General features: G+C 72.6%; 50 protein-coding genes and 3 pseudogenes (1 of these 53 running past the window's edge). 29 read left to right on the top strand and 24 right to left on the bottom strand.

The genetic code is table 11. From position 1 onward, the window contains the following. Together Aau02nite_RS27815 and Aau02nite_RS27820 are read left to right on the top strand one after the other, a co-directional pair. Nucleotides 1-1,949, top strand: the 3' portion of a protein-coding gene (locus Aau02nite_RS27815; protein ID WP_212991538.1) for a putative bifunctional diguanylate cyclase/phosphodiesterase. 85 nt of this gene lie to the left of the window's left edge; only the last 1,949 of its 2,034 coding nucleotides appear in the window; its start codon lies off the left edge, out of view; its stop codon occupies nucleotides 1,947-1,949. Then, nucleotides 1,946-2,848, top strand: a complete 903-nt coding sequence (locus Aau02nite_RS27820; RefSeq protein WP_212991539.1) for an ABC transporter substrate-binding protein — start codon at nucleotides 1,946-1,948, stop codon at nucleotides 2,846-2,848. Before Aau02nite_RS27815 ends, Aau02nite_RS27820 begins: the two co-directional genes overlap by 4 nt. Nucleotides 2,849-2,863: 15 nt before the next feature. On the opposite strand, the gene Aau02nite_RS27825 is transcribed toward Aau02nite_RS27820, so the two are convergent. Then, on the bottom strand, nucleotides 2,864-3,112 hold the full coding sequence (locus Aau02nite_RS27825) for a hypothetical protein (protein ID WP_212991540.1): 249 nt from the start codon (nucleotides 3,110-3,112) through the stop codon (nucleotides 2,864-2,866). A 162-nt stretch (nucleotides 3,113-3,274) separates the two neighbouring features. Continuing rightward, nucleotides 3,275-4,150 carry a Sco1979 family transcriptional regulator gene (locus Aau02nite_RS27830; protein WP_212991541.1) on the bottom strand — a complete coding sequence of 292 codons (876 nt, stop codon included), beginning with the start codon at nucleotides 4,148-4,150 and terminating at the stop codon, nucleotides 3,275-3,277. A gap of 156 nt (nucleotides 4,151-4,306) precedes the next feature. Between Aau02nite_RS27830 and Aau02nite_RS27835 the strand changes: the two genes are divergently transcribed. Continuing rightward, a complete protein-coding gene (locus Aau02nite_RS27835) occupies nucleotides 4,307-5,740 on the top strand; it encodes a dihydrolipoyl dehydrogenase family protein (RefSeq protein ID WP_212991542.1) in 1,434 nt (477 codons plus the stop codon). Here Aau02nite_RS27835 and Aau02nite_RS27840 read toward each other — a convergent pair. Beyond that, nucleotides 5,730-6,326: a dihydrofolate reductase family protein gene (locus Aau02nite_RS27840; RefSeq protein WP_246595485.1), complete on the bottom strand. Its 597-nt coding sequence runs from the start codon at nucleotides 6,324-6,326 to the stop codon at nucleotides 5,730-5,732. The two genes, Aau02nite_RS27835 and Aau02nite_RS27840, sit on opposite strands and share 11 nt — an antisense overlap. A 104-nt stretch (nucleotides 6,327-6,430) precedes the next feature. On the opposite strand from Aau02nite_RS27840, the gene Aau02nite_RS27845 reads away from it, so the two are divergent. From Aau02nite_RS27845 to Aau02nite_RS27855, 3 genes are all read left to right on the top strand, one after another. Continuing rightward, complete coding sequence (locus Aau02nite_RS27845) at nucleotides 6,431-6,763, top strand: STAS domain-containing protein (RefSeq protein WP_212991543.1); 333 nt, start codon at nucleotides 6,431-6,433, stop codon at nucleotides 6,761-6,763. Between the two features lie 52 nt (nucleotides 6,764-6,815). Further along, a complete protein-coding gene (locus Aau02nite_RS27850) occupies nucleotides 6,816-7,439 on the top strand; it encodes a maleylpyruvate isomerase family mycothiol-dependent enzyme (protein WP_212991544.1) in 624 nt (207 codons plus the stop codon). A 116-nt stretch (nucleotides 7,440-7,555) separates the two neighbouring features. Next, nucleotides 7,556-9,082, top strand: a complete 1,527-nt coding sequence (locus Aau02nite_RS27855) for a glycosyltransferase family 39 protein (protein ID WP_212991545.1) — start codon at nucleotides 7,556-7,558, stop codon at nucleotides 9,080-9,082. 9 nt (nucleotides 9,083-9,091) lie between these two features. On the opposite strand, the gene Aau02nite_RS27860 is transcribed toward Aau02nite_RS27855, so the two are convergent. Then, nucleotides 9,092-10,075 (bottom strand): lamin tail domain-containing protein, encoded by a 984-nt coding sequence (locus Aau02nite_RS27860; RefSeq protein ID WP_212991546.1) that lies wholly within the window; start codon nucleotides 10,073-10,075, stop codon nucleotides 9,092-9,094. Nucleotides 10,076-10,210: 135 nt separating this feature from the next. Here Aau02nite_RS27860 and Aau02nite_RS27865 point away from each other — a divergent pair, with 135 nt between their 5' ends. Next, nucleotides 10,211-10,705: a molybdenum cofactor biosysynthesis protein gene (locus tag Aau02nite_RS27865; RefSeq protein ID WP_212991547.1), complete on the top strand. Its 495-nt coding sequence runs from the start codon at nucleotides 10,211-10,213 to the stop codon at nucleotides 10,703-10,705. 9 nt (nucleotides 10,706-10,714) lie between these two features. Here the strand turns inward: Aau02nite_RS27865 and Aau02nite_RS27870 are convergent, their stop codons facing one another. Next, complete coding sequence (locus tag Aau02nite_RS27870; RefSeq protein ID WP_212991548.1) at nucleotides 10,715-11,716, bottom strand: 3-oxoacyl-ACP synthase III family protein; 1,002 nt, start codon at nucleotides 11,714-11,716, stop codon at nucleotides 10,715-10,717. Nucleotides 11,717-11,845: 129 nt separating this feature from the next. On the opposite strand from Aau02nite_RS27870, the gene Aau02nite_RS27875 reads away from it, so the two are divergent. Further along, nucleotides 11,846-12,115 (top strand): hypothetical protein, encoded by a 270-nt coding sequence (locus tag Aau02nite_RS27875; protein WP_246595486.1) that lies wholly within the window; start codon nucleotides 11,846-11,848, stop codon nucleotides 12,113-12,115. A 114-nt stretch (nucleotides 12,116-12,229) separates the two neighbouring features. On the opposite strand, the gene Aau02nite_RS27880 is transcribed toward Aau02nite_RS27875, so the two are convergent. After that, nucleotides 12,230-15,103, bottom strand: a complete 2,874-nt coding sequence (locus Aau02nite_RS27880) for a M36 family metallopeptidase (protein ID WP_212991550.1) — start codon at nucleotides 15,101-15,103, stop codon at nucleotides 12,230-12,232. Between the two features lie 154 nt (nucleotides 15,104-15,257). On the opposite strand from Aau02nite_RS27880, the gene Aau02nite_RS27885 reads away from it, so the two are divergent. From Aau02nite_RS27885 to Aau02nite_RS27895, 3 genes are read left to right on the top strand one after another with little or no spacing between them, the layout of a single operon-like run. Then, nucleotides 15,258-16,706, top strand: a complete 1,449-nt coding sequence (locus Aau02nite_RS27885; RefSeq protein ID WP_212991551.1) for an FAD-linked oxidase C-terminal domain-containing protein — start codon at nucleotides 15,258-15,260, stop codon at nucleotides 16,704-16,706. Next, nucleotides 16,706-17,845, top strand: coding sequence for an FAD-binding oxidoreductase (locus tag Aau02nite_RS27890; RefSeq protein WP_212991552.1), 1,140 nt, complete (start codon nucleotides 16,706-16,708; stop codon nucleotides 17,843-17,845). The genes Aau02nite_RS27885 and Aau02nite_RS27890 overlap by 1 nt, the downstream gene beginning before the upstream one ends. Further along, the gene (locus tag Aau02nite_RS27895; protein ID WP_212991553.1) at nucleotides 17,845-19,221 is read left to right on the top strand and encodes a (Fe-S)-binding protein; all 1,377 of its coding nucleotides are present in this window, start codon (nucleotides 17,845-17,847) and stop codon (nucleotides 19,219-19,221) included. Before Aau02nite_RS27890 ends, Aau02nite_RS27895 begins: the two co-directional genes overlap by 1 nt. On the opposite strand, the gene Aau02nite_RS27900 is transcribed toward Aau02nite_RS27895, so the two are convergent. After that, nucleotides 19,197-19,760: a TetR/AcrR family transcriptional regulator gene (locus Aau02nite_RS27900; RefSeq protein ID WP_212991554.1), complete on the bottom strand. Its 564-nt coding sequence runs from the start codon at nucleotides 19,758-19,760 to the stop codon at nucleotides 19,197-19,199. The two genes, Aau02nite_RS27895 and Aau02nite_RS27900, sit on opposite strands and share 25 nt — an antisense overlap. 66 nt (nucleotides 19,761-19,826) lie before the next feature. On the opposite strand from Aau02nite_RS27900, the gene Aau02nite_RS27905 reads away from it, so the two are divergent. Further along, entirely contained in the window at nucleotides 19,827-20,351 is a 525-nt protein-coding gene (locus Aau02nite_RS27905) for a hypothetical protein (RefSeq protein ID WP_212991555.1), read from the top strand. A 3-nt stretch (nucleotides 20,352-20,354) separates the two neighbouring features. Here Aau02nite_RS27905 and Aau02nite_RS27910 read toward each other — a convergent pair whose 3' ends face one another. Continuing rightward, nucleotides 20,355-22,571 carry a rhamnogalacturonan lyase family protein gene (locus Aau02nite_RS27910; RefSeq protein WP_212991556.1) on the bottom strand — a complete coding sequence of 739 codons (2,217 nt, stop codon included), beginning with the start codon at nucleotides 22,569-22,571 and terminating at the stop codon, nucleotides 20,355-20,357. 216 nt (nucleotides 22,572-22,787) lie between these two features. Between Aau02nite_RS27910 and Aau02nite_RS27915 the strand changes: the two genes are divergently transcribed. Continuing rightward, on the top strand, nucleotides 22,788-23,870 hold the full coding sequence (locus Aau02nite_RS27915) for a cellulose binding domain-containing protein (RefSeq protein ID WP_212991557.1): 1,083 nt from the start codon (nucleotides 22,788-22,790) through the stop codon (nucleotides 23,868-23,870). Nucleotides 23,871-23,926: 56 nt separating this feature from the next. On the opposite strand, the gene Aau02nite_RS27920 is transcribed toward Aau02nite_RS27915, so the two are convergent. After that, nucleotides 23,927-24,256: a putative quinol monooxygenase gene (locus Aau02nite_RS27920; protein ID WP_212991558.1), complete on the bottom strand. Its 330-nt coding sequence runs from the start codon at nucleotides 24,254-24,256 to the stop codon at nucleotides 23,927-23,929. A gap of 234 nt (nucleotides 24,257-24,490) precedes the next feature. Here Aau02nite_RS27920 and Aau02nite_RS27925 point away from each other — a divergent pair, with 234 nt between their 5' ends. Together Aau02nite_RS27925 and smpB are read left to right on the top strand one after the other, a co-directional pair. Further along, nucleotides 24,491-24,922 (top strand): hypothetical protein, encoded by a 432-nt coding sequence (locus tag Aau02nite_RS27925; protein ID WP_212991559.1) that lies wholly within the window; start codon nucleotides 24,491-24,493, stop codon nucleotides 24,920-24,922. A 41-nt stretch (nucleotides 24,923-24,963) separates the two neighbouring features. Beyond that, nucleotides 24,964-25,494: an SsrA-binding protein SmpB gene (smpB, locus tag Aau02nite_RS27930; protein ID WP_212991560.1), complete on the top strand. Its 531-nt coding sequence runs from the start codon at nucleotides 24,964-24,966 to the stop codon at nucleotides 25,492-25,494. Between the two features lie 9 nt (nucleotides 25,495-25,503). On the opposite strand, the gene Aau02nite_RS27935 is transcribed toward smpB, so the two are convergent. The 4 genes from Aau02nite_RS27935 to Aau02nite_RS46730 all read right to left on the bottom strand — a co-directional run bounded on the left by Aau02nite_RS27935 (nucleotide 25,504) and on the right by Aau02nite_RS46730 (nucleotide 26,913). Further along, nucleotides 25,504-25,815 carry a hypothetical protein gene (locus Aau02nite_RS27935; RefSeq protein ID WP_212991561.1) on the bottom strand — a complete coding sequence of 104 codons (312 nt, stop codon included), beginning with the start codon at nucleotides 25,813-25,815 and terminating at the stop codon, nucleotides 25,504-25,506. 57 nt (nucleotides 25,816-25,872) lie between these two features. Then, entirely contained in the window at nucleotides 25,873-26,007 is a 135-nt protein-coding gene (locus Aau02nite_RS47490) for a hypothetical protein (protein WP_281421043.1), read from the bottom strand. 9 nt (nucleotides 26,008-26,016) lie between these two features. Continuing rightward, nucleotides 26,017-26,595, bottom strand: a complete 579-nt coding sequence (locus Aau02nite_RS27940) for a hypothetical protein (RefSeq protein ID WP_246595487.1) — start codon at nucleotides 26,593-26,595, stop codon at nucleotides 26,017-26,019. A 78-nt stretch (nucleotides 26,596-26,673) separates the two neighbouring features. Continuing rightward, nucleotides 26,674-26,913, bottom strand: coding sequence for an acyl-CoA-like ligand-binding transcription factor (locus tag Aau02nite_RS46730; RefSeq protein ID WP_246595488.1), 240 nt, complete (start codon nucleotides 26,911-26,913; stop codon nucleotides 26,674-26,676). Between the two features lie 76 nt (nucleotides 26,914-26,989). On the opposite strand from Aau02nite_RS46730, the gene Aau02nite_RS27950 reads away from it, so the two are divergent. The 6 genes from Aau02nite_RS27950 (at nucleotide 26,990) to Aau02nite_RS27975 (ending at nucleotide 31,983) form a co-directional block, all read left to right on the top strand. After that, nucleotides 26,990-28,432, top strand: coding sequence for a hypothetical protein (locus Aau02nite_RS27950; RefSeq protein WP_246595489.1), 1,443 nt, complete (start codon nucleotides 26,990-26,992; stop codon nucleotides 28,430-28,432). Between the two features lie 23 nt (nucleotides 28,433-28,455). Beyond that, nucleotides 28,456-29,310, top strand: coding sequence for an SCO6745 family protein (locus tag Aau02nite_RS27955; protein ID WP_212991564.1), 855 nt, complete (start codon nucleotides 28,456-28,458; stop codon nucleotides 29,308-29,310). A 99-nt stretch (nucleotides 29,311-29,409) separates the two neighbouring features. Continuing rightward, nucleotides 29,410-30,141: an energy-coupling factor ABC transporter permease gene (locus tag Aau02nite_RS27960; protein ID WP_212991565.1), complete on the top strand. Its 732-nt coding sequence runs from the start codon at nucleotides 29,410-29,412 to the stop codon at nucleotides 30,139-30,141. Then, nucleotides 30,138-30,485: a PDGLE domain-containing protein gene (locus Aau02nite_RS27965; protein WP_212991566.1), complete on the top strand. Its 348-nt coding sequence runs from the start codon at nucleotides 30,138-30,140 to the stop codon at nucleotides 30,483-30,485. Before Aau02nite_RS27960 ends, Aau02nite_RS27965 begins: the two co-directional genes overlap by 4 nt. Next, entirely contained in the window at nucleotides 30,485-31,246 is a 762-nt protein-coding gene (gene cbiQ, locus Aau02nite_RS27970; RefSeq protein WP_212991567.1) for a cobalt ECF transporter T component CbiQ, read from the top strand. The genes Aau02nite_RS27965 and cbiQ overlap by 1 nt, the downstream gene beginning before the upstream one ends. Continuing rightward, nucleotides 31,243-31,983 carry an energy-coupling factor ABC transporter ATP-binding protein gene (locus tag Aau02nite_RS27975; RefSeq protein ID WP_212991568.1) on the top strand — a complete coding sequence of 247 codons (741 nt, stop codon included), beginning with the start codon at nucleotides 31,243-31,245 and terminating at the stop codon, nucleotides 31,981-31,983. Before cbiQ ends, Aau02nite_RS27975 begins: the two co-directional genes overlap by 4 nt. 12 nt (nucleotides 31,984-31,995) lie before the next feature. Here Aau02nite_RS27975 and Aau02nite_RS27980 read toward each other — a convergent pair. Further along, nucleotides 31,996-32,210, bottom strand: a pseudogene (locus Aau02nite_RS27980) (steroid 3-ketoacyl-CoA thiolase); the annotation flags it as partial. A 23-nt stretch (nucleotides 32,211-32,233) separates the two neighbouring features. Beyond that, nucleotides 32,234-34,135: a Na+/H+ antiporter NhaA gene (gene nhaA / locus Aau02nite_RS27985; protein ID WP_212991595.1), complete on the bottom strand. Its 1,902-nt coding sequence runs from the start codon at nucleotides 34,133-34,135 to the stop codon at nucleotides 32,234-32,236. 98 nt (nucleotides 34,136-34,233) lie between these two features. On the opposite strand from nhaA, the gene Aau02nite_RS27990 reads away from it, so the two are divergent. Beyond that, nucleotides 34,234-34,650: a nuclear transport factor 2 family protein gene (locus Aau02nite_RS27990; RefSeq protein WP_212991569.1), complete on the top strand. Its 417-nt coding sequence runs from the start codon at nucleotides 34,234-34,236 to the stop codon at nucleotides 34,648-34,650. Nucleotides 34,651-34,708: 58 nt separating this feature from the next. On the opposite strand, the gene fxsT is transcribed toward Aau02nite_RS27990, so the two are convergent. Then, nucleotides 34,709-36,631, bottom strand: coding sequence for an FxSxx-COOH system tetratricopeptide repeat protein (gene fxsT, locus Aau02nite_RS27995; protein ID WP_212991570.1), 1,923 nt, complete (start codon nucleotides 36,629-36,631; stop codon nucleotides 34,709-34,711). 235 nt (nucleotides 36,632-36,866) lie between these two features. On the opposite strand from fxsT, the gene Aau02nite_RS28000 reads away from it, so the two are divergent. The 3 genes and pseudogenes from Aau02nite_RS28000 to Aau02nite_RS47895 all read left to right on the top strand — a co-directional run. Further along, on the top strand, nucleotides 36,867-37,079 hold the full coding sequence (locus Aau02nite_RS28000) for a helix-turn-helix domain-containing protein (RefSeq protein ID WP_212991571.1): 213 nt from the start codon (nucleotides 36,867-36,869) through the stop codon (nucleotides 37,077-37,079). Then, nucleotides 37,076-37,573: a Clp protease N-terminal domain-containing protein gene (locus tag Aau02nite_RS28005; protein WP_246595491.1), complete on the top strand. Its 498-nt coding sequence runs from the start codon at nucleotides 37,076-37,078 to the stop codon at nucleotides 37,571-37,573. Before Aau02nite_RS28000 ends, Aau02nite_RS28005 begins: the two co-directional genes overlap by 4 nt. Before the next feature lie 53 nt (nucleotides 37,574-37,626). After that, nucleotides 37,627-37,797: pseudogene (locus tag Aau02nite_RS47895) on the top strand (serine hydrolase); the annotation flags it as partial. Between the two features lie 213 nt (nucleotides 37,798-38,010). Here Aau02nite_RS47895 and Aau02nite_RS28015 read toward each other — a convergent pair. From Aau02nite_RS28015 to Aau02nite_RS28025, 3 genes are read right to left on the bottom strand one after another with little or no spacing between them, the layout of a single operon-like run. After that, nucleotides 38,011-38,856: a sugar ABC transporter permease gene (locus Aau02nite_RS28015; protein WP_212991574.1), complete on the bottom strand. Its 846-nt coding sequence runs from the start codon at nucleotides 38,854-38,856 to the stop codon at nucleotides 38,011-38,013. Beyond that, nucleotides 38,853-40,442: an ABC transporter permease subunit gene (locus Aau02nite_RS28020; RefSeq protein ID WP_212991575.1), complete on the bottom strand. Its 1,590-nt coding sequence runs from the start codon at nucleotides 40,440-40,442 to the stop codon at nucleotides 38,853-38,855. Before Aau02nite_RS28020 ends, Aau02nite_RS28015 begins: the two co-directional genes overlap by 4 nt. Further along, on the bottom strand, nucleotides 40,442-41,695 hold the full coding sequence (locus Aau02nite_RS28025) for a sugar ABC transporter substrate-binding protein (protein ID WP_212991576.1): 1,254 nt from the start codon (nucleotides 41,693-41,695) through the stop codon (nucleotides 40,442-40,444). The genes Aau02nite_RS28020 and Aau02nite_RS28025 overlap by 1 nt, the downstream gene beginning before the upstream one ends. A gap of 215 nt (nucleotides 41,696-41,910) precedes the next feature. Between Aau02nite_RS28025 and Aau02nite_RS28030 the strand changes: the two genes are divergently transcribed. Next, nucleotides 41,911-42,969: a LacI family DNA-binding transcriptional regulator gene (locus tag Aau02nite_RS28030; RefSeq protein WP_212991577.1), complete on the top strand. Its 1,059-nt coding sequence runs from the start codon at nucleotides 41,911-41,913 to the stop codon at nucleotides 42,967-42,969. A 275-nt stretch (nucleotides 42,970-43,244) separates the two neighbouring features. Continuing rightward, complete coding sequence (locus Aau02nite_RS28035; RefSeq protein WP_212991578.1) at nucleotides 43,245-45,032, top strand: carbohydrate-binding module family 20 domain-containing protein; 1,788 nt, start codon at nucleotides 43,245-43,247, stop codon at nucleotides 45,030-45,032. Between the two features lie 49 nt (nucleotides 45,033-45,081). Here Aau02nite_RS28035 and Aau02nite_RS28040 read toward each other — a convergent pair whose 3' ends face one another. The 4 genes from Aau02nite_RS28040 to Aau02nite_RS28055 form a co-directional block, all read right to left on the bottom strand. Further along, the gene (locus Aau02nite_RS28040) at nucleotides 45,082-46,005 is read right to left on the bottom strand and encodes a 2-hydroxyacid dehydrogenase (RefSeq protein WP_246595492.1); all 924 of its coding nucleotides are present in this window, start codon (nucleotides 46,003-46,005) and stop codon (nucleotides 45,082-45,084) included. 125 nt (nucleotides 46,006-46,130) lie between these two features. After that, the gene (locus tag Aau02nite_RS28045; protein WP_212991579.1) at nucleotides 46,131-47,735 is read right to left on the bottom strand and encodes an alpha/beta fold hydrolase; all 1,605 of its coding nucleotides are present in this window, start codon (nucleotides 47,733-47,735) and stop codon (nucleotides 46,131-46,133) included. A 27-nt stretch (nucleotides 47,736-47,762) separates the two neighbouring features. After that, a complete protein-coding gene (locus tag Aau02nite_RS28050) occupies nucleotides 47,763-49,193 on the bottom strand; it encodes an extracellular solute-binding protein (protein WP_212991580.1) in 1,431 nt (476 codons plus the stop codon). Next, nucleotides 49,190-49,708, bottom strand: coding sequence for an RNA polymerase sigma factor (locus Aau02nite_RS28055; RefSeq protein WP_212991581.1), 519 nt, complete (start codon nucleotides 49,706-49,708; stop codon nucleotides 49,190-49,192). The genes Aau02nite_RS28050 and Aau02nite_RS28055 overlap by 4 nt, the downstream gene beginning before the upstream one ends. Nucleotides 49,709-49,887: 179 nt before the next feature. Here Aau02nite_RS28055 and Aau02nite_RS28060 point away from each other — a divergent pair, with 179 nt between their 5' ends. Both Aau02nite_RS28060 and Aau02nite_RS28065 read left to right on the top strand, forming a co-directional pair. Continuing rightward, nucleotides 49,888-50,259, top strand: coding sequence for a hypothetical protein (locus Aau02nite_RS28060; protein WP_212991582.1), 372 nt, complete (start codon nucleotides 49,888-49,890; stop codon nucleotides 50,257-50,259). A 148-nt stretch (nucleotides 50,260-50,407) separates the two neighbouring features. Then, the gene (locus Aau02nite_RS28065) at nucleotides 50,408-50,983 is read left to right on the top strand and encodes a carbohydrate ABC transporter permease (protein ID WP_246595497.1); all 576 of its coding nucleotides are present in this window, start codon (nucleotides 50,408-50,410) and stop codon (nucleotides 50,981-50,983) included. A gap of 129 nt (nucleotides 50,984-51,112) precedes the next feature. Here the strand turns inward: Aau02nite_RS28065 and Aau02nite_RS28070 are convergent. Continuing rightward, nucleotides 51,113-51,335 (bottom strand): annotated as a pseudogene (locus Aau02nite_RS28070) (hypothetical protein); the annotation flags it as partial.

Raw genomic sequence — 51,335 nt, forward strand, 5'->3', positions numbered from 1 at the left:
GACTGCTCGGCGGCCTGCTGGTCCAGGGCTACCGCGAGGACGCGGCCCGGCAGAGCGAGGATCAGGGCCGCGCCCAGGCCCAGATCATCGAGGAGATGGCCGTCGCACCCGCGCTGGACGGCGCCGATCTGGCCGCCGGGCTGACCACGACCCAGCGGCAGCGTCTGCAGGAGGCCACCGACCTCGCGATCTTCCACGGCTCGGTGCTCAGCATGCGGTTGCGCAGCTTCGCCGGGCAGGTCGCCTTCTCCGACGACGGCTCCACCGCCGGGGGCATCCCGGTGTCCGCGGCGGCGTTCCGTGCGGCGGCCGCCGGCCGGACCGACGTCGCCGTGGTCGCCGACTCCCGGCGCAGCTCCGGCCTGGTGATCCGGGTGCTGCAGCCGGTCATCGTCGGTGCCTCCGGACAGGCGGTGGGGGTGCTGGAGCTCTACCTTCCGTACGACGCCATCGCCGCCCACCTGCGCCGGCAGATGTACGTCACCTACTGGCGGCTCGGCTCGGCCCTGGCCGCGCTGTACCTGGTGCTCGCCCTGATCGCATGGTCCACCTCGCGGTCGCTGCGCCGCTACGCCTCCCGGCAGGAGCACGAGGCGCTGCACGACGCGCTGACCGGCCTGCCCAACCGGGCCGCGTTCCGCTCGCGCGCCCGGGACAGCGTCACGGCGGACGGCCCGGGCGGCGCCGTCGTGCTGGTCGACCTCAACCGCTTCAAGGAAGTCAACGACACGCTCGGTCACCACGCGGGCGACGAGTTGCTCAAAGTGGTCGCGTCCCGCCTGTCCGGCGCGGTCGGCGGCACCGGCACCGTCGCGCGCCTCGGCGGCGACGAGTTCGGCCTGATCCTGCCCGCCCTGCCCCGCGATGCCGTGCTGGAGCTGCTCGAGACGGCCCGCGGCGAGCTCGTCCGGGAGACCCTGCTGGACGGGGTCGCGCTGCGCATCGAGGCCAGCTTCGGCGTCGCGTTGTACCCGGAGCACGGCACCGACGTCGAGGAGCTGCTGCAGCACGCCGACGCCGCGATGTACCAGGGCAAGCGCGGTACGGCCGACATCGTCCTGTACGACCGCGACCAGGTGGCGCACCCCGCCCACTGGCTGATGGTGCAGACGGAACTGCGCCACGCCCTGGAGCGCGACGAGCTCGTTCTGCACTACCAGCCCAAGGTGCGCCTCGCCGACGACGGAATCAGCGGACTGGAGGCCCTGGTCCGCTGGCAGCACCCGTCGCGCGGGCTGCTGTCGCCGGCCGAGTTCCTGCCCGCTGCCGAGCAGTCCGGGCTCATCGAGCCGCTGACCGCCTGGGTGCTGCGCCGGGCCCTGGACGACCAGGCCGGCTGGACAGCGCTGGGCCAGCAGTGGCCGGTGGCCGTCAACGTGTCGGCGCGCAACCTGGAGGCGCCCGGTTTCCCGCGGGTCGTGGCCGCGCTGGTGGCCGAGCACGGCACGCCCTCCGGGCGGCTGCTGCTGGAGGTCACCGAGACCGCGCTGGCCGGGGACGCCGCGACGGCCGCCGACGCGGTGGTGGAGCTGACCGCGCTCGGCATCGGCGTCTCGGTCGACGACTTCGGGATCGGCTTCACCAGCCTGTCCCAGCTGCGGTCCGTCCCGGTCGCCGAGGTCAAGATCGACCGCAGCTTCGTCACCGACCTGGACACCGACGCGCCGAACCAGGCGATCGTGCGTTCCGTGATCGCCCTGGCGCACGGGCTCGGCCTGCGGGTCACCGCCGAGGGCGTGGAGACGCCGGCGGTGAGCGCCTGGCTCGCGGAGGCCGGCTGCGACGACGCGCAGGGCTACCTCTTCGCCCGGCCGACCGCCTGGCCGCACCTGCTCGATCTCTACCTGAACCCCCGCGGCAGCGGCCGGCACGCCCGCGCCGAGCTCGACGCAGTCCCCGTCGCCCTGCCCGCCGAACCTGATTCCCTGAGTACCGGAGGTATCCGATGAAGCACTCCCTGAGCCGTCGCGTCCGACTGGCCGTCACCGGCATCGCCCTGGCCCTGACCGCCGGCGGCTGCGGCTCGGCCTCCGCCGGCACCGAGGACGCGGCGGCCGGTGAAGTGGTGGTGGACGAGCAGATCCGGGCCATGCTGCCGGACGCCGTCCGCGACCGGGGCAGCATCCAGCTCGCCACGGACCCCAGCTACGCGCCGATGGAGTCCTACGCGCCCGACGGCCGCACCATCATCGGCTTCGACGCGGATCTGGCCGCGGCGCTCGGTTCGGTCACCGGGATCCGGGTGGAGATGGTGGCGGCCGACTTCAGCTCGGCCATCGACGAGACCGTCAAGGGCAACTACGACGGGGTTCTGTCCTCGATGACCGACACCGCGGAACGGGAGAAGAAGGTGGACTTCGTCGACTACTTCTCGGCCGGCACCGCGATCGTCGTGCAGCGGGGCAACCCGCGCGGCATCTCCGACCTCAAAGACCTGTGCGGCGCGGTCGTGGCGGTGGAGAAGTCCACTGTGCAGGCCGACCTGTTGCGTCGCTCCCAGCCGAGCTGCGGCGCGAACAAGATCGTGATCAAGACCTTCAAGAACAATGCGGACGCCCTGCTGCAGGTCCGCACCGGGCGGGCGGTCGCCATCCTGAACGACTATCCGCCGGCCGCGCACCTCGCCACCGACGCCCGGACCCGCTCGTACTACCAGCTCGCCTCGACCGTGCAGTACGAGCCGGGCCTGATGGGTCTGGCCGTGGCCAAGGACAACACCGAACTCCGGGACGCGCTGCGCGCCGCGCTGGACTCGCTCATCCGCTCCGGGCGCTACACCGAACTGCTGCAGCGCTGGGGCCTGATGAACGGCGCGCTGGCGTCGTCGTCCATCAACGCGGGCAGCTGACCCGGGCCGGCGGGCTCAGGAGCGGGTGTTGCGGGGCAGCGCGGAGAGCCGGCGGCCGCGTACCAGAGCCTGCCGGCGGCCGATCTCCCGGCCGTCCGGCGTGAACTCGACGCCTTCGACCTCGTACCAGTTCTCCCCGTCGCGCTGGATCGGCCGGTTCCAGTCGACCCGTTCCACCCGCAGATCGAGGGAGCCGGTGCCGTAGCAGTAGTCGGTCTCCGCGAAGTGGCTCACCGGCCGGTTCGGGCCGCGATTGGCGTCCATGACTTCACTCCTCGTCCGGGCTTTGTGCACGTGCCCAAGCATCGTCATATGCGCGCGCGGAAGCAAGGCCGGATGCACGTGCATATGCACACGGGACCAGAAGTGGAAGATCCGCCGGTTCGGTCCACCGTTCGGACGATGCCCGGTGTGTCGCCGTGACTGTCAGCGCGCGATCTGATGCAGCGCGTCATCGAGCAAAGCCACCGTGCGCTCCGGCGGCTCGGCCTCGAGGCAGGCCCGCTCCATCGCGACCAGGTAACGCTCCACGTCGCCCGGCTTGTCGAGATAGATCGCTCCGGTCAGCTGCTCGACGTAGACCACGTCCGGCAGCTCCGGCTCCGAGAACCGCATGATGGCGAACGGGAAATCGGCCGGCCCCGCGGCTCCCTGATGGAACGGCACGATCTGCAGCCGGACGTTGGGCCGCTGGGCCGCCTCCAGCAGGGCCCCCACCTGCGCCCGCATCACGTTGCGGCCACCGATCTCCCGGCGCAGCACCGCCTCGTCGAGCACCGCCCAGAAGTGCGGCGGATCCGGCCGGGTCAGCACGCGCTGTCGGTTGCGCCGCAGCTCGATGCGCCGCTCGATCTCCGCCGCCGGCGCGGCCGGGTGCTCACGGCGCAGCACCGCCCGGGCGTAGTCCGGCGTCTGCAGCAGACCGGGCACGAAGTGCGCCTCGTACGCCCGGATCAGCGAAGCCGCTTCCTCCAGGCCCAGGTAGGACAGGTACCACTGCGGTACGACCTCGCCGAACTGCCGCCACCAGGCCGGGGTGTTGGCCCGCCGGGCGAGCTCCAGCAGCGCCGTGGCCTGCGGCTCCCCGACGCCATAGAGGGTGAGCAGGTCAGCAACGTCCCGTTCCTTGAAGGGCACGCGGCCGAGCTCCATCCGGCTGATCTTCGACTCCGAGCCGCGGATCTCCCAGCCCGCGGCCTCGCGGGAGATGCCCCGCGCCTGCCGCAGGCGCCGCAGCTGCACACCGAGCTGGATGCGCAGCGCTGTGGGGCCGCTGCGATAGTCCTGATCCGCCGAAGTCATTGTCTCCCCCCTGCCCACTTCTGTGCCCCGGTGCACGTGCATACAACCGTGCAGTGTCCAAGGAAGATGCGCAACCTTCTGCACGATCATCGAACCCGCGGGGTACGGATGCGCCCCGGTCCCCCGGAGCCCTCTCGCGAGTGGTACGCAAGGCACATGACACAGAGCAGCGAGACCGGCTACGACGTGATCGTGCTGGGCGCCGGGCCGGTCGGCGAGAACATCGCCGACCGCGCCGTCCGGGGCGGGCTGACCGCCGTCCTCGTCGAGCACGAACTCGTCGGCGGCGAATGCTCCTACTGGGCCTGTATGCCGTCCAAGGCGTTGCTGCGCCCGGCCGAGGCCCGCCGGGCCGCCCGGCAGGTCGGCGGCGCCGGCGAGGCCGTGACCGGCCCCCTGGACGTGCCGGCGGTCCTGGCCCGGCGCGACTCCTTCACCAGCAACTGGAACGACGCCGGCCAGGTGGAGTGGGCCGAGGGCGCAGGCATCTCGCTGATCCGCGGCCACGGCGCCCTGACCGGCGTCCGGGAGGTCACCGTCACCGCCGCGGACGGCAGCACCACCGTGCTCACCGCCCGCCACGCCGTCGCGATCGCCACCGGCTCCGGCGCGGCCGTGCCGGACATCGACGGGCTGCGCGCGGCGCGGCCCTGGACCAGCCGCGAAGCCACCGGCGCCCGCAAGGTGCCGGGCAGCCTGGCGATCATCGGCGGCGGGGTCGTCGCCACGGAGATGGCCACGGCGTACGCCGGCTTCGGCACGAAGGTGACCGTGCTGGCCCGCAGCGGCCTGCTGAGCGGCATGGAACCGTTCGCCGGCGAGCTCGTCGCCGCCGCGCTGCGCGAGCTGGGCGCCACGGTCCTGCTCGGCACCGCCACCACCCGGGTCACCCGGACCGCGGACGGCGTCGAGATCCGCACCGGCGACGGCGCCACCATCACGGCCGAGGAGGTGCTGGTGGCGACCGGGCGCACGCCGCGTACCAGCGGCATCGGCCTGGAGACCGCCGGGCTCACCCCGGGCGACTGGATCACCACCGACGACACCATGCGGGTGCCGGGCTCGGACTGGCTCTACGCCGCCGGCGACGTGACGCACCGCGTGCTCCTGACCCACCAGGGCAAGTACCAGGCCCGGGCGGCCGGGGACGTGATCGCGGCCCGGGCGGCGGGCGCTCCGGTCTCGGACGCGCCCTGGGGCACCCACGTCGCGACCGCCGACCACCGGGCGGTCCCCCAGGTCGTCTTCACCGACCCGCAGGTGGCCTCGGTCGGGCTCACGGCGGCGGCCGCGCGCGAGGCCGGGTACCGGATCCGCGTCGTCGACTACGACCTCGGCCGGGTCGCCGGGGCGAGCCTGCACGCGGACGGGTACACCGGCACCGCGCGGATGGTGGTCGACGAGCAGCGCGAGGTGGTGCTCGGCGTGACCTTCGCCGGACCGGACGTCGCCGAGCTGCTGCAGTCGGCGACGATCGCGGTCGTCGGTGAGGTGCCGCTGGCCCGGCTGTGGCACGCCGTGCCGGCGTACCCCACGGTCAGCGAGATCTGGCTGCGGCTTCTGGAGACCTACGGCCGGCCTACCCGGTGACCGCCGGGCGGTAGCGGGCGATGATCACGCCGGTCGTGGTGGTCGCCGTGTCGACCAGGGACATCGCCCGGTACGCCGGGGCGCCGTCGCCGAACAACTTCGTCCCGGCGCCCAGCACGAGCGGGTTGATCGACAGCACGTACTCGTCGATCAGTCCCGCGGCGGCCAGCGACCGGACCAGCATCCCGCTGCCCAGCACCACCAGCGCACCGGCGACGTCGGCCTTCAGCTTCGCGACCGCGTCGCTGACCGGGCCGGTCACCAGCACCGAATTCTGCCAGGGCAGCGGCTCGGTCAGGGTGCCCGAGACCACGTACTTGGTCTTGCGGTTGAGCACCTCGGTGTACGGGTTGCCGTCGGTCTGCCCGGCCCAGGCGCCGTGGAAGCTGACGTAGGTCCGCCGGCCGAACAGCATCGCCCCGTCCTCACCCATCCCCTTGCCCATGGTGGCGGCGGCCACCTCATCGGCGTAGGGGCCGGCCCAGCCGCCGTACGGGAAATCGCCCCGGTCGTCCTCCTCGGCACTGCCTGGTGCCTGCATGACACCGTCCAAGGTCATCTGCTCCACGACCACGATCTCACCCATGGCTGTCCCCCTTCCGCCGGACCGCACCGTGCGGCCCTGCACCCGCTACACGAATGGGCGGTCCTCGAATCGACAATCCCGGGCCGGCGACTATCCTCTGGTGAATGCCGAACGACGCCGTGGTCACGTATCAGCAGGTCGACGCCGATGGTCTGGTGGTCGCCGCCCTCGCCGGCGAGATGGACCTGGACCGCGCGGACGCGGTCCGCGACAGCTTGGCGGCCGCCGCCGCGAGCGGGGAGTGCCGGTATCTGAACGTGGACGTCAGCGAGGTCACCTTCATCGACTCGTACGCGCTGGGAGCGCTGGTGAGCGCGCGCAACACCGCAGCGAGCAACGGGGTGTCGCTGACCCTGACCAACCCGTCGCAGCCGGTCCGCAAGGCGATCCAGGTGACCGGCCTGAGCCACGTCTTCGGCCTGCCCGCCACGACCTGACCGCCCGCCGGCCGATCGTGGGACAGCCGGTCGCCGTGACAGATTGAGGGGCATGGACTACCGCCGTACGTACCGGGCCGCTGCCGTCTCGTTCGCCGACCTCGTGTCCCGGCTGCCGGCGGACCGCTGGGACGGCCCCGGCCTGGCTGACTGGAGCCTGCGGGAGCTGGTCGGCCACACCGTCGGCTCCGCCCTGCGCCAGGTGGCCCCGGTCCTGGCCTCCCCCGCTGCCTCAGTGACCCTCGGCGCCCCCGAGGACTACTGGGCGTTCGCCCGCTCCGCACCGCCCGAGCTGTACGCCGCGGCGACGGCCGCCTCGTCGACGGACGCCCGGGAGACCGGCGCTTGGCTCGGCGACGATCCGGCCGCCCGGGTCAGCGAGCTCGCCGGCCAGGCCACCGCCGCGCTCGCCGCCGCCCGTGACGACGACGTGGTGACCACCGCGGCCGGCGGCATGCGGGTCCGCGACTGGCTGCCCACGCGGACCTTCGAGCTGGTCGTGCACGGCACGGACATCGCCACCGCCGCCGGGGTGACCTTCGCGGTGCCGCCGGACGCCGTGGCCGAGGCCGTCGCGCTGGCCGCCCGGATAGCCGCGGCCGTCGGCGACGGTGAGCTGGTGCTGCGCGCCCTCACCGGCCGCGCGGCCCTGCCGGAGAAGTTCTCGGTGGTCTGAGTCCGATGACCGGCCGCCCGGAAAGTGACCAGGTGCACACTTCGCAGCCTGTCGTACCGCCCCCTACAGTGGCAGTTCGATCCGGCTCGATTCCGTCTCCGCGGACGAGGAGTGACGTGACCCTGGTGGCACCGGCGACCACGGACGCCGTTCCCGGGGCGCTGCCCCGGGAGGACGGCGACGACGGCGCGCGGGTGCGGGGCCGCCGGATTCCGCGTCCACTGCTCGTCTGGGGTCCCGCCGTGCTGCCGGCGCTGCTCATGCTCGTCGTCGGCCGGATCGGGCTGCGCCAGCCCGCCGTCGGCTGGGACGAGAACGCGACCTGGCTGGTCAGCCGGCGCACGGTCGCGCAGATCGTCGACCAGGCCCGGCACTTCGACGGCGTGATCTCCCCCTACTACCTGTTCATGCACTTCTGGACGGGCGTCTTCGGCGACTCGGAGTTCTGGCTGCGGGCGCCGTCGCTGCTCGCGGTGGCGCTCGGCGTGGGCATCGCGGCCGAGCTGGGGCGCCGGCTGTTCGGCCCGGCGACGGGGCTGCTGGCCGGCCTGCTGCTGGTCACCGTGCCGCAGCTCTCCCGCTACGCCCAGGACGCCCGGGCGTACGGCTTCGCCTTCCTCTTCGCCACCCTGGCGACCCTGCTGCTGCACCGCGCCCTGCGGCAGCCCTCCTGGGCGCGCTGGACCGGGTACGGCGTCACCGTCACGCTGCTCGGCCTGTCGCACATCCTGGCGCTGCTGGTGCTCATCGGGCACGCCTACGCGGTGCTCACCCGGGCCCGCCGCGACCCGGCAGCCGTCCGGCCGGCGCGCTGGCTCGTGGTGACCGCCGTGGCGGTGCTGCCCGTGCTGCCGTTCGTGTATCTCGGCCTCACCCAGCGTGGCTCCCAGCTCGACTGGCTGCCGCCGATGACGGTGCGTCAGGTGCTCGATGCTCCGGGCGACATCTTCGGTGCGGCGGCAGTCGGGCTGCTGCTGATCGGGCTGGCCCTGGTGGCCCGGCCCCGCGACGCCCGGCTGCTGCCCGAGTTCGCCGTGCTCGCGGTCGCCCCACCGGCGGTGCTGATGGCCGTCTCGTTCGTCACCTCGTCGCTGTGGGTACCGCGCTACGTGCTCGTCGTCGTGCCGGCGGTGTGCCTGTGCGCGGCGGTGTCGTTGCGGGTCGTGCCGCTGCGCGCGGTCGCCGCGCTGGTGCTGCTGGCCGCGGTCGGTGCACCCGCCCACCAGCGGCTGCGTGCCCAGACCAGCCACATGGGCCCGGACTTTCGCACCGTGGCGCACCAGCTCGAGCGGCACCAGCAGCCGGGCGACGTGATCGTGTACGGCACCTCCGGCACCTGGTCACTGCGCGCCGGCATCGACTACCAGCTGCGGGGCCGGGAGAAGCCGCGCGACGTGCTGCTGCGCACCCCGGCGGCCGAGGTGGGTCAGCTGGACGCGGTGCAGTGCGCCGACAAGGTGGCCTGCCTGGGCTCGGCGCAGCGGGTGTGGCTGTTCCGCTGGCAGGCGGCGGGCAAGCAGCTGACCGCCGAGGCGCCGCTGGCCGGCACCGGTGCCCTCGGACCCGTGCTGACCGGTCAGTACCGGGTGGCCGGCGTCTGGCACGCCACCAAGGCGAACCTGATCCTGTTCGAGCGCCGCTGACCCGGCCGGTCAGCGGCGGGCCGGGGTCACCGGGCAGGACAGCACGCAGGGGTACTGCATCCACGCGCGCAGGTCGCCACGCGGGTCGAAGAGGTAGGCGCCGTCGCCGCGGGCCTGCGCGTCGAAGGTCGGGTTGTCGAAGACCGGTGCGCTCTGGCCCCAGTACTTGTGCGTTGCTGTGGGGGTACCGGATCCGACGTGGACGTGGACCGCGCCCCGCGCGGGCAGGACCGTGCCCGCCGGGAAGGTGTAGCGGCGCAGGGCCGAGTCGCGCACCCACCAGCCCGCGAGCGACAGCGGCCCGGCCGAGCCGTTCGTCACCCGGACCCACTCGCCGTTGAGGTTGCGGTCGTCCGCGCCGTCGGCGTCGTAGTTGACCACCACGGTCAGCGGGGTGCTCTGCGCCGGCCCGGTCCCGCACGCGTCGGTGTCGAAGAGGTTGACGCGGTCGCGGGCCGCCTGGGCCTGCGCCAGCCGGTAGCGCGAGTTCCAGGCCCACTCCGCACCGAACGGCTGCCACAGCGCCAGCCCGCGGCGCATCAGGTCGAGGCCGACGTCGTGCCAGCTGCCGTTGATCCGCACCGCCACGCTGCGCAACGGGCGCGACCGGCTGCTGCTGGACGCCTGCTGGGCGGTCAGGCGGACCACTCCCCCGCCGGCCCTGACGAGCTGCTCCAGGCGGGCGGTCGCGGCGAGGCTGTGGCACTCACCGCGGCGGCGCTGCACCACGGAGGAGTAGACGGTCTGTTCCATCGCCTGCGCGTTGATGAGCCGGATCGAGCGCGGGGTGCTCGTGCCGTCACCGGCGAGGTCCACCGACAGGGTGTCGCCGTCGTTGACGCGTACCACCTTGCCGGTCCAGACCAGGCACGTCGGGCTCGGCGCACTCGGCAGGCACGGCGTCGTCGCGGCGGCAGCCGGCGTCGCCGGAGCGACGGCGAGGGCGCCGGCGATCGCGGCAGCGCCGAGAACGGAGACCAGGCGGGCGAGCATGCCTGACCCATCGACCACCCGCGCCCGCGGGTGAGGGAATCGCGCCGGTCAGGGCGCACCGAGCTCGTGCTGTACCTGCTGATCTTCGGCGTCCGCCGCGAACCCCCGGTGCTGAGCCGGTCCTAAACTGCGGGGGTGCCGACCCCGCCGGAGATCGTCCAGCTGCTCGCCTCACCCGTGCACCGCTTCGAGGGACGCCCGGCGGACGGCCCGGCGCCCGCGCCGCCCGGCGAGCTGGTCGACGAGGTCCGCATCCGCGCCGGCCTGGGCATCGTCGGCGACCGCTACTTCGGCAAGCCGGCGCACCGCGACGCGAGCATCACCGTCATCGCGGCCGAGTCACTGCCGGCGGGCGTCGATCTGGTCCAGGTCCGCCGCAACATCCTCGTCCGCGGCATCGCGGTCGACGACCTGGTCGGCGCGGTGCTGGTGCTGGACTCCGGCGACGGCCCGGTGGCCCTGCGGGTACGCCGCCGGGCCAACCCGTGCGCGTGGCTGGACACCACGATCGGCCCCGGGGCGTGGCGGGCGCTGCGCAACAAGGGCGGCGTCCGCTGCACCCCGCTCACCGACGGCACCCTGCGCCGGGGACCCGTGACCGCCACCGTGGAGGGCAGGCTGTTCGCCTGACGGGGCTTGTCAGTTGCCGTACCAGCGCAGCAGCGCCGCACCCACCGACATGCCGCCGCCGAAGCCGGCCAGCAGGACCAGCTCGCCGTCGTGCAGGTCACCCGCGCGGGCGGCCGCGTCGAGCGCGATCGCCGCGGACGCGCTGCCGGTGTTGCCGTAGCGGTCCAGGACGAGATGGGTACGGGCCTCGCTCAGCCCGGCCGCCTCCACGAGCTCGCCGATCATCATGCCGTTGGCCTGGTGCGGCACGAAGTGATCGACGTCGCCGGGCGTGACACCGGCCCGCTTGAGCAGGTCGGCCAGCACCGGCGGCACCCCGGCCAGGACGAAGTCGCGGACCCCGCGGCCGTTCATCCGGAAGAAGTGGTCGCCGTCCGCCACGGTCGCGGCCGAGGCCGGCAGCCGGCTGCCGCCGGCCTTGACGTGGATGAGCTCGTGCGCGTCACCCCGGGTGATCAGCTCGACGTCGACCATCCCGTACGGCGCCGGCACGGCACCGACCACGGCGGCCCCGGCACCGTCGCCGAACAGGATGGCGGTGCGCCGGTCGGCGAAGTCCAGGATCCGCGAGTAGATGTCGGCCGCCACGACCAGGACGACCGCCTCGGGCCGGGTGGCGACGAGGCTGTCCGCCAGGGCCAGGCCGAAGACGAACCCGGCGCAGACGACGTTGATGTCGAAGGCCGCCGCCCGGTGCGCGCCGATGGCGTGCTGCACGAGCGAGGCGGTGGGCGGCTGCGGCGAGTCACCGGTCGACGTGGAGACGATCAGGTAGTCGATCCGGTCGGCGGCGATCCCGGCCCGGGACAGCGCCGCGAGCGCGGCCTTGGTCGCCAGGTCGGAGGTCGCCTCGTCGGGTGCCGCGAAACGGCGGGCCTCGATCAGGGTGCGACCGGTGATCCACTCCGGTGTGGTGTCGGCCACCCGCTCCATCAGAGCCTCGTTGGTGACCTCTTGCTCGGGCAGGTACGAACCCGTGCCCAGGATGCCGATGCGCGCTACCGGTTGCATGTCCCCGCTTATCGGCGCCGCGGTGACCCGGTTGAGGATCGGCCGGACGCTCTTCCCGGGGCCGGGCTCTTCCCGGGGCCGGGCGCTTTCCCACGGGGACGTGCGGGAAGACGATCACCAGTGATAATCATGACTGTGACGAATTGGGAATACGCACGCCTGGAGTACCGGGCGGCCGGCACCTTCGGCTCCGACAAGTTCATGGACTGGACGGCCACGTTCTACCACCCGGGTGGGACCTTGCGCTGGGGTACCGACGAGCGCTTCGACGACCTGCGGCACCTCAACCGGGCCGGGGCGGCGGGCTGGCAGGCGTACGACCGGGCCGCGATCCACGTCATCAACGAGCCGCACCGGCTGCACGGGGTCACGTACTCGATGCGCCGCGCGGTCCCGTAGCGCTCATCGGGTCGTTACGCGCGGCGGCCGGTTCCCGGTCGCCGCGCTGTCGCCACGGCTGCCATGCGGACGGGAGGTACGCGGCCGCCACCGCGTACCTCCCGTGCCGGTCGGTCAGCTGCTGAAGACCTCGAACTCCGCGGCCACCACGTTCGCGGCGGCGGGTGCGGCGGTCGTGCAGTCGGTGGCACTGCGCGGGTCGTTCTCCTGCTCACCGGCGTACAGCGGGTTGCCCGTGCACTGGTTGGTCAGGATCCGCAGCTTCACGTGGGTCGCCGGCGTCGCCCGGACCGGGAACGACTTGATCAGCAGGTTCGGCACCTTCGGCCGGAACGAGCCGGTGTCGAAGGCGTTCGCCGGGCTGGCGTACGCCACCTTGTAGCCGGCGTCGGTGGCGCAGTCCGCACCCGTGGTCGCGTTGCAGGTGAGGATCTCGAACTGGCGCACCGTGCTGTACATCGACGCGGTCGTGGCGCCGGGGCCCGGGAAGGCGCTGAGCTGCACCCGGGAGACCAGCTTGGCCGTGTCGGTGGGCAGGTCGACGGTGACCTGGCGGCCCGCCGCCCCGCCGGTGGCGGACCACGCGGCGCCCTCGGCGTCATCGGTGAGCCGGCCCAGGTTGGTGCCGTCGCCGGTGATCGTGGCGCCGGACGCCGCCGAGGCCAGGTTGACCGGCATGACCACGCCGACCGTCGCGGTGACACCCGGGTAGATGGTCTGGGTGAACCGCTTGTGGCCGAAGCCGGCGCCGATGGCCAGGAACTTGTAGGTGCCCGGGGCCAGGGTGACCGTGGCCGGCAGGTCGGTGGTCGGGTCGGTGTCGGCGACCGGGACCGTGCCGAACTCGTGGTCGCCGACGTAGAGCCGGACCGGCTTGCCCGCCGCCTCGCCCAGCGCCTTGAACGTCACTTCGACGTTCTCGGCCGACGGCGACGCGAAGCTCGGCACCGGGTCGGCGTCCGACGGGCCGCTCGACGCGCCGGCGCCGAAGCCCCGGGCGGCGAACGCGTTCCACAGCAGGTCGGCGTTGGCCCCGTCGAAGCGCAGCGCGTCGGCGGTGATCATGTTGTCGCGCATGTCCAGCATGCTGATCGAGCCGGTCGCCGCGAGTAGGTACGAGTCGAACACCAGCTGCGCCCAGCGCCGGTTGCCCGGGCACTCGGTCGCCGGCGTCGCACCGGACGCGCAGCTCTCCTGCAGGGCCCGGGTGCCGGAACCGTACCGGGCGATGAAGGCACGCCGCACGTCGAAGTTCGTGGCGCTCCAGATCTCACCGTCGGCGTGCACGGCCGCGCCGCGGTCGTAGCCGTAGTTGGAGTAGTTGAGCGGGCTGTTGCTCATGTCGTAGTTGCGGATGCCCGTGCTCAGGTCCCCGGTCACGTACGCGCCGGTGATGTACGGCGTGTTGCCCCGCGGGGTGTAGCCGCTCTCGAACAGGTACTCCATCGCCAGCAGGTCGGACCAGCTCTCGCCCATCGCCCCGCCCTGGCTGGAGCTGATGCCGCTGTCCGGCCCGGCGATCATCCGGTTGCTGATCGCGTGGGTGTACTCGTGCCCGATCACCGTCATGTCGAAGTCACCGTCGACACAGGGCGGGTACGCGCTGCCCGCGAACGGCTGCCACATGTACATGTTCGTGGTCGGCTGCATGCCGTCCGGCGGGGTCGCCTGGTTGGCGTTGTTGCGGGTGGTCGCCGTGGCCGCACCCTGCTGGGCGTTGCCCCGCTCGGCGTCGCCGCCCTTGCCGTACGGCAGCACGTTGGTCTTCTGCAGGTTCCAGGTGGCCTCGGTGAAGCCGAGCCGGTACGACCAGTCGTGCATCCGGTTGTGCATGGCGAACAGGTTCGCGGTGGCCGCGTCGGCGTCGGCCTGCTCCGGCGAGGTCAGCGCGTTCGGGTCGCACTTGCTGGTGTTCCACTGGTTGGTGAAGGGGTAGACGTACTCGCGGTCGGGCCGGGTCGCGGCGGGCACCGCCGGGGCCCCGTTGCCCCACAGCCGCACCGAGTCGGCGGAGTTGCCGCTGGTGGTGAACGTGGGCGTGCCGGTGGCCGGGTCGATGTCCCAGGGCTTGCCGGTGGCCGGGTCGAGCACCTGGCGGGCGCAGCCGGGCGCGGTCGTCGCGCACCACGTCTGCCGGGTGTCGGTGCCGGCCGCGGTCGGCGTGCCCGGGAAGACCTTCCAGTGCGGGTCGTCCTCGGCGAAGTTGACCAGGTTCTCCCGGATCAGCACCTTGCCGTCGCGGGCGTCGACGTAGGTGGTGTAGCCGAGCGGGTGGTCGGCGTCCTTGCTCAGCACGACAACCTCGTACGCCGCCCGCGGGGCGGCGCCGGGCATCGGCACCGCGACCTGCCGGACCCGGGAGTCGGCGAGCTCGTCGCGGGCGATGCCGGCGTCGGCCAGGGCGGCGGCGAGCGCGGCGTCGGGCGTGAGCGTCGCGGCGGCCGGCTCGGCGGTCTGCGGGCTCAGCGACGACGTGACCCGCAGGACGTCGCCGCCCTTGACCGCCACGGCGACCAGGCCGTCGTGGGCGGCGGCGAGCTTGCCGTAGCGCTGGCGCATCAGCACGACCGTGCCCTCGCCGACCTTGGTCTGCGCGATGGTGTCGAGGTTGTCGACGGCGGCGCTGCGCAGCGAGAACAGCCCCACGCTGTTCTTCAGGAAGGCCCGCGCGACCGCCTCGGCGTCGCCCTTGAGCCCGCCGGCGAGCTTGCCCTTGGCCGGGGTGACCGAGGCCGGGGTGCCGAGCTTGTTCCAGCGAGTCACCAGGTTGTCGTCGCGGACCAGGGAGCGCTGGCCCGCGGTGGGCCTGGCGGTGCCGCCGCGGTTGTCGACGAAGTCGTAGTCGTGGTCGGGGTGCTCGCCGGTCAGCGGCGTGGCCGCGGCCGGCAGCGGGTCGGCGGGTGCCGCGGTGGCGCCGATGGGCGCGGCGGCGATGATTGTGGTCGCGGCGAGGATTCCGGCGACGGCTGACCGTCTGCGTAAACGCACGCATTGCCTCCTGGGATCGGCCTGGAGGATCTCTCCAGACGATCGAGACACTACGCGTGCATAGACGTGCATTGATGAACGAATTGTTTCAACCATGACGGCGGCGCTCGACTGCCGCGCCGGGGGAAGGTTACGTTGTCCCGGGGGGTCGCCGATGACCACGCTTGACGTACTCGCCGCCCGGCTGCGCGCCGAGCTGGGCGCCGACCGGATCGTGAACGACCGGCAGGAACTGCGGACCTACGAGTGCGACGGGCTGGCCCATTACAAGGTCATCCCCGGGCTGGTGGTGCTGCCCCGCGACGCCGCCGAGTGCGCCCGGACGGTCCGCGCCTGCGTCGAGGCCGGAGTGCCGTTCGTGGCCCGCGGCTCCGGCACCGGGCTCTCCGGCGGCGCTCTCCCGCACGCCGAGGGCGTGCTGATCGTGACGTCGAAGATGCGCGCCATCGTCGAGGTGGCACCGGACGACGAACGCGCGGTGGTCGAGCCCGGCGTGATCAATCTGCACGTCACCAGGGCGGCCACCCCGCACGGCTACTACTACGCCCCGGACCCGTCCAGCCAGCAGATCTGCTCGATCGGCGGGAACGTGGCGGAGAACTCCGGCGGCGCCCACTGCCTCAAGTACGGCTTCACCACCAACCACGTCACCGGCGCCCAGGTGGTCACCCCCGACGGCGAGCTGGTCGAGCTGGGCGGGCGCGCGCCGGACACCCCCGGCTACGACCTGCTCGGCGCGTTCGTCGGCTCGGAGGGGACGCTGGGCATCGCCACCCGGGTCACCGTCCGGCTGACCCGGCTGCCCGAGTCCGTGCGTACCCTGCTCGCCGCTTTTCCCTCCACCGACCAGGCCGGCGCTGCGACCTCGGCGATCATCGCGGCCGGGGTGGTCCCGGCGGCGATCGAGATGATGGACGCGCTGGCCATCGAGGCCGCCGAGGCGGCTGTCGCCTGCGGGTATCCAGCCGGCGCGGGGGCCGTGCTCATCGTCGAGCTGGACGGCCCGGCGGCCGAGGTCGGCGCCCAGTTCGACCAGGTCACCGCGCTGTGCGAGGCGAACGGCGCCTTCGAGCTGCGGATCGCGGCCGACCCGGCCGAGCGCGCGCTGTTCTGGAAGGGCCGCAAGTCGGCGTTCGCCGCGGTGGGCCGGATCAGCCCGGACTACATCGTCCAGGACGGGGTGATCCCGCGGACGGCGCTGCCCGAGGTGCTGCACCGCATCGGCGAGGTGTCCCGCGCGCACGGCGTACGGGTCGCCAACGTCTTCCACGCCGGCGACGGCAACCTGCACCCGCTGGTGCTCTTCGACGACGCGGTGCCGGGCGAGGCCGAGCGGGCCGAGGAGGTCTCCGGCGCGATCATCGACCTGTGCATCGAGTACGGCGGCTCGATCACCGGCGAGCACGGGGTCGGCATGGACAAGGCCAGGTACATGCCCCGGATGTTCACCGACGACGACCTGGAGACCATGCACCTGCTGCGGTGCGCGTTCGACCCGGCCGGCCTGGCCAATCCCGGCAAGATCTTCCCCACGCCCCGGCTCTGCGGCGAGGTGCCCCGGCGGCACCGGGCCGGCGAGCCCACCCCGGCGGACCTGTTCTGATGGCGCTCTGGACCGACGCGACGGACGCGGACACGGTCGCGGGCGTGCCGGCGCGGTTCGTCGCGGCCCCGGCCAGCACCGAGGAGGCCGCCGCCGTCCTGCGGGACGCGGTGCGCGACGACCTGGCCGTGGTCGTGCGCGGCGGCGGCACGAAGCTGGACTGGGGCATGCCGCCGCGCCGGCTCGACCTGATCGTCGACACCCGGCGGCTGACCGGGGTGGTCGAGCACGCGGCCGGCGACCTGATCGTGGTGCTGCGGGCCGGCACGCCGCTCGACGGGCTGGACCTGGCCGGCCAGCAGCTCGCCCTGGATTCCCCGGTGCCCGGCGCCACCGTCGGCGGCGCCGTCGCGACCGCCACCAGCGGACCCCGGCGCCAGCTCTACGGCACGGCCCGCGATCTGCTGATCGGCATGACGGTGGTCCGGCCCGACGGCCGGGTCGCGCACGCGGGCGGCAAGGTCGTCAAGAACGTCGCGGGGTACGACCTGGGCAAGCTGTTCACCGGCTCGTACGGCACCCTGGGCCTGATCACCGAGTGCGCGTTCCGGCTCCACCCGCGACCCGGTGTCTCCGCGCTGGTGCTGCGGACGGCCCCGGCCACGGAGATCGGCGCGCTGCTCGCCGCGGTCCGGGCCGAGCAGGTGGTGCCCTCGGCGGTGGAGATCGACGCCCCGGCCGAGGGCCCGGTGACCCTGGCCGTGCTGGTGGAGGGCACGGCCACGGGGGTACGCGACCGCGCCGCCCGCCTGGAGAAGGTCCTCGGCGGTCAGGCCACCGACGAGTTCCCGTCCTGGTGGGGGCGCTACCCGTGGGACCGGGTCGGGATGAAGCTGACCGTACCGCTGTCGCACGTGCCCGACCTGCTCACCGCCGGCGTGGCGATCCGCGGCTCGGCGGGCACCGGCGTGCTCTACGCCGACGCCCCGGTCGAGTCGGCGCCGACGGTGGTCGAGCGGCTGCGCGCGACCGCCGTCCGCGCCGGCGGGCACGCCGTGGTGCTCACCGCACCGCAGCCGGTCCGCGAGATCGTGGACATGTGGGGACCGGTGGCCGGCCTGACGCTGATGCGCCGGGTCAAGGACCGGTTCGACCCGGGACACCGGTTCGCCCCGGGACGCTTCGTGGGAGGCATCTGATGGTCGACGCGACCTGGGGCACCGGCCCGGCACCACGCGACGTGCTCGGCCCGGTCGCCGGGGAACCGGCTTTCGACGGGCACCGCCCGCCCCGGCGGGAGCTGGTCGACGACTGCGTGCACTGCGGCTTCTGCCTGACCACCTGCCCCACGTACGTGTTGTGGGGCGAGGAGATGGACTCTCCGCGCGGGCGGATCTACCTGATGAAGCAGGGGCTGGACGGCGAGCCGATGAGCGACGCCATGGTGCAGCACGTGGACGCCTGCCTGGGCTGCATGGCCTGCGTGACCGCGTGCCCGTCGGGAGTGCGCTACGACCGACTGATCGAGGACACCCGGGCCCAGGTCGAACGGCGTCATCCCCGGCCGCCCCGGCAGCGGTTGCTGCGGGAGGCGATCTTCGCGCTGTTCCCGTACCCGCGGCGGTTGCGGCTGTTGCGGGTGCCGTTGCGGGCGTACCAGGCCACCGGGCTGCAGCGGCTGGTGACCCGCAGCGGCCTGCTGCCCCGGCTGGCGCCCACGCTGGCCACTCTGGAGTCGCTGGCGCCGCCGCTGACCCGGGTGCCCCGGCCGCCGCGGCGGGTGCCCGCCCGCGGTCCGCGGCGCGCGGTCGTGGGTGTGCTGACCGGCTGCGTGCAGGGCGCCTTCTTCCCGGACGTGAACGCGGCGACGATCCGGGTGCTCGCCGCCGAGGGCTGCGACGTGGTGGTGCCACCGGCGCAGGGCTGCTGCGGAGCGCTGAGCGCGCACAACGGGCGCGACGGGCAGGCGCGGGGCTTCGCCCGCCGGCTCATCGACCGCTTCGAGCGCGCCGGCGTCGAACGGGTGGTGGTGAACGCGGCCGGCTGCGGCTCGTCGATGAAGGAGTACGCCGACCTGCTGCGCGACGACCCCCGGTACGCCGGACGGGCGGCGACGTTCGCGGCGAAGGTCCGTGATCTGTCGGAGCTGCTCGTCGAGCTGGGCCCGGTGGCCCCGCGCCACCCGTTGCCGGTGACCGTCGCGTACCACGACGCCTGTCACCTCGCCCACGCCCAGGGCATCCGCGCCCAGCCCCGAGCCCTGCTCGACGGCATCCCCGAGCTGGACGTGCGGGAGATCGCGGACCCGGAGATCTGCTGCGGCTCGGCCGGCGTGTGGAACGTGCTCAACCCGGGCCCGGCGGCCGAGCTGGGCGACCGCAAGGCCGCAGACGTGCTGGCCACCGGGGCGCAGCTGCTGGTCACGGCGAATCCGGGCTGCCTGATGCAGGTCGCGGCGTCGGTACGGCGGCTCGGCGGTGAGATCGCGCTGGCGCACACCGCCCGGGTCCTGGACGCGTCGATCCGTGGCCTGCCGGTGACGGCGCTGCTTCAGCCGGCCAGCTCGTCGAGGTAGGCGTCCAGCTCGGCCGCCGCCGCCTCCGGGCTCAGGTGGCCGGCCAGGACGTGGACCGACAGGCCGTCGACCACCGCGTGCAACCGGCGCGCGACCGCCTCGGGCCCGCCGGGGACCAGCTGCCGGGCCAGGTGCAGGCACAGGTCGTACATCCCGGAGAAGTGCAGGCGCTGCACCCGGGCCAGGGCCGGGTCCCCCAGGCCCAGCGCCAGGAACGCGAACATGATCGACGACTCGATGTGCCGTTCGGCGTCCAGCGGCATGGTCTGCGCCAGCACGGCGCCGACCTGCTCGCGGAGGGACCCCGGCGGGTCGAGCCGGCGGATCCGCTCGGTCGCCCGGGCGATGACCAGCTCGCTGGCGAAGGCGAGCAGCTCGTCGCGGGTGGCGAAATAGTGCCGCAGGGCGCCCGAGGACCACCCCGACTCCGCCGCCACGGTGCGGATGGAGATCTCGGCGACGCCGTCGCGGGCGATGACCCGCCACACCGCCTCGGCGAGCTCACGACGACGTTCGGTGTGATCCACGACCTTGGGCACTGGCCGATTATCGCACGATCGTGTTATCAAGGAAGCAACACAGTCGTGCGAAAAACGGGGGTCGTCATGATCGCGGTCATCATCGCCTGCGAGATCGGGTTCTGGGTGCTGCTCGGCGCCGGCCTCGTGGCCCGGTACCTGCTGCGCGCCCGGGCGCTGAGCACTGCCCTGCTGGTGTCCGTGCCGCTGGTCGACGTGGTGCTGCTGGCGGTCACGGCGATCGACCTGCGCCGCGGCGGCGAGGCCGGCATCGCGCACGGCCTCGCCGCCGTTTACATCGGCGTCTCGCTGGCCTTCGGCCACCAGCTCGTGGACTGGGCCGACCAGCGGTTCGCCCACCGGTTCGCGGGTGGGCCCGCACCGGTACGCCCACCGCGTACCGGGCGGGCCCACGCCGCCCGCGAGCGCCGGCAGTGGCTGCGGCACTTGTTGGCCTTCGCCGTCGCCGCCACCGTGCTCGCCGTCCTCACCCTCATCGTCGGTGACCTCGGCCGGACCGTTCCCCTGTGGGCCGTCATGGCGCCCTGGTCCATCGCTCTGGTCATCGACTTCATCGTGGCCTTCAGCTACACCCTGTCGCCCCGTTCCTGAGCGTCATGGCTGGCTGATGCCGGGCCGCGGCGGTGTCGCCATGTTCGCCCCGATGAAGAAGCTGGGGTGCGGGGGCTGGTTGTAGGCGGTGTTCTGCCAGGCGAGCGCGAGCCGGTACTGCGCGTCCTGGAGCAGGGTGGTGATCCGCCGGTCCGTGACAGTCGGCGTCGCGTAGATCCGCAGCGCGGTGTTGTCCGCGGTCGGCCAGATCACCTCCTCCCGCCAGTCGCCGAACAGGTCGCCGGAGAGCGACGGGGTCGACTTGGTGCCGTTGTTGGAGTGCACGCCGGCCGCGGTCAGCAGCCGGGTGTCGCCCGAGGTGCCGTACTTGTCGATGTGCGTGCCGTCCAGCAGTTCCCGGACCGGGTCGCCGTCCCACCAGGCCAGGAAGTTCGCCGAGCCGGGCTTGCGGCTGGTGACCACGGCGCCGGTCGGGCCGCGGACCCCGTCGGCGGCCGACGACCAGGACTCGGCGCCCGCACTGCCGGACCAGATGTCGGCCGAGACGCCCCGGCCGTTGTCGCCGCCGGTCGGGGTCGACCAGAGCACCTGACCGGTACGGGCGTCGGCGAACCACGACGACGGCTTGCTGGCGTCCTCAGACACCTTGAACACCTCGAGGCCGGCCCGTGCCGGGTTGAGGTCGCCCACGTGTAGCGCGTCGCCGTGACCGTGGCCGGTGTTCCACAGCCTGGCCCCGTTGTCGTCGACGGCCAGCGAGCCGTAGACGATCTCATCGCGGCCGTCGGCGTCCACGTCGGCCACGGACAGCTGGTGGTTGCCCTGGCCCGCGGTCCCGGCGTTGGTCGAGCTGTTGCTGTCGAAGGTCCAGCGCCGGGTCAGTGCGCCGTTGCGGAAGTCCCAGGCCACGATCACCGAGCGGGTGTAGTAGCCGCGAGCCATGATCAGGCTGGGACGCTGTCCGTCGAGGTACGCGGTGCCGGCCAGGAAACGGTCGACGCGGTTGCCGTACGAGTCACCCCAGGAGGAGACCGTGCCGCGGGGAGGCTCGTAGTTGACCGTGGACAGCGCGGCGCCGGTGCGGCCGTCGAACATGGTCAGGAACTCCGGGCCGGCCAGCACGTAACCGCTGGAGTTGCGGTGGTCCGCCGTCGCGCTGCCGATCACCTGCCCGGTGCCGGACACGGTGGCGTCGGCGGTCTTCATGGCCACCTCGGCGTCGCCGTCCCCGTCGTAGTCGTAGACCTGGAACTGGGTGTAGTGCGCGCCGGCCCGGATGTTGCGGCCGAGGTTGATCCGCCACAGCCGCTGGCCGTTGAGCCGGTAGCCGTCGACGTAGACCGGGTCGGTGACACCGGACTGCGAGTTGTCCTTGGCGTTGAGCGGTTCCCACTTGAGCACGATCTCGAGCTGGCCGTCACCGTCGAGGTCACCGACGCTGGCGTCGTTGGCCGCGTACGCGGAGCCGTTCGGGTTCTGGATCGGCACGTCGAGATAGCCGTTGGCGAAGTTCAGCGCGGCACCCGAGGCCGCCTGCTCCGCTCCCCCGACCACGGCCCGCACCGTGTACGCCGCCCCGGCCGCCGCCCCCGCGTCGAGATAGTTCGTCGAGGCGGTGATCGGGGTGGCGTTGACCTTGGTGGTGCCGCGGTAGACGTTGAAGCCCACGTCGGCCGGGTCGGCGGCCAGCCAGCGCCAGCTGACCAGGTTGCCGTTGCCGGAGCGGACGCTGATCAGCCCGCGGTCGAGGCGCTCCATCTGCCGCCCGCCCGCGTTGGCCGGCGGCGGTGAGGTGGCCGGGGGCGGCGTGCTCGCCGGGGGCGTGCCGGGCGGAGTGGTCGCCGGCGGGGTCGTGGTGGTGCCGCCGGTGCAGGCGACGCCGTTGAGGGTGAACGCCGTGGGATCGGTGTTGGCGCCGGTCCAGGCGCCGTTGAAGCCGAAGGAGGCGCTCGCGCCGGTGGCGATGGCCCCGTTGTAGCCGGCGTTGCGGACGCTCACGGCGGCGCCGGACTGGGTGACGGTGCCGCCCCAGAGCTGGCTGACGGTCTGGCCGGACGGGAAACTCCAGCCCAGGGTCCAGCCGTTCACGGGGTCGCCGAGGTTGGTCACCTCGACGGCCGCGCCGAAACCGCCCTGCCAGCTGTTGGTGACCGCGTAGGAGACCCGGCAACCGGCGGCCGCCGACGCGTTGACCGCCGTCAGCAACGCGGCACCGAGCGCCACGACACCCAGGCCGGCGATCTTCGTGACCGCGCGCATGCTTGTCTCCTCGCAGTGAAACCTATCAATTGGGAGCGCTCCCAAGAGTGCCTCCCGGACACGCTCGCGTCAAGCCCCGGAAATCAACCGGAAATTAACCTTCGTGAATGGCACCCTGTTGTTGGGAGCGCTCCCATGTCATGATGCCGGGAAATCCCTTTCGCGGTTCAGCGCGTGCTCGCGCGGAGCCGGGCGGCGCACCCCGAGGTGAATGCGATGTCGAAGAAGAAACTCGCGGTCGCGCTGGCCGCGGCCGCTTTCGTGCCCATCGGCCTGCTCGCCGCGCCGGCCTCCGCCGCCGCCGGCTGCCAGGTCGGTTACACCGTGACCAGTCAATGGCAGGGCGGCTTCGGCGCTTCCGTCTCGGTCACCAATCTCGGCGACGCCGTGAACGGCTGGACCCTGGGCTGGAGCTTCCCGTCCGGCCAGACCGTGACCCAGCTGTGGAACGGCTCCGTCACCCAGTCCGGCGCCGCCGTGAGCGTCCGCAACGCGGGCTACAACGGCGCTCTGGCCACGGGCGCATCGACGTCGTTCGGCTTCAACGGCGCCTGGACCGGCAGCAACGCGGTGCCGACCGCGTTCACGCTCAACGGGGTCGCCTGCACCGGCGGGGTCACCACACCGCCCTCGACTCCCCCGCCTTCGACTCCCCCGCCTTCGACTCCCCCGCCGGCGGGTACTCCGGTCAAGGTCATGGCGCTGGGTGACTCCATCACCGGCTCGCCCGGCTGCTGGCGGGCCCTGCTGTGGCAGCGGCTGCAGCAGGCCGGGCGGGCGTCCTCGGTGGACTTCGTCGGCACGCTGCCGGGACAGGGCTGCGGCTTCACCTACGACGGTGAGAACGAGGGCCACGGCGGCTTCCTGGCCACCAACGTCGCCGACCAGAACCAGCTGCCGGGCTGGCTGGCGGCGACCGACCCGGACGTCGTGATGATGCACTTCGGCACCAACGACGTCTGGAACAACCGCTCCCCCGCCACGATCCTGGCGGCGTTCACCAAGCTGGTCGGCCAGATGCGCGCGTCCAACCCGGCGATGAAGATCCTGGTGGCCCAGATCCTGCCGATGACGCCCGGCAACTGCGCCGAGTGCACCCAGCGGGTGATCGACCTCAACGCGGCGATCCCGGCCTGGGCGGCGGCGACCAGCACGGCGGCCTCGCCGGTCACCGTGGTGGACCAGTGGACCGGCTTCAACACCGCGACCGACACCCCGGACGGCGTCCACCCCAACGACAGCGGCAACCGCAAGATCGCCGACCGCTGGTACCCGGCCCTGACGGCGGCCATCTCCTGACCCCGTCCCTTCAGCGGCGGCCCCGGACCGGGCGGAGGTCCGGGGCCGCCTCCCGCTCACCGGCCGGGTACGGCCATCTCGCCGAGCTCGGACCAGTCGTCCTGGTCGACCGTCTGACTGACGATCTTCGGAGTCGCGGCGAGATGCGGCGGCAGATCCCGCTGGGCCTGCTGGAAGTGCGCCGAGCCGACGTGCGCCGCCCCCGCCTCGCCGTCGCGGAACGCCTCCACCAGCACGTACTCGTGCGGGTTGTCGAGGCTGCGGGACCAGTCGAACCACAGGCAGCCGGGCTCGGCCCGGGTCGCGGCGGTGAACGCGGCCGCGATCTCCGGCCAGCGGTCGGCGTCCTCTTCCCTGATCAGGAACTTCGCGGTAATGAAGATCATCGGTGCCTGCCTCTCGTGCGTGCTCGCCGTGCCACCACCTGCTCATCCCATCCAACACCGCGACCCGCGCGGGGCGACGCGACAGGCGCGTGCAGATGGTGACAACGGCTCGCGCTGGGCCACTTCTCGCGCTTGACAGTGCGCCGCCGGCACCCGGAAGCTACGACCAGTCACGGACGGTGCACCACGGGCGCACCGCATTCCTGACGTCGCTCGAACCACGGGACGCTGAGCATGGACATCGGGCAGGTCGCGCAGATCACGCTGGTCCTGCTGTCCCCGACCCTGGCCTTCGCGGCGTTCATCTACGTGCCCCGGGCGGTGCGCGCGGTGTGGCGCCGAGCCCACCCGGAGCCCGACCCCGGACCGCTGTCGCCGCCGATCGAAGAGGTCGTTGCGAACCTGCACCGCCTGCTGCACCAGCACGACGCCCTGCTGCACACCCCGGACGTGGCGCTGCGGGCCCGGCGCCTGAAAGCCCTCGAGGCGGCCATCACCGACAACGCCCTGGACGCGGCCCGGGCACTCGACGTGCCGGCGCCCGCCGCACCCGGGCCCACCGGCCTGCGACCGGCCACTCTCAGCCGGCTGCTGCGTGACCTGGCCGCCGCCGGGCTGGTGCTGCCCCGCGGCGTCGGCCTGGTGGACGGCGACCGGCTCACCTGAGGTGCCGACCGGGGCGGTGCCGGCCCGGCGCGTTTGCGAGGATGGGAGCCGGAGCGGGGTACGGCGACAGCGAGGGGGCAACCACGGCCAGGGAGACCGGGCGCAAGGTCATCGCGACGAACAAGAAGGCGCGACACGACTACGCGGTCCTCAAGACGTACGAGGCCGGCCTGGTGCTGGCCGGCACCGAGGTGAAGTCGCTGCGCGCCGGGTACGCCTCGATCGTCGACGCGTTCGCCCAGGAGCACGAGGGCGAGCTCATGCTCTACAACCTGCACATCGCCGAGTACGGCTTCGGCTCGTGGACCAACCATGCGCCGCGCCGTACCCGCAAGCTGCTGCTGCACCGCCTGGAGATCGACCGGATCCTCGACAAGCTGCGCGAGCCCGGCAACACGCTGGTGCCGCTGTCGCTGTACTTCAACGAGGGCTGGGCCAAGGTCGAGCTGGCCCTGGCCCGGGGCAAGCGCGAGTACGACAAGCGCCAGGCCCTCGCCGAACGCGACGCCAACCGCGAGATCGCCCGGGCCATGGGCCGCCACCTCAAGGGCCGCACCAGCCGGGCCCGCTGAGCGGGCCGCTCAGACCCGGACCAGGTGGGTCGGGCAGCAGAGGTTCCGCGCGGTGTGCATGCTGCGCCAGTAGGTGACCGGCACCGAACTCTGCAGACAACCCTCATGGAAGCAACGCACCCGCACCTTGGTCCCGTCCGGCACGTAATCGGTGCGGCCGGGATGGCGCCGGCAGGACGTGGTGGGCGTCAGCTCGTGCACGAAGTTGCGCCACTGACAGCCCTCCTCACCACAGACCGCCAGCTTCCCGCGCGGATAGGCGGGGTGCGGGCCGGGAACGGGCAGCAGCAGGGTCACCAGACCGAGCAGGGCAGAGCGCATGTCGACCACCTCCGGGTGACGGGCTCCACCTCGGACGGTACGCCGCCCCGCCGCTGGTCACAACGGCCGCTCGCCGGGCCGCAGCAGGGGCGATCCGGCCGTCTCGCCCGGCCGCGGCAGGGGCGCCTCAGCCCGCTCGACGGGCTGCGACAGGCGCAGCTCGGCCCGCTCGCCCGGGAACAGCTCAGCCACCTCGCCGGGCTACGGCAGCGGCAACTCGGCTTGCTCGCCAGGCTGCGACAGGCGCAGCTCGGCCGCCTCGCTGGGCTGCGGTGGCGACGGCTCGGCCGCCTCGCCGGGCTGGGGCAGGGGCAGCTCGGCCGCCTCGCCGGTGGCAGCTGGGGTCGCTGAGTGGCTCGGGGCGGGCCGCTCCGGACCGGTCGTGCGCGAATACCGGCCACGGCTGCGGGTCACCGGCAGCGGGACCAGCCGGATCGGCGCGGGCGGCTCGGCGATGCGGCCCGGCCCCCAGCGCACCCACACGGCCACGCGACCCGCGGCCGCCTCGGCCAGCAGCTTCTCCACCGTGCGCTTGCGGTCGGTGTGGTCGACCTCGACGACGATCGGGGGCGCGGCCGGCCGGGCCAGCGCCACGTCGACCACCGAGTGCTGCTTGTCCATCGGCGGTGGCAGCCGCACCACGCTGGGCGCGCGCCGGTAGACCCGCCAGCCATGGGCCTGGCCCCAGGCCGCCACCTCGTCGATGATCCGGCCGGTGACCTCGTCCTGGGTGAGGTCCGCGAAGGCCAGGTCGGCGAGCCGCTGCGCCAGGTCGTCCATCAGGGCAGATTAGCGGCACCGCCCGACACCCGATCCGGGACCGGCCGGCCGGTGCACAGCGGACTCACCCCGGAGGTGTCAGGGCGGCGGCGGCCCCGCGGCGATCCCGGCCAGCGCGTCGGTGAGCAGCTGAGGCATCGCGACGGGCGGGTCGGCGCGCTGGAAGTGGGCCAGGGCGACGTTGTTCGCGGCCAGCACGACGGCGGCCACCAGGTGCGGATACATGTCCCTGCTCAGGTCGGTGCCGGTGCGCTCGGCAACGGTCTCGGCGACCTCCGCCTCGGCCGGCGCCCCGGCGCGCAGCAGGTCACCCCGCACGCAAGTTTCAGTCGGGGTCGATCCGGGCGGCGCCGAAATCCGTACCGGTGAGCGGCACCGACATGGAGGTATCACCATGCACGGAATCCCCGACGCCGGTTCCACCGACGGAGGGCCGGACCGGCACCCGCCGGACTGGCCGGCGCCCGGCACCCCGCTGGCGGGCGAGGAACCCACGGTGGAACTGCCGGTCGTCACCGAGGCCATGCTCGCCGCGGCGGCTCCGACCTCGTCCCCCGCCGCTCTCTCGCCGGCCCTGAACAAGTCCACCCGTCGCCGGCCTTCCCAGGCCCGGCGCTTCCCGGCGCTGGAACGGCGGGGCCCCCGCCCGGCCCGGCAGCCTGCCGCGCCGCCGCCCACGACGTTGGACGACCTCCTGACCGGGCCGACCCACCCGGCCGGCCCTACTGACCGGGCCTGGCTCGCCGGGCCGACCGACTCCGCCCACGCACCCGGCATCACAGGGACACCGAGTCCTGCCCACCTCGCCGGGCCAACCCGTCCCGCCCGCCCAACCGACCTCGCCGCAGCAACCAGCCCTACCGGGGCAACCGGTCCCGCCCGCCCAGCCGATCCGGCAGCAGCAGCCGGTCTCCCAGGAGCGACCGCCCCGGCCGGCCCGGACGACCTCGCCGGACCCGCCGAGTCGGCCTGTCCGGCCCGGCCGTTCGACACTGCCCGGACCGATCGCGGCGCCGGCCGTCTGGCCGGCGACGGTCAGTCCGAAACCCGCCCTGCCGACTCCGGCGACGGCGGCCGGCCGCCGACCGGCACCCAGCCCGCAGAGCCGGGTCGCGGCTGGCTGATCGGTGCCGGAATCGCCGCCGCCGCCCTGCTCCTGACCGGCGCCACCGTCGTCGCCCTGAGCCGCGACGGCGATCCGGGCACCTCCGGCTGGAGCGCGCCGGCCGCCGCGGCCGCGCCGCACACGGTGACCGCCGCGCTCGACGGGCGTACCAGTGCCGGTTTTGACCTCGTCGACGGCGCCGAGCGGGTCACCCTGCGGGCCGCCGACCTCGGCGGCGTCCTCTACCGGATCACCACGCCGGAGGCCGGTCCCGTGGTGCCGCGCACCGACGAGCGGGACGGCCGGGTCCGGCTGCGCCTCGACGGCGATGCCGAGGCCGTCGACATCACGCTGAACGCGGCCGTGCGCTGGGATCTGCGGATCGCCGGCGGTGCCGAGTCGTCCACCATCGATCTGAGTGCGGGGCGGGTCGGCGGGGTGGATCTGGCCGGTGGCGCGAGCCGGATCGCGTTGACGCTGCCGCGGCCGGACGGCACGCTCAGCGTCCGGATGAGTGGTGGGGTCAGGCTGTTCGACGTGCACACCGCGGAACGGATTCCGGTGCGGGTGCGGGTCGGTCGGGGCGCCGGGCAGGTCACGCTCGACGGGCAGCAGCACGCCGGGGTGTCGGCCGGGCGGACCTTCACGCCGGAGAGTTGGGCCGCCGCGGTGGACCGGGTCGACGTTGATGCGGCCGCCGGGATGGCGGCGCTGACCGTCGCACCCTACTAGCCGGTAATGACAGGATGGCGGGCATGACTGTGACGCCCGCCCTCGCCCGTGAGGCCTGGCGGCTCGCCGAGCCGCTGCACGCGATGATCTATTTCGCCCCGGAGGTCCGGGAGCGCTTCGCGGCGCTCGGCGTACCCGCCGTCGCCGACTATTTCGCCTCGCGCGGTGCCGTGTTCGGACCGGTCGGGCCCGGTCCGGTGGTGGCGACCTTCTACAACTTCAACCCGGCGCTCGTGGCGCGGGCCCTGCCCGCGGCCTGGGAGATCGTGTCCCCGGCAGCGGCGCTCGCGGCCCGGCTCGACGCCGCCGACGCGGCGCTGGTGCGCGGTCTGGGCGAGACCGTGCACACCCCCGAGGTGGCCGAGGCCGCCGAGCTGGCCCGGCGGGCGGCGGAGTCGGCGGTCGCGTACGCCGCCGGGCGTCCCCTCTTCGCCGCGCATGCGGGCCTCGACTGGCCGGAAGCGCCGCACCTGGTGCTGTGGCACGCCCAGACGTTGCTGCGCGAGTTCCGGGGCGACGCGCACGTGGCGGCGCTGCTGGTGGCCGGGGTCAGCGGGTTGCAGTCGATCATCCTGCACGCGGCATCGGGCCAGGCCAACAAGTCGTTCCTGCGGGGCTCCCGGGGCTGGAGCCGGGAGCAGTGGGCCGACGAGGAGAACGCGTTGCGGGAACGCGGGCTGCTCGACGGGGAAGAGCTGAGCGACGAGGGGCGCGCGCTGCGTGCCGGTATCGAGGCCGACACCGACCGGCTGGCCGCGCCGGCGTACGAGATCCTCGGGGTGGACGGTACGACGCGGCTCGCGGAGCTGGCCCGGCCGTTGAGCCGGACTCTGGTCAAAGCGGGCTTTCTGAGCGCGGCGGCGCCTCCCCGGCAGTGATCCATATCGCAGCCAGCCGGAGGCTGTTGCCAATCCTTTGCAACAGCCAGGGAGCCCCATATGCTGAGCCGAGGCTGACCGCGGCCCGGAGGGGGATCCATGGACGCACAAGCGATGCACATCGCCAACGGGATCGTGAACGGCACCGTGTCGGCGATCTTCGCCGCTTTCGCCGCCCTCGCGCTGGCCTTCTGCGTGTGGCGGGCCCGCGCCGACCTCGACGACCGGCTGGCCCCGATGGCGGGCCTGGTCGCCGCCTTCATCTTCGCCGTGCAGATGCTCAACTTCCAGGTCCTGCCCGGTGTCTCCGGTCACCTGCTCGGCGGCACCCTGGCCGTGGTCCTGGTCGGACCGTGGGTCGGCGCGCTGTGCGTCTCGACCGTCCTGATCATCCAGTGCCTGCTCTTCGCCGACGGCGGCCTGACCGCCCTCGGGCTCAACATCACCAACATGGCGATCATCGGCACCGCCGCCGGCTACCTGCTGGTCGCCGGCCTGCTGCGGGTGCTGCCCAAGACCCCGTCCGGGCTCGGCACCACCGCCCTGATCGCCTCGGTCGTCGGCGTGGTGGCCGCCTCGCAGGGCTTCGTGTTCGAGTACTGGCTCGGCGGCACCACCCAGCTCTCGATGCCCTGGGTCTCCGGCACGATGGCCGGCACCCACCTGCTGATCGGCATCGGCGAGGGCCTGATCGCGGCGACCACCGTGGCAACCGTCGCCCGGGTCCGCCCCGACCTGGTCTACGCGTTGCGCCGCTTCCGCACCCCACCGGCACCGGTCGCGGCCACCACCGCCGCGGCGCCCGCCACTGTCTCGGGAGGCCAGGCATGACCCGGCGACTCGGCTGGTTCCTGGCCGGCGGCCTGCTCGTCGCCCTGCTGCTGGCCGGCGTGGTCAGCAACTTCGCCTCGGGCAGCCCGGACGGCCTGGACGCCACGGCCCGCGAGGGCTGCACGTTCGACGCCCACGGCGAGATCACCGGCGGCACCTGCATGCTCCAGCAGGAGCAGGCCCACCAGCTCGCGGACAGCCCGCTGGCCGACTACGGCATCCGCGGCATCGACAACCCGTACCTGTCGACCGGGCTGGCCGGGGTGCTGGGCGTGCTGGTGACCTTCGCGATCGGCGGCGGGGTCTCCTGGCTCGTGCGCCGGCGCAGCCCCGAGAAGGTCTGATGGGCGCGGGCCACGCCCACCCGCTGCACCTGGACCGCCCGAGCCCGGTGCACGCCCTCGCCCCCGAGGTCAAGATCCTCGCGACCCTGCTGTTCACCATCGTCGTGGTGGCCACCCCGCGCACCGAGTTCGCGGCCTTCGGCGGGTATGCCCTGCTGCTCGCGGTGGTGGCCGTCCTGGCCCGGGTGCCGCTGGCGTGGCTGGCCAAGCGCGCCACCATCGAGCTGCCGTTCGTCGTCCTGGCCGTGACCCTGCCGTTCGCCGGGCACGGCGAGCGGATCACCTGGCTCGGCCTGTCCCTGTCCGTCGACGGCCTCTACGGCGCGTGGAACATCGTCGCCAAGGGCACCCTGGGGGTCATCGCCTCGCTGCTGCTGGCGGCCAGCACCACCATGCGCGACCTCATCCTCGGCCTGGACCGGCTGCGCTGTCCCCGGGTCTTCACCCAGATCGCCACGTTCATGCTGCGCTACCTGGACATCCTGGCCGACGACGCGCGCCGGATGCGCATCGCCCGGCTCTCGCGCGGCTACGACCCGCGGTTCCTCTGGCAGGTCAAGGCGTTCGCGGTCGGCGTGGGCGCGCTGTTCCTGCGGGCGTACGAGCGCGGCGAGCGGGTGTATCTCGCGATGGTCTCCCGCGGTTACGACGGGCGCCTGCCGCGGCCCGAGGCCGGCGGCGCCACGACGACCGACTGGGCGGCCTCGGCCGTGCTGCCCGCCGCCGCGGCGGCCATCGCGCTGACGGCGGTGCTGGCGTGAGCCTCGAGATCGCCGGCCTGACCTTCGCCTACCCGGACGGCAGCGTCGCGCTGCGAGGGGTCGACCTCAGTGTCGGCGCCGGGGAACGGGTCGCGCTGCTGGGGCCCAACGGCGCCGGCAAGACGACCCTGGTGCTGCACCTCAACGGCATCCTGCACGGCGGCGCCGGCACGGTCGACGTCGGCGGGCTGCGCGTGGACGCCCGCGACCGGGCCCGGCTCGCCGAGATCCGCCGCCGGGTCGGCATCGTCTTCCAGGACCCTGACGACCAGCTGTTCATGCCGACCGTGGCCGAGGACGTCGCCTTCGGGCCGGCCAACCTGGGACTGCGCGGCGCCGAGCTGCAGGCCCGGGTCGACGAGGCGCTCGAAGCGGTGGACATGGCCGCTCACCGCGACCAGGTGCCGCTGCACCTGTCCTTCGGCCAGCGCCGCCGGGTCGCGGTGGCCACCGTGCTGGCGATGCGGCCCGAGCTGCTGGTGCTGGACGAGCCGTCGTCCAATCTGGACCCGGCGAGCCGCCGGGAACTGGCCGAGATCGTCGAACGGCTGCCGGTGACGGTGCTGATGGTGACCCACGACCTGCCGTACGCGCTGCAGCTGTGTCCGCGCTCGGTGATCCTCGACGACGGCCGGATCGTGGCCGACGCTCCGACCGCGGACCTGCTGGCCGACGAGGAGCTGCTGCGGGCGCACCGCCTGGAGCTGCCGTTCGGCTTCCACCCGGTGCGCCCCTGAGGCTGACCGCGATCAGGCCGGCCGTTCGATGACGGTGGCGTCGGCCGCGCACGTCGTCTGCAGCCCGTAGCGTCCCCCGGTGCGTTCCAGCACACCCAGCAGGGTGGTCGCCCGCTGGGCGCCGGCGGCGCCCAGCGGGTGACCGATGGCGATCGCGCCCCCGGCGACATCGACCTTCGCCGGGTCGGCCCGGTCTCGGCCAGCCAGGCCGGCACCACCGAGGACCACACACTGCCTTAGGCATCCTAGGTTACTGGGCTGGAGGGGTCGGCCCCTCCTCCTGCGCGGGCTGGGGGACGCGGGTGAGGCCGGCACGGGCCCGGGCGGTCTGCACCGCCTGCTTGAGGGTCACAATGTCGTACGCCGCGTAGTGCCTACGCCCGTTGATGAAGAACGTCGGCGTGCCGGACACCCCGCTCAGATCGGCCGAGTCCACGTCGTCGGTGACCCGCTGCGCGTGGCGGTGGTCCATCAGCTCGTCGTGGAAGCGGTTCGTGTCCAGGCCGAGCTGGTCGGCGTACCGGAGCAGGTCCATGATCCGCAGGTGGTCCTGGTGGCCCAGCAGCAGATCGTGGAACTCCCAGAACCTGCCCTGTGCGGCGGCGGCCTCCGCGGCCTCGGCGGCGAGCCGCGCCTGCGGGTGCACGTCGGGCAGGGGCAGGTGCCGCCAGACGTACCGCAGGTCGGTGTCGGTGATGAGGTCCCGGACCGACGGCTCGGCCCGGCCGCAGTACGGGCACTGGAAGTCGCCGTACTCGACCACCGTGACCGACGCGTCCTGCGGGCCGCGCACGTGGTCGCGCTCCGGGTCGACGGCCGGCACCAGGTCGGTCAGCTCCTCGACCTCGCCCAGCATGGCGCGGGCCCGGCGCTGCGGGGTCAGCAGCCGGGTGGCCCGGAAGACCACCCAGGTCAGCAGGGACGCCCCTGCCGCCGCGGTCAGCACGCCGATCTTCGCCTCGGCGAGCTCGGGTCCCTCGAACGCCAGCGCCGCGATCAGCAGTGACACGGTGAAGCCGATGCCGGCGATCGTGCCGCTGCCCAGCACCGCCGCCCAGCCGACGGTGGGCCGGACGCGGCCGCCGGTCGCGGCGGTCAGCAGCGCGGACACCCCGACCACCGCGACCGGTTTGCCGACCAGGTAGCCGAGGATGACACCGCAGGTCACCGGCGAGCTGAAGGCCCGGGCCAGGAAGCCGCCGTCGATCGCGATGCCCGCGTTGGCCAGGCCGAACAGTGGCACGATCACGTAACTGGACCAGGGATGGTAGACCCGCTGCAGCCGGTCGTTGGGCGACAGCGTCCGGGTCAGCCCGAGCGCGGCGGTGCGGGCCAGTTCGGGGGTCGGCTGCTCGCGGAAGAGCTTGAACAGCCCGCTGGCGGCTTCGAGGTTCTCCCGTACCGGTGTGTAGGCCACGGCCGTGAGGCCCATCGCCAGCCCGGCCACCACCGGGTCGACGCCGCTGGCCAGCATCGCCGCCCAGAGCACCAGCCCCACGACGGCGTAGCAGAAGGCGTTGCGGACGCCGGACGTGCGCAGCAGCAGCCACACCCCGAAGGCCGCGGCGGCGATCAGCAGCGGCGTCATCGCGATGTCCTCGCTGTAGACCACCGCGATCACCAGCAGTGCGACCAGGTCGTCGACGACGAAGACGGTGAGCAGGAAGACCCGGACCGAGTCCGGCACACCCCGGCCGACCAGGGCGAGCAGGCCCAGCGCCAGCGCGGTGTCGGTGGACATCGCGATGCCCCAGCCGTGCGCGCCCGGGCCGCCGTGGGTGACCGCCAGATAGATCAGCACCGGGATAAGCATCCCGGCCAGGCCCGCGACGGCGGGCAGCACGAAGCGCCGACGGTCCCGCAGGTCACCCAGGTCGAACTCGCGCCGCGCCTCCAGCCCGACCACGAGGAAGAACAGCGTCATCAGGCCGCTGTTGATCCAGGTCCGCAGGTCCTCGGTGATCCCCGTCGCGCCGAGGCGCACCGACAAATCGGTGCGCCACACCGCGTCGTACGACGCGGTGTCGACGTTGGCCCAGACCAGCGCGGCGGCGATCGCCGCGACCAGCACCCCGGCACTGCCCGATTCGGTACGCAGGAACGCCCGCAGCGGCGCACCGAGCCCCCGCGTCCACTGCGTGCGTCCCCGCATTTCACCGGTCGTCACGCCCCCAGCCTGGTCATCCCCCTGCCCCGGGGCAAGATCCGCCGCCGTCGCGGGCCGGCGGCCGTCCGTCCTATCCTGCTGTGATGACGAACGCGACACAGACTCCCGGAGCGCTCGGCGTGGTCGAGCAATGGCTGACCGCGGTGAACGCCGGCGACGGCGCCCGGGTCGAATCCCTGAGCCGGGACGAGGTCGACATCGTGGGCCCCCGCGGACGCGGCAGCGCCCCCCGCGCAGTGCTGAGTGAGTGGCTGGGCCGCTCCGGCTTCTCCTCCCAGCCGGTCCGCTGGTTCTGCGGCGGCGCCGGGCTCGTGGTGGTCGAGCAGGACGCCACCTGGCACGACCCCGCCACCGGGCAGCCGCAGGACAGCTTCCGGATCGGTTCGCTGTTCCGGATCGAGGACGGACGGGTGGCCCGCTACGAACGCTTCGACGACGGGGTGGCGGCGGCGCTGGCGGCGGCGGGCCTCGAGGCCGACCGCCACGAGGTGACCCGCTGACGCGACGCCGGGTGGGGCGACGGCGGCCGGCAGATCGACGGGGACCGGGAACGCACGATCACCGTTGCTCGGTGTCCCGACGATCGGCGCCCGGCTGACGTAGCCGCCGCGCGTGAATGTCCTGCGCCAGGCGCCGGGCCCGGCGGTACCGGTGCAGAGCCTGCAGGTCCTGGCGCAGGTAATCGGCGACCGTCAGGGTGACGTAATGATCCGGCCCGAGGACCCGGGTCATCCGCGCGAAGGTGTCCTCGTCGACGGCCAGGGCCTCCTGGTATCGCCCGAGGGCACGGAGGTCGCTGCCGAGGTTGCCCGCGCAGTTGAGGGTGCTCGGGTCGTCGGCGCCGAGAACCTGCTTCATCCTGGCGAGCGTCGTCCGGGTCAACTCGTACGCCTCTTCCCGGCGGCCGAGCTCGCGCAGGTCGTCCGCCAGGTTGTTGCCGGACGCCAAGGTGTCGCGGTCATCGTCGCCGAGCCATTTCCGCCGCCGGTCGTAGGTTTCCCGGTCCAGCCGATAGGCCGCCGGGTGGTCGCCCAGTTCGTAGAGATCGATGGCGAGGTTGCTGGCCGATGCCAGGGTGCGCCGGTGGTTGTGACCGAGCAGGTGGCACCGGCCGCGGAAGGCGGCCTCGTCCAGGGTGCGAGCTTCCTTGAAGCGTCTCTGGACGCGCCGCACCATGGCCAGCCCGTGCGCGACCCACAGGGTGTGCTCGGTCTCCCGGCCGTCCGGTGGCAGCCATGCGTCCCGCAGCTCCGTCGCGAGAACGTCCGCCTGATCGACCAGCCCGCGGGCGGCCAGGTACATCACTGCGTTACAGGCCAGGTCACGTAAGGCGGGCTCATCGCTCGCGGCAGGATCGACGGCCACCAGATGCGGCAGCAGCCTGGCCCACTCGGCCCAGACCCCCGCGTCGAGCGGATCGCCGGGAGCCTGCCGGGAGACGAGTGCCGCCGCCGCGGACCGGGCGCGATTGCGGTCCTTCGGGGACAGCAGCTCCCCGAGGACATGTTGAGTGACAGCATGCATGCGGACGCCATCCCGGTCCACGGTGGCCAGACTGTGCTCCGCCGCCCGCTCCAACCCGCGGCGAAGCGCGACCTCCGTCGCCGCGGAGGTCACCAGCCAGCCCACCGGGATCGGCTCGGACGCCAGGAAGGCGCAGGTGCGGATCGCCTCCAGACCGGCCGGCTCGTCGCGACGCAGCCGCTGCGCACCGACCGACACGACAGCCGTCATGCTCTGCGGGTGGCTCGCATCCAGACCCTCATGGAGCAGGACGGCGGTCTGGCCGCTCAGGAGCCGGGAGTAATCCGGCGCACTGGTTCCGGTCCGGGTCATGAATCCGGCGGCCTGCGACAGGGCCAGCGGAAGGTCACCGAGCGCTTCGGCGAGCCCGGCCGCGTCCTCCTCGGAGATCGTCGGATTGCGCCGGCGGAGCAGTTCCACCGATTCCCGGCGAGGAAGCGCGGGCACCCCGACGACCCTGGCCCACTGGTCCCATCCCGGCGTCCGTGAAGTGATCAACCGGTGTCCGCCGGCATCCGGCAACATCGAGCGCAACGTGGCCGGTGTCGCGTCGTCAAAGATGATCAGCCATCGGTCCCGGTGCTCGAGGTGCCGCGTCAACGCCGCCACGCACGCCGGAACCTCGGTCTTGCGGTCCGCGACACCGAGGGCGATGGCCAGCTCGGCGAGACTGCTGGCAGTGGCGACGGCATGCTCGGCGTCGATCCACCACACCACGTCGTAGTCGTCCGCGTGCAGGTGCGCGTACTCGAGGGCGAGTTGTGACTTACCCGCTCCGCCGGGTCCGGACAGTACCTGGATCGATCCGCGTTCCCATCCGCGCCGGATGTCGAGGAGCGTGTCCTGCCGACCCGAGAACTGGCGGTTGCGCGGGGGCAACGACCGCGCGTCGGCCGTCTTCTCGACCTTCGCCGATGGCGCCTGCGGATCACGGCTCGCCCACCAGCCGACCGGCATGGACAGGACGGTCCCGAAGAAGGCGGCCGCGGCGACGGCGTCCTGCCGGGCGAAATGAAAGGCCGCTTCGAGAATCCACCAGGCCAGGGCGAATGTCGTCAGACCGCACCAGCGTCGATGTTCCCCATCAGGGCAATCGCAGGATGCTGTCGGATGGAGCGACCACGGTCCGGAGCGTCGACCATGTCATCAACTTTTGTTGACGAGTTCTCGTCTATCAACTAAAGTTGATGACATGGTCGAACACGCGGAGCTTCCCTCGCCGGACGATCCACAGGCGGCTCTCGCTGCGGTGGTGGCGCTGCGGCGGCTCGCCAACCAGCTGGAGCGGGCCGCGGTCGACCACGCGCTACGCGACGGATGGACCTGGGCCCAGATAGGTCAGGCGCTCGGCGTGAGCGCCCAGGCAGCCCACAAGAAACTCGCCCACAAGAAGGACCTTTCGTGAAGCTTCCCCGTGCGCTGCAGGACGTCCGCACCATCGAGGCACTGCTGACCGGCGCCGAGGCCGAGGCCCAGCGCGCCGGCGACGACCTACCCGGACCGGAGCACCTCCTACTGTCCGCATTCGGGCTCCCCGACGGCACGGCCCGGCGGGCATTCGAACGGCTCGGCGCCGACCCGGCGGACTTCCGGGCCGCCGTGGAAACCGCACATCGACAGGCACTGCAGTACGTGGGCGTCACCGTGCCGGACAACGCCGGGGAGTTCCCGCCCCCGCCGCTGGGCGGTGTCCACCGGATGACCGCACCCGGACAGGAGGTCTTCCAGGCGGCGGTGAAGCTGTCGAAGGCGACCAAACCCTCTCTGCTGCGCGGCGGACACGTGGTCGCCGCGGTCTGCGGCCAGGAACACGGCACTGTCGCCCGCGCGCTGACGGCGCTCGGCATCGAGCGGAGCGTGCTGGCCGCCGCCGCCCGCGAGGCCCTCGCCGACCGCTGACCCGCTTCATCAGTCGGGCCGCCGCGACATCGCGGCACGCCGCCAGCGCCGAGTTGCTCAACCGTTTACTGAGGGTCGACGAACCTGGATGCTCGGCCGCTGTCGGTGTAGACGGGACGGTGGCCTGGGCGGACGCTCGCGGCATGGCCGACATCGCCACCGGCCGGACGCTCACCCGCGCCTCGGTGTTCGACCTCGCCTCGGTGTCCAAGCAGTTTCCCGCCGTAGCGGTGCTCCTACGGGGCCGGGATCGTCATCCACCCGGACGGGACGCTCAGCCACGAAGGCGCCTGGGCCGGGCACTCCACCCTGTTCGGCATGACCGCCGACCGGCGTACCGCCATCGCGGTCAGCTGCAACAGCGCTGAGGCCGACATCGCCGGCGTCGCCACCGGGCTGCAGCACATCTGGGCTCGATGAGATGGCCGCCCTGATCCTCAGCCCTTGACCGCCCCGGCGGTGAGGCCGTTGACGATGTAGCGCTGCAGGAACTGGAAGACCAGGACCGTCGGGATCGCCGTGAGCAGGGTGCCCGCGCAGAACATGCCGAAGTTGTTGTTGCGCTCCCCTGCCACCAGGCCGTACATCCCGACCGACAGGGTCTTGGCGTCCGTGTCGGTCAGGAAGACGTTGGCGATCAGGAACTCGTTGATCGTGCCGATGAAGGCCAGCAGGCCGGTCACCGCCAGGATCGGTGCGACCAGTGGCAGCAGGATCCGGAAGAAGGTCTGGGCGTGTGACGCACCGTCCATCGTGGCCGACTCGTCCAGTTCCCTCGGCACCGTGTCGAAGAAGCCTTTCATCAGCCACGTGTTCACGCCCAGCGCGCCGCCCAGGTAGAGCAGGATCAGGCCCCAGGCCTGGTTGAAGCCGATGACCGGCCACAGGTCGGTGATGGTGGAGAACATCAGGAAGATGGCCACGATCGCCAGGAACTGCGGGAACATCTGGATCAGCAGCAGCGCCAGCAGGCCGATCCGGCGGCCGCGGAAACGCATCCGGCTGAAAGCGTACGCGGCCAACGCCGACAGGAACACCGATGCCAGCGCCGACAGGCCGGCGATCAGGACGGAGTTGCCGAACCAGCGGGCGAAGTCCGTGTCGGTGAGCAGGTTGCCGAAGTTGCCGACCGACGCCCCGGTCGGCACGGCCGCGGTCGACGACAGTGTGCCCAGCGGGTTCAGCGCCGCCGACACCACGAAGACGATCGGGAAGAGGGAGAAGACCAGGGCCAGCGCCGCGACGCCGTGCCGCCATCCGACCCGGGCGAACCACTTGCTCATGAGTAGACCTCTTCCTGGCGGCGGGTCCGGCGGAAGCTGACCGTGGAGATCACCGCGACGATCACGAAGATGAAGATGGACACCGCCGCGGCGAAGCCGTACTCCGCGCCCGAGCCGCCGAACGCCAGCCGGTAGGTGTAGGTGATCAGCAGGTCGGTGGCCCCGTTGGCCGGGTTGTCGGCCGGGAACGGCGCGCCGTCGGTGGTCAGGTAGATCGCGTTGAAGTTGTTGAAGTTGAACGCGAACGACGAGATCAGCAGCGGCGTCAGCGCCACCAGCAGCAGCGGCAGGGTGACCCGCTTGAGCGACTGCCACGGCGACGCCCCGTCGATGCGGGACGCCTCGGACAGCTCGGGCGGGATGGCCTGCAGTGCACCGGTGGCGACCAGGAACATGTACGGGTAGCCCAGCCACAGCTGCACCAGGATCACCGCGATCCGGGCGGACGCGGCCCCGCCGAACCAGTCCACGTCCAGCCCGAACAGGTTGTTGATCAGCCCGAAGTCGGTGTTGAACATGTCCCGCCAGACCAGCAGCATCGCGAACGACGGCATCGCGTAGGGCAGCACCAGCAGGGTGCGGTAGAGGCCGCGCCCGCGGACCCGTGGCGAGTGCAGGGCCAGCGCACAGCCCAGCCCGAGCACGAAGGTCCCGCCGGTGGAGGCCAGGGCGAAGATCAGGTTCCAGATCAGGGTACGGGCGAACGGGCCGGCGATCGCCGCGTCGGTGACCAGCCGGGTGAAGTTGCTCAGCCCGACGCCGACCCGCCAGCCCTGGGCCAGCCGCTCGCCGTCGGCCGCCACGAACGCGCCCACCTCCTCGTCCGCGGTCCAGGTCCGGCCCGTGGTGGTGTCCCGGACACAGTCGCAGCCGGCGTCGTACGCCCGCCCGGCCTTGCCTTCGTACGCCCGCGACAGTCCCTGCGAGCGGATCGCCCCGCCCGGGGTCGGCACGGCCAGGCCGGTGATCTCCCGGCTGCGCGCGCTGGCCTGACCGCCGTTGAGCAGCGTGTAGCCCGCGGCGGCGGTGACCCGGCCGGTCGCGTTGACGGTGACGTCACCGGCCGGCAGCTCCTCGAGCCCGTCGCGGGTGCCGGCCGAGACGACCCGGGTCGCCGGGTCGGTCACCAGGAACGTCAGCGGCCCGGTCGCCGGGTCGCCGGTGGTGGCGACCGTCAGCGCGTACTCGGTCGAGCCGGGCACCCGGGTGACCGACGCGGTCTGGATGGCCACGACGGCCTCCCGCTTGTCACCGCGGTGCCCGTCGCTGAAGTTGGTGAAGGCGGTGGCCGCCGTGTACGCCACCGGGAACAGCTGGAAGACGAGGAGGAACAGGGTGCCGGGCACGAGGTACTTGGCGGGCACCCGGCGGCGGCCGGTGTACAGGTAGAACAGTCCGGCGGTGGCGGCCAGCAGCACGGCCAGGCCGGTCCAGGCCCGCTCGGCGATCAGCGGGAACGCCGCCCAGACGGCGAGCCCGGCGACCAGCCCGAGCAGGGCGATCTTGACGAGGGGGCCGGCGAGGCCGCCCCGGCCGGGCCGCGGGGCCTCGGCCGGGGCGGTCTCCCGCTCCAGAAGAGCAGTCATCAGTTGATCTGGCCCGAGATCGTCTTGGCCGCGGCGGTCAGCGCCGTCTTGGGGTCGGCGCCGCCGACCACGGCGGACTCCGCCTTGCTGAACGGGTCCCAGACCGACGCCATCTCCGGGATCGCCGGCAGCGGCACCGCGTTCCGGCCGGCCTCGACGAACTTGGCCAGGTCCGGGTCGGCCCCCTTGACCTGGTCGTAGGCGGCGGTCAGCACCGGCGGGCGGGGCTCGGCCTGGTACAGCGCCACGGCCAGCTCCGGCGTGGTGACGTAGTTGGTGACGAACTCCTGCGCCAGCGCCTTGTTCTTGCCCTTGGCCGCCACGTAGAACGACTGCACACCCAGGAAGGGCTGGGCCGGTTTCGCACCGGCGAACCCGGGGACGGGCGAGATGTCGTACGCGATCTTGGCCTTCTTCACGTCGGTGACCGCCCACGGCCCGGAGACCAGGTACGCGCACTTGCCCGCGGTGAAGGTGGCGATGGAGTTCTCCACGGTGATCGACCGCTTCAGGGCGCCGTCACCCTTCTCGCCCAGCGCCCGGATCTTCTGGAAGGCGGCGATCGACTCGGGCTTGGCGATGCCGAGGTCGTTCTTGTCGTAGTCGCCGTTGGCCGCGGTGCCGAACAGGTAGCCGCCGGCCGAGCTGAACAGCGGGTACGCGTGATAGGCGTCGCCGTTCTGTCCCACCTGGAGGCAGAGCAGCTCACTCGCCTTCTTGCCGGCCCGAAGCTTCTTGGCCTGCGCGACCAGGTCCTCCATGGTGGCCGGGGCCTCGGGGGCGAGCTCGGTGTTGCGGATCAGCGCCAGGTTCTCGGTCGCGTACGGCACGCCGTAGACCTGGCCGTTGAAGGTGACCGCCTTGACCGCGTTCGGGGCCAGGCCCTGTTGCTGGGCGGCGGTCAGCTGCACCGGGTCGATCGTGCCGTTCTGCACGAGGTTGCCGATCCAGTCGTGCGCGCCGACCATCACGTCCGGCCCACTGCCCTGCTGCGACGCGGTGACGAAGGTGGTCTGCTGGTCCTTGGAGATGGCCTGGACCTCGACGGTGACGCCGTTCTCCTGCCCGAACCGGTCGGCGAACGGCTTCAGGGCGGCGGCCCGCTTGTCGTCGCCCCAGATCACCAGCTTGCCGCCGGCCCCGGCGGGGGCCGCGGAGGTGGGGGTAGCGGGATCGTCCGAGCCGCCGCTGCAGCCCGTGGCGGCCAGCGCCAGGGTGAGGGCGGTGACGACACCCGCGGTACGGATGCGCATAGTCTTCTCCTATCGGGCACAGCACGGCACCCGAAGAGGTGGCAGGGACATAAAGGGGGGAACCGGAAGCAAGGCCCCGATAGGCCCTGCCCGGCTGTTGCGGGGACGTTAGCAAGGGATTTCCGTGAATGGAAGGGCTTGCAATGGCTTCGCAAGAAGTTCCAGGAGCGATTCGCCCACCGTCCCGCATCGCGGACGGCTCTATAGTGACGCCCATGCGCGCACGTTTGTCCGACATCGCGCGCCAGGCCGAGGTCAGCGAGGCGACGGTGTCGCGGGTCCTCAACGACCGGCCCGGCGTCTCCACCGAAACCCGCCAGGCCGTGCTGACCGCCCTCGACGTGCTGGGTTACGAACGGCCCGAGCGGTTGCGCAAGCGCAGCGCCGGGCTGGTCGGACTGATCGTCCCGGAGCTGGAGAACCCGATCTTCCCGGCCTTCGCGCAGACGATCGAGTCGGCGCTGTCGCAGAGCGGCTTCACCCCGGTGCTGTGCACCCAGACGCCCGGCGGCGTCACCGAGGACGAGTACGTGGAGATGCTGCTCGACCGCCAGGTGTCCGGCATCGTGTTCGTCTCGGGCCTGCACGCCGACACCACCGCCGACCACGAGCGCTACCGCCGCCTGGTGCAGCGCCCGCTGCCGATCGTGCTGATCAACGGGTACGCCGAGGGTCTGGACGCCCCGTTCATCTTCTGCGACGACCGGCTGGCCGGCGAGCTGGCGGTGTCCCACCTGGTCGCGCTCGGGCACACCCGGATCGGTTTCGTCTCGGGGCCCGACCGGTTCCTCAACGTGCAGCGCAAGCTGGCCGGTTACCGTGCCGCCATGCGCCGTGAGCTGGGCGCGAGCGACCGCGAGCTGGACGAGCTGGTCGCCCTGACCCTGTTCGGGGTCGAGGGTGGCGAGGTGGCGGCGGGCCAGCTGCTCAGCCGCGGGGTCACCGGCATCGTCTGCGGTTCGGACCTGATGGCCCTGGGTGCGATCCGGGCCGCGCGCCGGCGCGAGCTGAGCGTGCCGCGCGACGTCTCGGTGGTGGGCTTCGACGACTCACCGCTGATCGCGTTCACCGATCCGCCGCTGACCACGCTGCGCCAGCCGGTGGCGGCGATGGGCAACGCGGCGATCCGCCAGCTCGTCGACGAGATCAACGGCCACGGCGCGCCCCGCTCGGAGTACGTCTTCTCCCCCGAGCTGGTGGTGCGCGGCTCCACTGCGATCCACAAGGCCGGCCGCACCGCCGAGAGCGTGGACGTCACCGCCGCACTGACGTAGTCGCGTAACGCTTGTTAAGTTGATCTTTGAAAGTTCTTGCCGGTGGTATGACCTGCGAGAACGCCCGCGACCTGCCGTTTCGTGGGGCCAGCACTCTTGATCAACCGTCTTTGCTGCAAGGCGAACGTGACGTGATCGGGCATTCCGGGCGCATGTATCGAGAGCGGTCGCTTTACCGGTGGGAAACACCCTGGTAACTTTCCGGCACTTGCGCAAGAAGTTTCACGGTGCCGTCCCCCGCCGTACCGCTCCTCGCGTCCCTGGAGGTTCTGCGAATGCGTACCCGTCAGGTTGTCGCCGCCGCGACAACCGCTGTCCTGGCCACGGCCCTGCTGGCCGTCGGCATCGTCCGCAACGCCGAGAACGCCGAGGCCTCCACCGCCTCCCCCGGCGCCAAGGACGTCATCGTCCACCTCTTCGAATGGCCCTGGGCCTCGGTCGCCACCGAGTGCACCACCACGCTGGGGCCCAAGGGCTTCGGCGGGGTGCAGGTCTCCCCACCGCAGGAGCACGTGGTGCTGCCGGGCAGCGGCTATCCCTGGTGGCAGGACTACCAGCCGGTCAGCTACCAGCTCACCACCCGCCGCGGTGACCGCAACGCCTTCGCCAGCATGGTGCGGACCTGCCACGCGGCCGGCGTGAAGATCTACGTCGACGCGGTCGTCAACCACATGGCCGGCGGCGCGTCCACCGGCACCGGCAGCGGCGGCACCGGCTACAGCCACTACGCGTACCCGGCTGTGCCCTACGGCAACGACGACTTCCACCACTGCGGGCGCAACGGCAACGACGACATCGCCAACTACGGCGACAAGTGGGAGGTGCAGAACTGCGAGCTGGTCGACCTGTCCGACCTCAAGACCGAGTCGTCGTACGTGCGCGGCAAGCTCACCGCGTACCTGAACGACCTGGTGTCGCTGGGCGTCGACGGCTTCCGGGTGGACGCGGCCAAGCACATGCCGGCCGGCGACATGGCGGCGTTCCTCGCGCCGGTGACCGGCGACCCGTATGTCTTCTCCGAGGTGATCGAGGGCGGCGCGGGTGAGCCCACGCCTGAGGAGTACGCCGGCTTCGGCGACGTGACCGAGTTCCGCTACGGCGACGTGGTGGGCGGCGCGTTCCAGAACGGCAACCTGGCCAACCTGAACAACCTGGCGAGCTCGATGCGGCTCGGCTCCGGTGACGCGGTGGCCTTCGTGGACAACCACGACACCCAGCGCAACGGCCGGGCCAAACTGACCTACCGGAACGGCTCCGCGTACGCGCTGGCCGAGGCCTTCATGATCGCCTGGCCGTACGGTGTCCCGCAGGTCATGTCCAGCTTCACGTTCTCCGGGCCCGACGCCGGGCCGCCCGCCGCGAGTAACGGCACCACCAACCAGGTGAGCTGCGGCAACGGCTGGGAGTGCGAGCACCGCTGGCGCACCACCGCCAACATGGTCGCGCTGCGCAACACGGCGGCCGGCGCCGGCGTCACCAACTGGTGGAGCAACGGCTCGAACCAGATCGCCTTCGGCCGGGGTAGCACCGGGTACGTGGCGTTCAACCGCTCCGGCGCGGCGCTGACCCGGACGTTCCAGACCTCGCTGCCGGCCGGCACCTACTGCGACGTGATGGCCGGGGACCTCTCCGGGGGCTCGTGCACCGGCCCGGCGTACACGGTGAACGGCAGCGGCCAGGTCACCGCGACCGTCGCCGCCAACGCCGCGCTCGCCCTGCACACCAACGCCCGTACCAGCGGGACCGGCACGCCGCCGGCCGGCTGCACCACCGCGGCGACCACCTTCGCGGCGACCGTCAGCACCACGTTCGGTCAGAACGTCTTCGTCACCGGCAACACGGCGGCGCTGGGCAACTGGAACCCGGCGAACGCGGTCGCGCTGTCCTCGGCGACGTACCCGGTCTGGCGGGCGACGGTGTCGCTGCCGGGCAATACCGCGGTGGAGTACAAGTACATCAAGAAGGAGGGGTCGGCCGTGGTGTGGGAGAGCGACCCGAACCGTACGCGGACCACTGCCGCGGCCTCGCCGTGCACGGCGACCTGGGCCGACACCTGGCGCTGACCACCCCGGCCGCCGTCACCCACCTGCGGGCGGGTGGCGGCGGCCGGCCTCAGGACCGCAGCACCACGTTGACCGGCTCCGCGCCGGCCAGCAGCAGGTCGAGCTGCCGGCGCACCAGCCGGGCCACCCGCGGCAGCATGGCGCTGGACATGCCGCCGGCGTGCGGGCTGATCAGCACGTTCGGCAGCCGGAACAGCTCATGGCCGGCCGGCAGCGGCTCCGGATCGGTGACGTCGAGCGCGAACCGCAGCCGCCCGGCGCTCGCCTCCCGCACGATCGCGGCGGTGTCCGCCACCCGCCCGCGCGCGACGTTGACGACGATCGCACCGTCGGGCAGCGCGGCCAGGAGAGCGGCGTCGACCAGATGCACGGTGTCCTCGGTCAGCGGCACCCCGACGATGACGACCTCGCAGGTGGGCAGCAGCTCCGGCAGTTCCGCGATGCCGTGCACACCCTCGCGGGCGGTACGCGCGACCCGTACGAGCTCCACCTCGAACGGCGCCAGCCGTGCCTCGACCGCCCGCCCGACCCCGCCCTGCCCGAGCACCAGCACCCGCCGGTCGGCCAGGCTCGGATACCAGTCGGGCGCGATCGGCCCGCCGGCCCGGACGTAGTCGGGGATGCCGCGCTGCGCGGCGAGCAGCAGCGCGAGGGCCAGCTCGGCGGTGGAGGTCTCGTGCACCCCGCGCGCGTTGGCGTAGACCTGCCCGGGCGGCAGCGCCTCGGCGACGCCGTCGTAGCCCAGATACTGCGCCTGAACCAGCCGGGTCCGCACCCCGGCCAGCCGGCGCAGGTGCTCGTTGCCCGGCACGTACGGCACGACCACGAGATCGATGTCCTCGGCGGGCGCGGGACCGGTCATGTCCCAGCGCAGCAGCTCCACTCCGGGCGGGACGTCACCCAGCGCCTGGGCGAGCCGCTCGTCCGGCAGACTGACCCGTAACCCGGTGCCCGCCCGTGCTGGTGCATTCACGTGTCGCTACCTTCCGGCGACGCCGGCTGCTGGACACCCGGCGGAGGTTCTGGTCGGTCGCCATTATGGCCGGAGACAGGCGGCGGGAGGGCCGGCATCAGCTGCCGGCCCTCCCCCCTCACCCCCTACCGGACCGCGGTCGGCACCGTCGACGGTTCCCACGTCGGCGGGGTCGCCGCGATCGCTTCCCGCAAGGTGGCGAACCGGGATCCGGAGGCCGGCGCCCCGGTCACCGTCGCCACCGCGAAGCGCACCAGCCGTTCCCGTACGTAGGCCACGTTGGCCGGCCCGTGCTCGTTCTCCGAGTGCGGCCCGCGCACCAGCGCCAGCTCGGCCCGGCCGCCGGCCCGCCGGTACGCGCTGAACGACGCCAGCGGGCCCTGGTATTCGTCCCACGCTCCCTGAGCGATGAACGTGGCCGGCCAGTCGCCCATGCCGGCCAGGGGTTCGCTGGTGGGCAAATAGATGAAGTGGTTCACCTCGGCCTGCGCGGCCGCGTAGATCAGGTCGCCCGGGTCGTAGAACGGGTGTCCCCACTGCGCCGACAGGATGAGCGCGCCGCGGATGTTGCGGTGGCCCCACGGCTCGGAGCAGGGCCGGCCCGGGGTGTCCAGGGCACACCAGCGGTGCAGGTTGGCGTTCATCGCCCACTGGGTCGCGTACGCGCCCTGGCTGGCCCCGCCCAGCAGGATCGGCATGGTCCGGGCCAGGTGGCCGTCGCCCAGCAGCCGCCGGACCGCGGCGCCGCCGGTACGGGTCACGCCGTCCGGTCCCAGCGCCCGCAGGCCGGTGCCGTCCTGCAGCGCGTCCACCATGCGCAGCATGTCCAGGCCCTGCTGCAGGGTGTTGTCCGCGCTGAGCCCTCCGGAGATGCCGTGGCCGCGCTTGTCCACGGTGAGCACGTCGAAGCCGGCCTTGTGCAGCGCGAGCAGGTACTCCCGCCACTGCCGCGCACCCCATTTCTCGGTGCCCCGGGACGGATAGCTGAGGCCCACGTACGCCCCCGTGGCGTCCTCGGCGTAGAGCGGGTCGGCCGGGTCCTGCACGGCCGTCGTCTCGATGGTCCGGCCGCCGAGCAGCACCGCCAGCGCACGGATCCGCCGGCCGCCGGGAGCGCTCACCCCGCTGCCGCGCAGGTGCCAGCCGCGCAGCCGCACCGGCTCGGTGCTGCCCCGGTTGATCACCTCGTACGGTTCGGCCGGCACCGTGAACTCGACGGTGGACGTGCTCTTGTCCGCGGCGGCGATGCCCTCCCGGTACGGCGCGCGGGAGAAGTACGCGGGCCGCCGGATGTCCGCCAGGTCGACGCGCGCGGCGAACGGGTCGATGGCACCGTCGGGGTCGACGAGGCCGGTGGACCGGAACTGCCCGGGCTGGTATCCGGCCACGTCGGACAGCGCCGAGCAGGGCGGCGCGGCGCGGCACTCGTCGAGCCGGCGCTGCGCCGCGGCGAACGAGAACTCGTTCACCCGGTAGTCGCCGGCGTAGCCGGCCGGCGCGGGCGTGAGCCGGCTGAACGGCACGCACACGCGTCCCAGCTTGCGGTCCGGCACGGCGTAGCCCGCCATGACCTTGTTGTGCGGGTAGCCGACCTGCGCCGAGCAGTCGGCCGGCGGCGCGGCGGCGTTCTCGTCCGGCGGTGCTCCGTGTGCCGGGCCGGGCAGGGTGAGCAGGGACAGGACGAGCAGGACGCCGGTCGTCGCGGCGATCCGGGCATGCGGAATCAGCACAGGTGCCTCCCGTGATGGTGGTGGTGGTCAGCGGGTCGCGGCCATGGCGGCCACGAACTGGTCGGGGGTGATCTCGAGCCGGAAGAGCCGTTCGGTCTCGTCGAGCAGCTCGCCGGCGACGGTCGAGGGCAGCGCCTGGTCCCAGACGAGCGTGAAGGTGGGCGCGCTTTCCGCCAGGGCGTGGGTGAAGCGGGCGAACTCGGCGTGCGGGTGGGCGGCCAGCCGCGGTTCCAGGTCGCGGATCGCCGGCACCTCGCCGGCCTCGAGCAGGCCGTCCAGGTACGCGTCCGACGTCACGGTCCGCAGCAGGAAGTCCACCGCCTCCGTCCGGTACGGGCTCTGCGCGTCGACGGTCAGGTAGTTGGCCGGGACGCCGACGAGGGCGGCAGGATCACCGATGCCCCCGGCGACCGTGGGGAACGGCACCCAGCCCAGGTCGCGGGTCGCGAACGTGGAGTCGGCCCGCAGCTGGTTGCCGTACTCCCAGCTGCCCATCACCTGCATGGCTGCCTGACCGGAGGCGAGCGCTTGGGACGCCGTCCCGGACTCGTACCCCATCACGTCGGCGGCCGGACCGAACGCACCGCGGTCGACCAGCTCCCGCACCAGCGTGGCCGCCTGCTTCAGGGCCGGGTGCCGCCAGGCGCCGGGCCGGCCGGCGACGATGTCGGCGAAGACGCCCGAGCCGCCGATCCGGTCGGTGAGGTAGGACAGGTACATCAGCGCGGGCCAGCGCTCGCCGCCACCCAGCGCGATCGGGGTGATGTCCTTGCCCCGGAACGTGTCCACGGCGGTCAGCAGCTCGGCGTAGGTCCGCGGCGGATCGAGGCCCGCGCCGGTGAAGAGCTTCTTGTTGTAGAAGAGCACGACCGGCTGGACCCCGGTCATCGGCAGGCCGTACAGCCGGCCGTCGACCTTGGCCCCTTCGAGCACGCAGGGCAGCAGCACGTCGGACAGCTCGGGCCGCTCGGCCACGGCGTCGGTGATGTCGGTAGCGTGGCCGGTCCGGACCGGCTCGGTGAGGCTCGCGCCGCCCCAGTTCTCGAAGACGTCCGGTGCGGGGTCCGGCCACGGCCCGGCCATCACCCGCTTGTAGGCGTCGTTGCCGAAGGTGGACAGCCGCACGCTCACGTCGGATCGGTCGTTGAAGGCGCCGATGCGGTCGCGCAGGCCGGGATTGCGGTCGGCAGTGCCCAGGGTCCACAGCTGGATGACACCGGTGTGCGGCGTGGCCGGGGTCGTGCGCAGGCCGAGCTGCGGGCCGGCTACCGCCACCACTGTGGCCAGCGCGACGAGGGCGGCCGCCGCGCCGGTGGCCATCCGCAGGCGGCGCCGGCGCCGGACGAAGCGGCGCCGGACCGCACCGACCGCGCCGGCCGGGGCGCCGGGCAGCGCGTTCGCGGCCTGGGCCAGGGTGACGGCGAGCCGCCTGGCGAGCATGTCGTCGTCGGTGTTCATGGCGTCATCCTCAGCATCCAGTCGTGGCCGGGCTCCGCGCCGGCCCGGGCGCGCAGATGCTGCCGCAGCGCCCGCAGGGCCCGGGTGTAGCGGCTGGACACCGTGCCGCGCGGCTCGCCGGACATCGCGGCGATCTCGTCGAACGTGTACCGGAACAGCACGTGCAGCACGACCACGGTGCGCTCCGGTTTGCCCAGCGCGTGCAGTGCGTCCCACAGCGCCGGGTCGGTGACCCGGCGGTGGGCGGGATCCTCGCCGTCGCGGTCGGCGATGGTGGACGGCACCTCGCGCCGCCAGCGCCGCCAGCGGCTGACGTTGCGGGTCACGATGACCCGCCGGGCGTACGCCTCGGGGTCGGTGCGCACCGAGTCCCAGCGCCGCCACACCTCCACGACGGCGACCTGGGCCAGGTCGTCGGCCTCGGCCGCGCTGCCGCAGACCAGGTACGCGAACCGGCGCAACGAGTCCAGCCGGGTACGCGCGAACTCGTCGGCGTCGTCCGCTTCGGCGCTCATCAGCCACCTCCTCGCCGGACAGACGCTCACCGTCGTCGATGTGCTGCATCGGCGAGTGTCGGGTAGCCGACAGTTTCCGGCGCCGCACAGCCTGTCCGATCGAGATCAGTCCTCGCCGATCACCATGGAACCCGTGGGTAGCTTCGCATCCACCCACCCGACCCCTGGAGGACGAAGACATGGCCGAGATGGACATCGCTCTCAAGGACGCCATGACGATCGACGGCGCGATCGGCGTCGCGCTGGTCGACCACACCAGCGGCATGGCGCTGGGCATCGCGGGCGGCACCCGGGACTTCGACCTCAACGTCGCGGCCGCCGGCAACACCGACGTCGTGCGGTCCAAGCTGCGCGCGATGGAACTGCTGGGTATCCAGGAGCAGATCGAGGACATCCTGATCACGCTGGAGAGCCAGTACCACCTGATCCGGCCGCTGACCGCGCGCTCCGGGCACGGGCTGTTCCTCTACCTGTCGCTGGACCGCTCGCGGGCCAACCTCGCCATGGCCCGCCACCACCTGCGCCGCATCGAGGCCCTGCTCAACATCTAGGGCGCAGCACCGGGGCACATCACTTGGGCCAGGAGCGCAGGCCGACCGAGTTGTGGGTGAAGCGGGACCGGTACGCCGACGCGCTCAGGCCGTAGTGGGCGCGGAACCGCCGGGCGAAGTAGTCCTGACCGTGGCGAGCGTGGCCATCATGACGGTCACCTCGGCGATGGTCGCGTACGTGCTGCAGCGCCGCCGCAGCCGGTGGAACGGCTTCGTCAACTTCCTGGTGCTGTCCGGGCTGATCATCCCCCCGGCGGTGGTACCGACGATCTGGGTGCTGCAGCGCCTCGGGCTGTTCCGTACGATGCCCGGCCTGATCCTCGTCGAGGTGGCCTTCGGGCTGGCCTTCTGCGTGCTGCTGTTCCAGGCGTTCATCGCGACGATCCCGCGGGAGCTGGACGAGGCGGCGGTGATCGACGGTGCCGGGCCGGGCCGGCTGTTCTTCCGGGTGATCTTCCCGCTGCTGCGCCCGGTGATCGTGACGGTCGTGCTGGTGCAGTCGGTCTTCGTCTACAACGACTTCGTCAACCCGCTGTACTTCCTGCCGGGTGAGCAGAACGCCACCGTGCAGCTGACGCTGTACAACTTCAGCAGCCAGTTCAACACCCAGTACAACCTGCTGTTCATGGACATCCTGCTGATCACGATCCCGCCGCTGATCATGTTCCTGGCCTTCAACCGGCAGATCGTGGCCGGCATGACGGCCGGCGCGGTGAAGGGCTGAACCCCGAACCGCCCGGGTCGTCATTCCGTCGGACAGCCGTGGGTTCTCCGCTGGACGCTGCAAGCCGTCACGATCGGCGGCTCGCAGCGTTGCGGCGGCAGGACGCGGCAGTCGCGCCGTTCGCTCAGATCAGGACGTGGGCGGGATCTGGACGCCGACGACGAGGCCACCGGGGGTGTTCGGCTCGGCGGGCTGGGCCGGCTCGGCGGCGGGATCGGTCGGCGTGGCCGCCGTCGGCTCGGTGCCGGGCGCGGCCGTCGCCGGACTGCCGGCATCGGTTTCTGCCGGCTCAGCTGTGGGAGCGGTGGTCGGCTCGACCGTCGCGCCCGTGGTCGGCTCGGTCGTCGGGTCC

The sequence above is a fragment of the Actinoplanes auranticolor genome, from assembly GCF_018332655.1.
Taxonomy (GTDB): domain Bacteria; phylum Actinomycetota; class Actinomycetes; order Mycobacteriales; family Micromonosporaceae; genus Actinoplanes; species Actinoplanes auranticolor.

Bases quoted from the DNA above. Each gene is read 5' to 3' on its own strand.
- fxsT (WP_212991570.1), bottom strand. From the start codon at position 36,631: ATGCCGGTCGGCTGGTGGGCGAGCCGTGATCCGCAGGCGCCATCGGCG.
- Aau02nite_RS27910 (WP_212991556.1), bottom strand. From the start codon at position 22,571: ATGCGCGCGGTCACGAAGATCGCCGGCCTGGGTGTCGTGGCGCTCGGT.
- Aau02nite_RS28015 (WP_212991574.1), bottom strand. From the start codon at position 38,856: ATGAGCAAGTGGTTCGCCCGGGTCGGATGGCGGCACGGCGTCGCGGCG.
- Aau02nite_RS27845 (WP_212991543.1), top strand. From the start codon at position 6,431: ATGCCGAACGACGCCGTGGTCACGTATCAGCAGGTCGACGCCGATGGT.
- Aau02nite_RS28000 (WP_212991571.1), top strand. From the start codon at position 36,867: ATGGTCGAACACGCGGAGCTTCCCTCGCCGGACGATCCACAGGCGGCT.
- Aau02nite_RS27840 (WP_246595485.1), bottom strand. From the start codon at position 6,326: ATGGGTGAGATCGTGGTCGTGGAGCAGATGACCTTGGACGGTGTCATG.
- Aau02nite_RS28055 (WP_212991581.1), bottom strand. From the start codon at position 49,708: ATGAGCGCCGAAGCGGACGACGCCGACGAGTTCGCGCGTACCCGGCTG.
- Aau02nite_RS28030 (WP_212991577.1), top strand. From the start codon at position 41,911: ATGCGCGCACGTTTGTCCGACATCGCGCGCCAGGCCGAGGTCAGCGAG.
- Aau02nite_RS28050 (WP_212991580.1), bottom strand. From the start codon at position 49,193: ATGAACACCGACGACGACATGCTCGCCAGGCGGCTCGCCGTCACCCTG.
- Aau02nite_RS28025 (WP_212991576.1), bottom strand. From the start codon at position 41,695: ATGCGCATCCGTACCGCGGGTGTCGTCACCGCCCTCACCCTGGCGCTG.
- Aau02nite_RS27830 (WP_212991541.1), bottom strand. From the start codon at position 4,150: ATGACTTCGGCGGATCAGGACTATCGCAGCGGCCCCACAGCGCTGCGC.
- Aau02nite_RS28065 (WP_246595497.1), top strand. From the start codon at position 50,408: ATGACGGTCACCTCGGCGATGGTCGCGTACGTGCTGCAGCGCCGCCGC.
- Aau02nite_RS27940 (WP_246595487.1), bottom strand. From the start codon at position 26,595: ATGGACGACCTGGCGCAGCGGCTCGCCGACCTGGCCTTCGCGGACCTC.
- Aau02nite_RS27850 (WP_212991544.1), top strand. From the start codon at position 6,816: ATGGACTACCGCCGTACGTACCGGGCCGCTGCCGTCTCGTTCGCCGAC.
- Aau02nite_RS27925 (WP_212991559.1), top strand. From the start codon at position 24,491: ATGGACATCGGGCAGGTCGCGCAGATCACGCTGGTCCTGCTGTCCCCG.
- Aau02nite_RS27920 (WP_212991558.1), bottom strand. From the start codon at position 24,256: ATGATCTTCATTACCGCGAAGTTCCTGATCAGGGAAGAGGACGCCGAC.
- Aau02nite_RS28035 (WP_212991578.1), top strand. From the start codon at position 43,245: ATGCGTACCCGTCAGGTTGTCGCCGCCGCGACAACCGCTGTCCTGGCC.
- Aau02nite_RS27960 (WP_212991565.1), top strand. From the start codon at position 29,410: ATGGACGCACAAGCGATGCACATCGCCAACGGGATCGTGAACGGCACC.
- Aau02nite_RS27885 (WP_212991551.1), top strand. From the start codon at position 15,258: ATGACCACGCTTGACGTACTCGCCGCCCGGCTGCGCGCCGAGCTGGGC.
- Aau02nite_RS27935 (WP_212991561.1), bottom strand. From the start codon at position 25,815: ATGCGCTCTGCCCTGCTCGGTCTGGTGACCCTGCTGCTGCCCGTTCCC.
- Aau02nite_RS27895 (WP_212991553.1), top strand. From the start codon at position 17,845: ATGGTCGACGCGACCTGGGGCACCGGCCCGGCACCACGCGACGTGCTC.
- smpB (WP_212991560.1), top strand. From the start codon at position 24,964: ATGGGAGCCGGAGCGGGGTACGGCGACAGCGAGGGGGCAACCACGGCC.
- Aau02nite_RS27890 (WP_212991552.1), top strand. From the start codon at position 16,706: ATGGCGCTCTGGACCGACGCGACGGACGCGGACACGGTCGCGGGCGTG.
- cbiQ (WP_212991567.1), top strand. From the start codon at position 30,485: ATGGGCGCGGGCCACGCCCACCCGCTGCACCTGGACCGCCCGAGCCCG.
- Aau02nite_RS27875 (WP_246595486.1), top strand. From the start codon at position 11,846: ATGACTGTGACGAATTGGGAATACGCACGCCTGGAGTACCGGGCGGCC.
- Aau02nite_RS28020 (WP_212991575.1), bottom strand. From the start codon at position 40,442: ATGACTGCTCTTCTGGAGCGGGAGACCGCCCCGGCCGAGGCCCCGCGG.
- Aau02nite_RS27955 (WP_212991564.1), top strand. From the start codon at position 28,456: ATGACTGTGACGCCCGCCCTCGCCCGTGAGGCCTGGCGGCTCGCCGAG.
- Aau02nite_RS27860 (WP_212991546.1), bottom strand. From the start codon at position 10,075: ATGCTCGCCCGCCTGGTCTCCGTTCTCGGCGCTGCCGCGATCGCCGGC.
- Aau02nite_RS27915 (WP_212991557.1), top strand. From the start codon at position 22,788: ATGTCGAAGAAGAAACTCGCGGTCGCGCTGGCCGCGGCCGCTTTCGTG.
- nhaA (WP_212991595.1), bottom strand. From the start codon at position 34,135: ATGCGGGGACGCACGCAGTGGACGCGGGGGCTCGGTGCGCCGCTGCGG.
- Aau02nite_RS27990 (WP_212991569.1), top strand. From the start codon at position 34,234: ATGACGAACGCGACACAGACTCCCGGAGCGCTCGGCGTGGTCGAGCAA.
- Aau02nite_RS27820 (WP_212991539.1), top strand. From the start codon at position 1,946: ATGAAGCACTCCCTGAGCCGTCGCGTCCGACTGGCCGTCACCGGCATC.
- Aau02nite_RS27950 (WP_246595489.1), top strand. From the start codon at position 26,990: ATGCACGGAATCCCCGACGCCGGTTCCACCGACGGAGGGCCGGACCGG.
- Aau02nite_RS27905 (WP_212991555.1), top strand. From the start codon at position 19,827: ATGATCGCGGTCATCATCGCCTGCGAGATCGGGTTCTGGGTGCTGCTC.
- Aau02nite_RS27965 (WP_212991566.1), top strand. From the start codon at position 30,138: ATGACCCGGCGACTCGGCTGGTTCCTGGCCGGCGGCCTGCTCGTCGCC.
- Aau02nite_RS27835 (WP_212991542.1), top strand. From the start codon at position 4,307: ATGACACAGAGCAGCGAGACCGGCTACGACGTGATCGTGCTGGGCGCC.
- Aau02nite_RS27825 (WP_212991540.1), bottom strand. From the start codon at position 3,112: ATGGACGCCAATCGCGGCCCGAACCGGCCGGTGAGCCACTTCGCGGAG.
- Aau02nite_RS27870 (WP_212991548.1), bottom strand. From the start codon at position 11,716: ATGCAACCGGTAGCGCGCATCGGCATCCTGGGCACGGGTTCGTACCTG.
- Aau02nite_RS28060 (WP_212991582.1), top strand. From the start codon at position 49,888: ATGGCCGAGATGGACATCGCTCTCAAGGACGCCATGACGATCGACGGC.